Below are 50,430 nucleotides of genomic sequence, written 5' to 3'. Positions count from 1 at the left end.
CCCGCCAAACTGCACGGGCTGCTGCGCGGGCGCAATGCCCGACACAACAAACATCACAAGCGCGATGACGCAGCGCCACGCGGTGGCCGCTGCCACACTCACGGTTTTCTTCACCGTCCACTCCCTGAACACTTTTTTTGGAATGCGGACTATAACGGCTCTTGCAGAGCTGGCTCAAGCCAGAGGCTGCGCGCGCTATCTCACAAACCCGCCCCATCACCTGCTCCATCTGTTGGCATGATCTATGGACTTGCTTTGACGCTGCCGAAGGACCACCCAAATGAATGAATGCGAATTGCGCGACCTGATTGCTGACGTGCGTGGCGGCCGGCTTGCGCGCCGTGCCTTCATCACCCGCATGGCCGCATTGGGGCTGGCTGCGCCGCTCGCGGCGCAACTGCTCATGCACTCAGGCGGGGCACAAGCGCAGAGCACAGCCATCCCCTACAAGCCCACCCGGCGCGGCGGTGGCGGCCCGCTCAAGCTGCTGTTCTGGCAGGGCCCGACTTTGCTCAACCCGCACTTCGCCACGGGGACCAAAGACATCGAGGCATGCCAGATCTTTTATGAAGCGCTGGTCGTGTTCGACCCGGAGGGCAACATGGTTCCGGTGCTCGCCGCACAGGTGCCAACGCAGGCGAACGGCGGCGTGTCCAAAGATGGCCGCACGGTCACGTGGCAGCTCAAGCAAGGCGTGCAATGGCATGACGGCAAGCCCTTCACCGCCGATGACGTCGTCTTCAACTGGGAATACGGGCGCGACCCCGCCACCGCAGCCGTCACCAGCGGCACGATGACCAACATCAAGATGGAAAAGGTCGATGACTACACCGTGCGCGTGACCTTTCCTGCGCCGACACCGTTCTGGGCCTTGCATGGCACCGCGGGCCTCATACCTAAACACCTGTTCGCCCCCTACATCGGCGCAAAGTCGCGCGAGGCGCCAGCCAATCTCAAGCCGGTGGGCACGGGCCCCTTCAAGTTCGTGGACTTCAAGCCGGGCGATCTCGTGCGCGCTGAGATCAACATGAACTACCACATGCCCAACCGGCCGCACTTCGACACGCTGGAGCTCAAGGGCGGCGGCGACGCTTCGTCGGCTGCGCGTGCCGTGCTGCAAACGGGCGAATTCGATTTCGCGTGGAACCTGCAGGTGGAAGACGAGGTGCTCAAACGAATGGAAGATGGCGGCAAGGGCCGCGCGCACATCGTGCCCACGGGCGACCTCGAGTTCGTGCAGATCAACCTGAGCGACCCGTGGACGGATGTCGATGGCGAGCGCTCGAGCGTGAAGACGCGCCACTTTGCCTTTGCCGACGTGAATGTGCGGCGCGCCTTTGCACTGCTGGTGGACCGCAAAGGCATCCAGGAATTCATTTATGGCCGCACGGGCACCGCCACGGCCAACTTCGTCAATGCGCCAGCGCGCTTTCGCTCACCGAACTCGAAGCACGAGTTCAATATCGACAAGGCCAATGCATTGCTCGACGGGGCGGGCTGGAAGAAAGGCGCTGACGGCATTCGCGCGAAGAATGGAAGGCGCCTCAAACTCGTGTTTCAAACGTCGGTGAATGGCTTGCGGCAGAAAGAGCAAGCCGTGATCAAGCAGGCCTGCCAGAAGGCGGGTATCGAGATGGAACTCAAGGCCGTGACAGGCGCCGTGTTCTTCTCAACCGATGTGGCCAACCCGGACACCAACGGCAAGTTCATCGCGGACTTGCAGATGTATGCGGTGACGATGGGCGCGGCTGACCCGCTGCGCATGCTCGACCGGTTTGTTTCGTGGGAAGTCGCGTCGAAGGCGAACAAATGGCAAGGCCGCAATGGCTCGCGCTATGTCAGCCCCGAGTTCGACAAGCTCTACCGCGCAGCAGAAGTCGAGATGGACCCGGTCAAGCGCGCGGCCACGATCATCGCGATGAACGACCTGATAGCGCGCGACGTGCCCGCCGTGCCGCTGATCAGCCGCACGCGGGTCGTGGGCGTTGCCAACAAGCTGTCCGTGTGGACCAGCCCGTGGGACAACGACCTCGCGGGGCTTCACAGCTGGTACCGCGTGGCTTGAGCGTCACGGCCGTTACTGGTTCAGAATCAGGCTCGCGATGATGCCTGTCGCAATGGCAATCAGCACGTAGTCGCTGCCGACCTGCACCCACTGGTAGCCGCGTGGCGGCGCGTTCAGGTGATGGCCGCGCCAGTCATTCACGTAGTACTGGCGATTGAGGTATTGGTGGGGGATGTGGCCACCGCGGCGCCACTCGGGGCCGCGCGCGCCGTAGGTCTCGTAGCGCTGGTTGGTGCGTGCGTCCCAGCCGCTGTTGCCCCTGTAGTCACCCCGATAGTCACCCCTGTAGTCACCCCGGTACTCATCACGGCGGTCGCCGCGGTAGTCACCCCGGTAGTTGCCACGGTCGTCCACGCGGGCGTTCCAGCGGTTGTCGCGTCGCTGGTCGGCGCGTGGCTCACTGCGCTGCTCACCGCGTTGACTGGCGCGCAGGTCGCGGCCCTGGACGACGCCCTGCCGGTCGGCGTCGATGCCGCTGCCTTGCGCGAAGGAAGGCACCGAGGCAAGACCCATGACGGCAGCGACGGCGACGGACATGGCTTTCATGTTTTTCATATGGATGGCTCCGGTTGAAATGAGCTTGCATATTGCACCTGCGGTTGTGCACCTGACGCAAAGCGCATGCAAAGCTGATGCAAAGCGGCAGACACTTCTGGCAACTCGGGCTCACGTCCGTCACGGCGGCGGCATCCGGGCCTACAGATGGGCTGGCAACGCCGACGCCCATCGCCGGAAACTGCGGGCTGTCGCGCATTTGCAGCGCTCCATCGCAAGCCGCTCGCAGCCGCCACGAGGGGCCCCTAAATTCCGCTCCATCAGCACGACCGGCCTTGAAAGGACTTCACCATGCATAGCCCCCACATCACACCGCGCAGCCACCGCGTCGTCGCAGCTGGCCTTGCGATCGTCTTGAGCTGCGCCAGCGCCAGCGCTTTCGCAGGCTGGTTTGGCGGCGACACCGTCAAGGGCAACGGCATCGTCAAGATGCAGGAGCGGGCGCTCGGCCACTTCACGGGCGTCGAGCTGTCGCTGCCCGCACAGGTCGAAGTGCGCATCGGCAATGTCGAGAGCGTCGTGATCGAAGGCGACGAGAACATCCTGCCGCTGGTCGCCAGCGTGATCGAAGATGGCGCGTTGCAACTTCGCGCTTCTCGCCGCCACCTCGACATCGAGTCGAAGAAGCTGGAGATCATCGTCAACGCCAAGGAGATATCGGACCTGGGCATTGGCGGCTCGGGCTCCATCACCGCGGATTCGCTTCGCTCACCCAAGCTGCATCTGGGCATTGGCGGCGGCGGCTCGATCGAGGTGAAGCAGCTGCAGAGCGACGCCGTGGAAGCGGCGATTGGTGGCAGCGGCGCCATCAAGCTCGGCGGCGGCTCGACGCGCAAGCTCTCCATCTCCATCGGCGGGTCCGGCGATGTGCGGGCGCGCGGGCTCAAGGCAGAGGACGCCAGCGTGAGCATTGGCGGCTCCGGCTCGGCCACGCTCTGGACGACGGGCACGCTGCAAACATCCATCGCGGGTTCGGGCGACGTGAGTTACTACGGCGACCCGAAGACCAGCAGCAGCGTGGTCGGCTCGGGGCGCATCAAGCGCATGGGTGCTGCACCGCAGTAATTTCCAGCGCGGCAATGGCGCAAAATCCCCAATCGCACAGCGTTTGGGGACATCGCCATGAACCATCTCAGCGGAATCGACGCCGCCTTCCTGCATCTCGAATCGCCCGAGATGCCCATGCACGTAGGCTCGCTGAACATCCTTGAGCTGCCGCCGGGGTACTCAGGCGACTTCTTCGAGAACGTCAAGAAGTACCTGGCCGAGCGGCTGCACACCGCTGATGTGTTCACGCGCAAGCTGGCGTTGATGCCTTTCGACCTGGCCGACCCGGTGTGGGTGGAAGACGACGACATCGACCTGGACCATCACATCCGCCACATCACGCTGCCCAAGCCGGGCAGCAACGCGCAGTTGCAGCAGTACGTGGCGCGCCTGCATTCGACACTGCTTGACCGCAGCCGCCCGCTGTGGGAGTTCTTCATCATCGACGGCCTGCGCAGCGGCGAAGTCGCGCTGTACACCAAGGTGCACCATGCGCGCCTGGACGGCCAGGCCGGTGTTGCACTGGGCCGCGCGATTCTCGACACCGAGCCGTCGGGCCGCCGCGTCAAGCCGCCGCGCCCGAAACTGCGGCGTAACGACTACCAGCTGGGCGTGGCCGAGCTTCTGAGTGCAGCTGCCACCAACACGGCGCGGCAGGTCGTGAAGCTGGTCAAGGCATTGCCTTCGCTCGCCGCGGCCGCGAAGACCACCTTGCTGCCGGAAAAAGACGAGAACGGCAGGCGCAACTGGTCGCTGCCGAACAGCGCTGACTTCTTCGCGCCGCGCACGTCGATCAACGTGGCCATCACCAACCAGCGCCGGTTTGCAGCGCGCACGGTGCCGTTGGCCGAAGTCAAGGAGATCGCCAAGCGCACGGGCACTTCCCTCAATGACGTCGTGATGGCGACCGTGGCCGGCGCCTTGCGCGACTACTTCAACAGCCATCGCGAGCTGCCCGAAAAGCCCCTGCTGGCTGCTGTGCCCGTCAGCCTGCGCACGGCGGGCGACGAGTCGGCCAACAACCAGGTGAGCATGGTGCGCATGACGCTCGCCACCGATCTGCCCGAGCCGCTGCAGCGGCTCAAGCGCATCGCCGAAGCATCGGTGGAGATGAAGGCGATGATGGGCAAGGTGAAGTCGGCCATTCCGACGGACTTCCCGATGCTGGCCGCGCCCTGGCTGCTGTCGGGGCTGGCATCGCTGTACGGGCGCTCGCGCCTGGCCAATGTCATTCCGCCGATTGCGAACGTGATCATCTCGAATGTGCCCGGCGTGCAGACGCAGCTGTATTTCGCGGGCGCGAAGATCATCAGCTACTACCCAGTGAGCATTCCCGCGCACGGCATGGCGCTGAACGTCACCGTGCAAAGCTACAACGGCCGGCTCGACTACGGCCTGATCGGCTGCCGCCGCGCGCTGCCGGACATCGCCGATCTCGCCGATTCCTTGCTCGCCGAGCATCGCAAGCTGCTGGAGGTGGCGCGCTCGCTGGAAGCAGCGCCTGCTGCCATCGCCGCGCCCGTCGCATCGGCTGCGACTGCAGCGCCCGCCGCAGCAAAGCCGCGCGCGCCGCGCAGCAAGGCCAAGCTGAGTGTGGTTGCCAGCAGCAAGGCACCTGCTGCCAAACCTGCGCGCAAACGCGCGCCGCGTGCGGCAAAGGCTGCTTAGCAGCACGGCGTCATGCAGTGACCGGCGGCTCTGGCCGTATGCCCCGGTCGCTTCGCACCTTTTGCCCCGGCATGAAGATCGTGCGGTCTATCCATGTGCGAAAGCGCAACGCCGTCGCATCAGTTTGCCTCGCCAGGAGTTCGATCATCGCGTCGTCGCGCAAATAGGCGTCGCGCGCATTGCCGAACGACTTGACGCGATCGGGGAACGAGATGGCCAGCACACGCTCGGTCGCGGAAATCGGGAACACCTTTCGCGCATCGGCCAGGCGCAGCCAGCGGCAATAGTCATCGTCTTCGATCACATTGATGGTCACACCGCGAAACACATAGTGCTTGCCATGCACTGGCAGCCACGTGGCCGCCCGCGCGCGGTGGCGAAGACCGCAGGCGAGGTTGATCAGTGGCAACGCAATCGCCGCGCCCAGCAGCGGACTGCTGATCACCATGGCTGTCGGCCCCATGCGCCACGTCACCGCCAGATAGGCCGCCACGCACAGGACGATCTGCACAAGGGGCGAGGCCAGCAATCGCTTGAACATGCGCCTGATTAGACCCGGCTTACACTGCGGCGACAACACAGCGGGGCTGATTGCACGATGAAGATCACCAAGGCAAAAGTGGCCGCCATCACGGGCGCAGGTTCAGGCATTGGCCGGGCGCTCGCGCTCGAACTCGCGCGCCGGGGCTGCGCGCTGGCGCTGGCGGACATCAACGCAGCGCGTGTGCAGGAGACGGCCTCGATGGCGCAAGCGCTGGGTGCGAAGGCCGCAGCCGATGTGCTCGATGTTGCTGACCGTGCAGCGTTCATTGCCTGGGCATCGAAGACACGCGATGCGTTCGGCAACGTCCACATGATTTTCAACAACGCGGGCGTCGCACTCAGCGCGTCAGCCGAACACACGACGCCCGCCGACTTCGAATGGTTGATGGGCATCAACTTCTGGGGCGTGATCAACGGCACGCAAGCTTTTCTGCCGCACTTGCGCGCAAGCGGGCAGGGGCACATCGTGAACATCTCCAGCCTCTTCGGGATCATGGCGATGCCAGGCTCTTCTGCCTACAACGCGAGCAAGTTCGCCGTGCGCGGCTATACCGAGGCGCTGCGCATGGAGCTTGAGCTCGAAGGCGCGCCCGTGAGCGTGACGTGCGTGCACCCCGGCGGCGTGGGCACCAACATTGCGCGAGCCGCCCGCATGGACCCGGCCATGGTGGCGAAAAACGGCGGCGACGAGCAACGCCAGCGCGAATTCATGTCGAAGCTGCTGCAAGTCACCACGCCTGAATCGGCGGCGCTACAGATTTTGCGCGGCGTCGAGCGCAACGCGCCACGTGTGCTCGTCGGGCCGGATGCCCGCTTCATGGACATCGTCACGCGACTGCTCGGCCCCGGCTACCGCAAGCTCGTGATGCACAAGGTGCGACGCATCCGTGCGCAGATGTCATCGCCTGCAAGCGCCGCCCAGTGAGCAATACGACTGATTTCGTGGATGTCGTCGTTGTCGGCGCCGGCCTGTCAGGCATCGCCGCGGGCCACTACCTGCAGACGCTCTGCGCATCGCGCAGCTACACCATCCTCGAAAGCCGAAGCGCCATCGGCGGCACTTGGGACTTGTTCCGCTACCCGGGCGTGCGCTCCGATTCGGACATGTCCACGCTGGGCTATAGCTTCAGGCCCTGGGCTGACAACGCCATGTTCGCGTCGGCCACCACGATTCGCGACTATGTTGCAGCCACCGCGCGCGAAGAAGGCATCGAGCGCCACATCCGGTTTGGTATACGCGTCACGGGCGCTGACTGGGATTCGCAGCGTGCCCGCTGGTGTGTGAGCACGCTCAGCAGCCAGGGCGTGACTGCGCGCATCGAATGCCGCTTCGTGTTTTTTTGCAGCGGTTATTACGACTATGAATCGGGTTACGAGCCGCAGTGGCAAGGCCGCGATGAATTCAAGGGCACGATCGTGCATCCGCAGCAGTGGCCGGCAAGCCTCGACTACACCGGCAAGCGCGTCGTGGTCATCGGCAGTGGTGCCACGGCCATCACGCTCGTGCCCGCGATGGCCACGCGCGCAGCCCACGTCACGATGCTGCAACGCTCGCCGAGCTACATCATTGCGCTGCCTGCGCACGATGCGATAGGCGCGAAGCTGCGCCAATGGTTGCCGCCGCTTGCCGCACACCGGATGGTGCGCTGGAAGAACATTGTGGGCGCGACGCTGCTCTTCCAGTTCTCGCGGCGCTGGCCCGAGGCCATGAAGCGGTTGATCAGCAAAGGCGCGCGGCGCTACCTCGGCGCGGATTTCGATGTCGCCCGGCACCTGTCGCCGCGCTACGACCCATGGGACCAGCGCTTGTGCATCGCGCCCGATGGCGACTTCTTCCAGGCGGTGCGCAGCGGCAAGGCAGACATCGTCACGGGGGACATCGAGCGCTTCACACCGGACGGATTGAAGCTTGCGTCCGGCGAAGCGCTGGACGCCGATGTGGTGGTCACGGCGACGGGCCTGCGGCTGAAGATGCTGGGCGGCGCGGCCATCACGATCGATGGCGCTGCTGTTGATGCATCGAAGTCATTTGTCTATCGCGGCACGATGTACAGCGGCGTGCCCAACCTGGCCGTCGCCACCGGCTACACGAATGCGTCGTGGACGCTGAAGTGCGAGCTGTCGGCGCGCTATGTGTGCCGCCTGCTCAATGAGATGCAGGCAACGGGCCTCGACACGTGCGTGCCCGTTCATGATGATTCGCTGGCGGCAAGCGGCCCGGCCATCGATCTGTCGTCAGGCTACATCCAGCGCGCGGCCGCAACGCTGCCACGGCAGGGGGACCGCACGCCGTGGCGCATGTACCAGAACTATTTCCTCGACCTGCTCACGCTGAAATTTGCGCGCCTGCGCGACGGCGTGCTGCGGCTGGCTCGTGGGGCTTCCCGCTGACGCTGCATTCGGCGCCAGGCTGGTGCTTCACCACCTGTTGCGCAGTTCCCGCAACTTCGAAAACACCGTCTTCGCGTCCGGCTGGGCCGGCAGGTCGGGGAAGTCTTCGCGCAGCCGTGTGATCACGCCCGCGCTGTCCAGACGCATGAATGTGTTGATGCGCTTTTCGTCGGCGAGCGTGGTGACGAGCGCATGCGCCGGGTCCTGCCCTGTCACCTGGGCGAGCAATGCCTGCGCGGCTTCATTGCCCGGCTCGCGTGCGAGCGTGAACTTCAGGTTGTTCTCGATGTAGTCGTGGCCCGGGTAGATGCGCGTGTTCGCGGGCAGCTTGTCGATCTGGTCCACAAAGGTGGCGTACAGGTCGGCCACGTTGCCGCCGTTGTGCACATTGCCCGCCCCGGCGTTGAACAGCGTGTCGCCCGAGAACAGCGCCGGCTCATCGGTGTGCGAGCGCAGGCAGATGTGGCACATGGTGTGGCCCGGCGTGTCCATGCATTCGAGCTCGACGCGCTTGCCCACCTTGATCACGTCGCCGGCGCCGACACCGCGGTCAACGCCTGGGATGAGTTTGGCAGCGCGGTGGTGGGCGATGACCTTCGCGCCCGTGGCAGCCACGACAGCGGCGTTACCGCCAATGTGATCGTGGTGCTCGTGCGTGTTGAGCACCTGGGTGATCTGCCAGCCCTTGGCGCGCGCGGTTGCGAGCGTTTTTTCATGATCGAGCGGATCGATCGCCAGGGCTTCACCCGTGTCAGGGCAGGCGACCAGGTAGTTGAAGTTGCGAAACGAATTCGCGGTCCAGATTCTTTCGACGATCATGCGGCCAGTTTACGCGCCGCCCGCGCGGCAGCCACAGGGGGCAACGCGAAGTCCTCGGCCAGCATGGCCGGTATGGCCAGCACATCCTTGATGGAACGCACGCCGGCAATGGTGCGCTTGTGCAGCGCAGGGTTGCTGCCGCCCGCCCAGAGCCGCACCTGCGGCGGCAGCATGCCGCGCAACTCTTCCAGGCTGCGCAGAACATGCGCCGTGCCCAGCGCCCCCGTGAAGCTCAACCCGACCAGGTCCGACTTGTAGGCCTGCGCTGCAGCCGCAATCTGGTCAAGCGGAAGTCGCACGCCCAGCGAGACAACCTGGCAGCCCTGCAACGCGAACATGGCATGTGCCATCAACAACCCCAGCCCGTGATATTCCTGCGGCACCGTCGTGAGCAGGACCAGCGGGGCTTCGTCACGCACGGGCTGGGCCACGGCAGCGATGGCCTCCCGGACAACGTCGTACACCACATGCGAATACAGGTGCTCCTCATGCACCTGCAGCTCGCCCGATGACCAGGCATCCCCGATCAGTGCGTTGAACGCAGGCAGCTGCGCAGCGACGAATTGCTCAAGCCCGACCCGCCGCAGACACGCCAGCAGCTGCAACTTGAGCTGGTCCACGTCATGCTGCTTGACCACACGCAACAGCGCTGCGGCTTGCGGGCTCGCGGCACGGGAGCGGGCGGCGGGGGCCGGCGCGGCCAGCTCGCGAATGCCCTGCGCTCCAGCGGCGACCAGCTTGGCAGGGCGGTGGCCCTGCTGGACCAGCCGCTGCATCAGCCGCAACTGGGCCACTTGCGCCGCGTCGTAACTGCGCTCGCCGCGCTCGTCGCGCGCAGGCGCCGGAAATCCGTAGCGCCGCTCCCACATGCGCACGGTGGCGCGCGGCAGGCCGGTTTCCCGCTCAACCTCGGCGATCGACATCCATTTGCCGTCGGGTTGCGTACTGGTATTCATCGGATGGGACACATGGGCGAGCGGTGTTATTGTAGTATGACAAACAGAAATTCTGATTCAACCAAGATGCACTCACAGCTCAAGATTGCCGTGATCGGCAGCGGTATTTCCGGCCTGTCGGCAGCGCATTTGCTGCGCTGGAATGCGTCCGTCACGCTGTTTGAAGCTGATGCGCGCTTCGGCGGCCATGCGCACACGGTGGACCTCACGCTCGACGGCGTGACGCACGGCGTGGACACAGGCTTTCTCGTCTACAACGAGCGCACCTACCCCGGCTTGATCCGCCTGTTCGCCGAACTCGGCGTTACCACCGTCAAATCCGACATGTCGTTCTCGGTGCAGGTGCCCGGCGCGATGGACGGCGATGACCTGGAGTGGAGCGGCACCGACCTGGCCAGTGTCTTCAGCCAGAAACGCAATCTGCTGCGCCCGCGGTTCTGGGCCATGCTGCGCGACCTGCTGCGCTTCAATTCGCTCGCCACGCGGCTGGTGCGCGCTGATCTGCCCGACAACGACCAGCCCCTGGGCGATTTCCTGCGAGCCAACCGCTTTGGCGACGAGTTGCGCGACTGGTATCTCCTGCCGATGGTCGGCTGCATCTGGAGCAGCCCCATGAGCGAAGTGCTCAAGTTTCCCGTCGGCCCGCTGCTTCGCTTTTGCGACAACCACGGCTTGCTGCAGATCGCCAACCGTCCCCAGTGGTTCACTGTGCAAGGGGGCTCGCGCCAGTATGTCGAGAAGATCATCGCGGGCTTGCCGCAGGCGCGCCGCAGTGCCGCCGTTCGCGAAGTCGTGCGCGAACCGGGGCGCGTGCTCGTCAAGACAGACGCGGGCTGCGAGTCGTTCGACCGTGTGGTGATTGCGACGCACCCCGACCAGGCGCTCGGCCTGCTGGCTGACCCGACGAAGCAGGAGGCTGAGTTGCTCGGCGCGATCCGCTACCAGGGCAACCGCGCGGTGCTGCACACCGATGCGAGCGTGCTGCCATCCAACCCCCGCGCATGGGCGGCATGGAACTACGAGAGTGCAGCCCACTCGCCGGGCGATGTGTGCGTGCACTACCTGATCAACAAGCTGCAGCCGTTGCCGTGGAGCAAACCCGTCATCGTGTCGCTCAATCCGCTGCGCCCGATCGATCCGCGCTGCATCGTGCGCGAATTCGATTACGCCCACCCCATCCTCGATGGGGCGGCCGTGCGCGCACAGGCTCAGCTGCAGAGCCTCCAGGGGTTGCACAACACCTGGTATTGCGGCGCGTGGACGGGCTTTGGCTTTCACGAAGACGGGCTTGTTTCGGGCCAGGCCGCCGCCAAGTCGCTACTGCTTCGAAGCCGGATGCAAGAAGCTGCCGAGGCCAGCTTGTGAATGCACCGCTGATCGGATTTGGCCAGGTGCGGCACAAGCGGCTCAAGCCCGTCGAGCACGCGTTCGCCTATCCCACATTCTTCCTGCTGCTGCCGATGCGGGCGATGCATGCGTTGAAGGCCGCGGGGGATGGTCCGTCGGCGCTTGCACACAACCGGCGCGGCATTATCAGTTTTCACGACAGCGACCACGGCGACGGGCGCGCCAATTCGCTCGGCTGGCTGGACGAGCTGCTCGCCCTGCACAACATCCATGACGCCGACGGCGAAGCGTGGCTGCACTGCTATCCGCGCATGCTGGGCTACGCATTCAAGCCCGTGAGCTTCTGGTATTGCCACCGCGCCGACGACTCCTTGCGCGCCATCGTGGTCGAGGTGAACAACACGCACGGCGAACGCCACTGCTATGTGCTGGATGAACCCGCTTGGGGCCGCGAAATCGCCGCGCCCAAGGCGTTCTTCGTGTCGCCGTTCTGCAAGGTGGAGGGCTCGTACCGCTTCCGCTTCTGGCTGACGGGCCAGCGCGAAAACACGATCGTGCGCATCGACCATGACGACGAAACCGGCCCGCTGCTGCAGACCAGCGTCAGCGGCGAGCTCGAGCCGGTCACGGCACGCGCGCTGCGCCGGGCCGTCTGGCAGCACCCGATCCTCACGCTTGCCATCACGGCGCGCATCCACTGGCAGGCCGCCCGCCTGTGGATGGCGCGCGTCCCCTTTGTCCGCCATTTGCCCCAGAGCCGATGAACACAACGACCTCCTCCGACTACAAGCAAGGCGCCATACCGCCAACGCCGCCCACTGCGGCGCGCCTCGTGCTGCATCAGCTGGCTGGCCTGGAAGGCGGCACGCTCACGCTGCGACTGCCCAATGGTGAGACGCGCGTCTTCGGCGAAGGCGATGCCCATGCGTTCGCCACGCTGCACAACTGGAACGTGTTCGGCGCGGCGCTTGCCAGCGGGGATATCGGCATGGCCGAAACCTTCCTGGCCGGCGACTGGACGACACCATCGCTGGCCGACCTGATGCGCCTGCTGGTGCGCAACCGGCAGGCCATCGAGCGCGTGGTGTACGGCAGCTGGTGGGGGCGCTTTGCGTACCGCATGCGGCACCTGTTCAACCGCAACAGCCGCAGCGGCAGCCGCCGCAACATCGAGGCGCATTACGACCTGGGCAACAACTTCTACCGGCTCTGGCTCGACGACACGATGAACTATTCGTCGGCGCTCTTCGCCGGCGATACGACGCTCACCATGAGCCAGGCGCAGGAGGCGAAGGTCCGGCGCGCGCTCACCGCCGCAGGCGTGCAGCCGGGCGACCGTGTGCTGGAGATCGGCTGCGGATGGGGCGCGCTGGCCGAGATGGGCGCTCGCGACTTCGGCGCACACGTCACGGGCGTGACGCTGTCGCACGAGCAACTGGCATTCGCCAACCAGCGCCTGACAGACGCCGGCTTGTCGCAGCGCGCCGACCTGCGCCTGCAGGACTACCGCGACATCAGCGACGGCCCTTACGACGCGGTCTGCTCCATTGAAATGGTGGAAGCCGTCGGCCGCGAATACTGGCCGAGCTACTTCGGCAAGATCGCATCGGCACTCAAGCCCGGCGGCTTTGCGTGCATCCAGTCGATCGTGATGGACGACGCGCTCTGGCCGCGCTACATCGCGGGCACCGACTTCATCCAGCAATACATTTTTCCAGGCGGCTGCCTGCCGTGCCCCGCGGAGTTCGAGCGTCATGCACGCGAGGCCGGCCTTGAAGTGGTCGAGCAGTTCTCGTTCGGCCAGGACTACGCGTTGACGCTCAAATACTGGCGCGAGCGCTTCATGCACCAGCAGCAGGAAGTGCATCAGCTTGGCTTCGACGAAAGGTTCATACGACTATGGGAGTTCTATCTCGCCTATTGCGAAGCGGCCTTTGCCGAGGGCAACACGGACGTCGTGCAATACACGCTGCGCAAGCGTTCCTGATCTGCTCGGTGCTGGGCATTGCCCCTGCATCGCCCGCCGTGGCATCAGCGTCGGAGCGCGTGTGGGCATTGCCATCGGCCCTCACCTCGACCATGCCTTCCGCGCGGTTCGCCGGCGAGGGGCGGCTGACGTGGTTCGGCATTTCCGCGTACGACGCGCGGCTGTGGGTGGCGCCTGACTTCACGCAGCGCCACTTCGACCGGCATGCCTTCGCGCTTGAACTGACTTACCAGCGCAGCTTTCGCGCTGACGACATCGTGCGTACGTCGCTCGAGCAGATGCGCCGCGTGGGACCGATCGCGCCGGAGACAGCTGCGCGATGGGAGGCCCAGTTCAGGCCGCTGCTGCACGACTTCGTGGCCGGCGACCGCATCGTGGGCGTGAACCAGCCAGGGCGCGGCGCGAGCTTTCTCATCAACGGCAAACCCGTTGGGGAAGTGGCCGATCCGCAGTTCGCCAGGATGTTCTTCGCCATCTGGCTCGGCACCGCGACATCGCAGCCCAAGCTGCGCGCGGCCTTGCTCGCAGACACGCCGCCGTGAACCTGCCCAGCGCCGGCTGGCGCTACGGCCTGCTAGGGCTGCCGCTCGCCTTTGTAGCGTTGCCGCTGTATGTGCAGCTGCCGAACTTTTATGCGCGCGAGTTCGGTGTTTCGCTGGCGGCGTTGGGTGCTGTGCTGCTGGTGGTGCGCCTGCTTGACGCCGTGGTGGACCCATGGATTGGCGCGTGGATCGACAAGCTCTTCGCGCGCTCGGCGCAGGCGGTGCTCGCCACATCGGCCGCAGCCGCTGTAGCGCTCGCGGCGGGCTTCGCGTGGCTCTTCTTTCCGCCCCGGCTCGGCGCGTCTGCCCTGCTCGGGTGGATCGCAGCGGGGCTTGTGCTGACGTATGCGGCCTACAGCATCCTCACCGTTGCGCACCAGTCGTGGGGTGCGATGCTCGGCGGCGACGACAGCGAGCGCAGCCGCGTGTTTGCCTGGCGGGAAGGGCTCGGCCTGGTCGGCGTGCTGCTCGCTTCCGTGTTGCCAGTGCTCGCGGGCCTGCCAGTGACCACAGGCGTGCTCTGCGCAGCGCTTGCAGCGGGCTGGTGGGCATGGTCGCGGTCCGCACGGCCACAGGCGCAACCACAACAGCGCGAGCGCGTGGACTGGCGCACGCCGTTTCGCCACGCGCCATTTCGCCAGCTGCTGGCGGTGTTCCTGCTCAACGGCATCGCCAGCGCGGTGCCTGCGACGCTCGTGCTGTTCTTCGTGCAGGACCGCCTGCAGGCGCCGCCTTCGCAAGAGCCGCTGTTTCTAGGCAGCTATTTTTTGTGCGCGGCTTTGTCGATACCGCTGTGGGTGCGGCTGGTGACGCGCATCGGGCTTGCGCGCACGTGGCTCGCCGGCATGGCGCTGGCAGTGTGCGTGTTCATCGGTGCCAGCACGCTCGGCCAGGGAGACGGCGCGGCCTTTATCGCGATCTGCGCGTTGTCCGGCATCGCGCTGGGCACCGACCTGGCGCTGCCGAGTGCGTTGCTCGCGAGCGTGATCGAGAAGGCGGGCCTGCGCGGCAGTGGCGAAGGCATCTTCTTCGGCTGGTGGAACTTCGCGACCAAGCTGAACCTGGCGCTGGCCGCCGGCGTTGCCCTGCCGGTGCTCGGCTTCGCTGGCTACGCACCTGGCGTGCGTACGCCTGAAGCACTCACCGCGCTCACACTCGCCTATTGCCTGCTGCCCTGCCTGCTCAAGTGCGCGGCGGGCGCCCTTCTTTACTTCAACCTGATACGCCCTGGAGGCTCCTCATGACTCATCACTTCTCGCGGCGGCGCATGCTTGTGGCCGCATCGGCACTGTCCGTCGCAGCCATTTCCGGCTGCGCTTCACCCGAAATCTCCGACTACGCGGCCGAGCGTCCGGCGCTCGACTTGCAGACGTACTTCAACGGCACCATCGATGCGTGGGGCATGTTCACCGACCGGTCAGGCAAGGTCGTCAAGCGATTCACCGTCGTGCTCGACTGCAAGTGGCAAGGCAACACGGGCACGCTCGATGAAGACTTCACGTACTCGGACGGCACCAAGCAGCGCCGCGTATGGACCATCACGAAACTGGCCGACGGCCGCTACAGCGGCCGCGCTGACGACGTGGTGGGCGAAGCGCAGGGCCAGGCGCGCGGCAACGCGCTGCGCTGGAACTACACGCTGGCGCTGCCTGTGGACGGCAAAGTCTGGAACGTGCAGATGGACGACTGGATGTACCTGATGAGCGACCGCGTGCTGCTCAACAAGACCGTGATGACCAAGTTCGGCATCACGCTCGGCGAAGTAACGCTCTCCTTCACACGCCGGTCATGAGCTGGTGGAACCGCATTGTGGGCACCGCCAATCCATGCCTGGTGGACTGGCGTGGCCAGCGCGTGTGGATCGTGGGCGCCTCCACGGGCATCGGCCTGGCAACAGCGGCGGCGCTTCACGCTGCGGGTGCCACGGTGCATGTCTCTGCGCGCAAAGCCGACGCGCTTGCGAGCTTTGTCGCCGCGCATCCCGGCGCCATGGCATGGCCGCTCGATGTCGCCGAAGCCGCGCAGGTGCGCGCTGCAGCAGACGCGATCTTTGCGTTGGGGCCGCTCGACATGGTCGTGCTCGCGGCGGGCTACTACAAGGCCCTCGAAGCCACGCACTTCGACTTGCAAGAGGCACTGCGCCACCAGAGCGTGAACTATGTCGGTGCGCTGAACGTGCTGGATGCGGTGCTCGCGCCGATGCTGCGCGCGGGCTCGGGCCACATCAGTTTGCTGGGCAGCGTTGCGGGCTTTCGCGGCCTGCCGCTGAGCCTGGGGTACGGCCCCACCAAGGCGGCGCTCATTCACCTGGCTGAAGTGCTCTATCTCGATTTGCATCCGAAGGGCCTGGGCGTGAGCATCGTCAACCCCGGCTTTGTCGAAACACCGTTAACTGCGCAAAATGAATTCAAGATGCCCGCGCTGATGACGCCTGAGCAAGCCGCGCAAGAGATGCTCGATGGGTGGCGCAATGGCCGTTTTGAAATTCACTACCCTTATCGATTTACCTGGCCCATGAAGCTGCTGGCACTGTTGCCGTTTCGCATTTACCAGGCCATCGTGCGCCGGGGGACGGGCAAATGACGATGCGCATTTCCGACGCTGATCGCATTGCAGAATTCTTCGAGCGCTTCTCGCGTGCCGATCTGGTGCGCTTGCAAGATGCCTACGTGCCCGATGCCTTGTTCAAGGATCCGTTCAATGAGGTGCGCGGCCTGCCCGCAATCGAAAAGATTTTTCGCCACATGTTCGACACGCTCGACGACCCGAAGTTTGTCGTGCGGCATCGCATGTCGCAGGGCCGTGAGTGCTGGCTGGCGTGGGACATGGTGTTTCGTTTCAAGTCATCAAAGCCAGGCCAACAGGAAGTGATTCGCGGTGCGTCGCATCTCATGCTGGCGGATGACGGCCGCATTGCCGAGCACCGCGACTACTGGGACGCTGCGGAAGAGCTTTATGAGAAGCTGCCTGTGCTGGGCGCGCTGATGCGGTGGTTGAAGCGGAAGATTGCTACGTAGTTTTTTGCATGTTGCCGTTCGGGGGTGGGCCACGGCCGTCCGGTGGCCGATTCACTCCGTGTCCCCCGCCGGCCCTAGGGGCCGAGCTCCTCCTTTACCTGCGTGAATCGGCCACCGGACGTCCGAGGCCTGGACACAGCGGCTAAATATCTACTCGGTGATCACCGCTGCGCTCGATACAACGCGCAGAGGTTTTCACTGAGTTGATCACCAACCGCACTGCTTAGGCTGTGGACGTTGGGCGGACTTTTCCCGCAGGTAAAGAAGGGAGCCCGGCCCCGTGGCCGGCGGAATGACACGGAGGGAAAAGGCCGCCCGACGGCCGCAGCCCACCCTGAACAAAAGGGGGGCGCACTGCGGAGAAAAAACCGGAATCAGCTCCGCTGCATCTTCGCGCGCAAAGCCTCGTCCAACGTCCCCAGACTCTCCGCCAGGTGCGCTCGCGACTCGACAGACCGGCCGCCCTTGGCGACGGCGCTTCGCAATTGCGCTTCCAGCTTCGTTGCGTTGAAGCGCAACAGGCTGAGTGCATCGGCCGGCATGCCCGGCGCGCCGCGCGTGAGCATCGCTTGCAAACGCCTGATGTGCTCGCGCTGCAGGTTGCGGCGAATACGGTCGATATCGGCAGACGTGGAAAGCTCGCTCCAGATGGCGCGCTGCAACGTCTCGTACACCTCGTTCAATGAGATCAGGTTCTTGCGCTTGGCCGGTGGGACGTAGGCGGGCAGGTCGAGCAGGCGGTTCGCCGTGCCAGGGCTCAGGAGGCGATCGAGCGCGGCGAGCTGCACGCGCACTGCGGCCGTCGTGATGTCGGCCGGGCCGCCCCGCTCCCACTCGTTGTAGTCAACGGTGACCGACGACAACACCTGCGGCTTGAAGCGGAAACTGTCGGCGCTGAACAGGCCCGTGGCCAGGAACTGCAAGGCCTCGCGCTGCTTCGCGGGATCGACGGGCCTGAACGCCGGGCGGGCATTGGGGCCGGGCAAATCACGCTCGGTGTGCATGCCGCCCACATACTTCGCTGCCAGCTCGGCCACCGTTGCCAACGGGCCGAAACCGGCCATCAATGAGCGGCGCAAGCGCAGCGGATCGTCGGTGGCAACCGGCGGGCGCTCCTGCACGCGCGCCCACAACTCCTTGGACAACTGCAAGCGCTTGCGATACCAGGCGAGCGGGTTGTCGCCCAGGTCGAAGCGGCTGCTCAACGGGTCCATGCCATCCGCACCTGCAACGCCACCCGCATCAGCGTCGTCGCCATAGGCCAGCTGCGGCTCGGTGCTGCGGGCCGCGATCTTGCCGAGCTCTTCGCTTTCGCGGCCTGCGGCAATCGGCTTGTACGCGTATTCGATCGCCCAGTAGTCGTAAGGGCCGAGCGCCTGCCGGTGATAGCTCGCCTGCTTCTCGCCCTTGGCGGCGATGTTGACGGGCACGTATTCCATCACCGAGTTCGAGATACCGTTCGCCTCGGTATAGGTGCGATCCTGCAGCTGCGCGGCTGTCACTGTCGTGGAGCCGCGGAAGTTGTGTTTGAGGCCCAGCACATGGCCGACCTCATGCATGATCGTGCCCTTGATCGCGCCGAGCACGAATGCCTCTGCTGCCGCACTGTCGGGCGCGATTTCGTCGCGCGCTTCGAGCAGCTCAAGCGCGAAGTCCGACTCCTGCGCACTGAGATGCGCGTCTTCGCAGAAGTAAGCCGCGTCAGCAGCCGGCATGCTGCGGCGGCCCACATCGTCCACAAACTGGCGGCGCGAGCCGCGCGCGAACACGTCGCTCATGCCGATGTCGGCGTCGAGGATTTCGCCCGTGCGCGGGTCCGCGTGGCTCGGCCCGATGGCAAAGCCCACATCGGCGCCGACAAACCAGCGGATCGACGCGTGGCCCGCATCCATGTTGTCCCAGTCAGCGTCGTCGGGCTGCTGCTTCACCACGATGGCATTCTTGAAGCCGATGCGCTCGAAAGCCTTGTTCCATTCCAGGATGCCTTCCTGCACGGTGGGGCGGTAACGAGTCGGTATGTTCTTGTCGAGCCAGAACACGATGGGCGTCACCGGCTCGGAGATGGCTGCTGCCGGGTCCTTCTTGTCGAGCCGCCAGCGCTTGACGTAGTGCGTGCGCGGATTGGCCTTCGCATCGCCACCCAGGTCGGTGAACGACTCAGCGAAGTGGCCCAGGCGCGGGTCTGCATTGCGCGGTGCCATCGGTGCCTCGGGCAGCGCGAGGAAGCTGTAAACGTAATCGACAAACAGGCTGCGCGGATCAGGCGTGGCCGTGGGCGGGTTAGCGCCCGGCGCGCCGGGTGTGATCGGCGGCGCGGGGATGCGCGGCGTGGCAAAGTGGATGCGCGCTGTGAGTGCCGATAGCTTCGCATCGGCGCGCACGCGCTCGAACGATGAATTCGCACGATCCACGCCGAACGGCAGGCGATACGCCATTTCAAGCCGCGTCGAATAGCCGGGAATGTCCGACAGCAAAAAGCCTGCATCCACCAGCACCGAGCCGCGCTCGGGATGCTCCAGGCTCAACACGGGGCCGCTGCCCAGCAGGCTTGGCGAGAACGCCTGGTCGATCGCGCGTTTGCTGCCCTGGTCTGACACGGCGCGAAACTGCGTGTTGAGCGCGAGCAGCTGGAACTGCCGGCCGATCACACGCACTTCGGCCATGCGTGACAAGCCCATCTGGCTCGCGTACAGGCCACGCTCACCCACGGAATTTGCGATGTTGGCCGTGAACAGGAAGGGCTTGCCGATCATCGCCTTGGGCACTTCGAGCCAGACTTTTTCGTCTTTGCGCCAGACCGGGAAGAGCCCGTCGCTGCGCGATGCGCCGCGAATCACTTCAGCGAACGGCTTGGGCGCCGCCGGATCGGGTGCCGGGCGCGAAGCAGCCGACGCAGGCGGTGTGGCAGCGGCCACGGGCGCCACAGGCGCGGTGTCCTGGCGAACCGGTGTTTGCGCGCATGCAGACACGGCGGCAACCGCCATGACCAGCACCGCAGCCTGCCAATGCAGCTGGGCTTTCATTGCTCTGTCACTCCTCTTGCCTCTATCGGCTTGCTGTTATCGAACGCGTTCTGCTTCCACCCACTCGCCGATCACGTCTTCGAGCACGTCGAGCGGCAGCGCGCCCTGGTCGATCACCGCGTTGTGGAACCGGCGCAGGTCGAACTTCGTGCCCAGTTGGAGCTTTGCCTTGTCGCGCAGTTCCTCGATTTTCAGCGCGCCGATCATGTAACCGAGCGCCTGGCCCGGCCACGACACATAGCGATCGACTTCCGAGGTGAGAAAGCCCTTGTCCATGCCCGTCTGCGTGACCATGTAGTCGATGGCCTGCTGGCGCGACCAGCCCATGCTGTGCATGCCCGTGTCCACCACGAGGCGGGCGGCACGCAGCGCGCGCCACTGCAGGTGGCCGAACAGGTCATAGGGGTCGTCATAAAGGCCGATGCCGCGCCCCAGCGTCTCCGCATACACGCCCCACCCTTCCTGGAACGCCACATAGCCCGACGAGCGGCGGAACGCCGGCAGCGCCTTCAATTCCACGGCGCGCGCGATCTGCAGGTGATGCCCCGGCACGGCCTCATGTGCGGTGAGCGTGGCCATACGCCATGTCGGGCGTGTGCGCCAGCCCAGCGTGTTGGCGTTGAACCAGCCGGGCTTGGTGCCGTCGAGTGCCGGGCCGTCGTAGTACTCGGCGGCGTCGGGGCCCTGATGGTCCGGCATGGCTCGCACACCGTACGGCGCGCGCGGCAGCTCGGCGAACAGGCGCGGCAGCTCGGGCTCGATGCGCTTGGCCAGCGCGCGATAGCCATCGAGCAGTGCCTCGGGCCTCTTGTGGAAGAACTTCGGGTCGGTGTTCAGGTAGGTGATGAACTGCTCGAAGCTGCCTTCGAACTTCACCTGCCGCATGACGCCCGCCATCTCGGCGCGGATAGCCGCCATCTCGCGCAGGCCAATGGCGTGGATCTGCGCGGCGCTCAGGCGCGTGGTGGTGCTGCTGCGCACCTGCATCTCGTACACCTTCACGCCATCGGGGTAATTGAGCATGGCGCCGCTGGCAGGTGCGCGCGGGCCATATTCATCAACGATGAAAGCGCGCAGCTTGCGCATGGCAGGCAGCACATCGCTCTCGATGACGGTGCGGGCCAGCGTGCGCAAAGCAGCCTGGTCCGCAGCTGCGATGCCGCTGTGGGTTCGCTTGAACGGCGCGAAATACGGGCCCGCTTCCACGTCACCATTGATCTGCGTGTCGATCTGCGCGACGGCGCGCGCCACGATGTCCTTCGATGCGACCCAGCCCAGCGACATGCTGCGGCGCAGGCACGCGATCGACTGGTCCATCCACTTCGGCGAGGCGCGCATCCGCGCGATGAGCTGCTCGCCCTGCAACCTCGTCGAAAACGGCGCGTTCGTTGCCAGGTCAGCCAGCTCGGTCTGCGTGCCGCCGAGTGCGCCAATCGTCATGCAGCGATAGCCGGGAAATGCCTTGCCTTCAAGGTAGCGCTGCTGCTCGCTGATGAACATGCGCAGCGACACGCGGTCTTGCTCGCTGAGCCTGTCAGCGCGGATGGCTTTGGCCTCGGCGAGCCATGCGGCGGTCTGCCTGTCTTGCGCGTCCATCGCTTCGATAGACGCATCGGTGAGCTGGTCGTTGTAGCGCAGGTCACCGCGCGCCGATGCCCACTCGGGGTAACGCTTGGCGATCGCTTCCCAGTGGCGGTCGAACAGCGCGTGCAACGCTGCGGTTTCCTGCGGGTCGGTTGCTGCAATGGCGTTCAGCTCGCCTGAAACGGGATGGGTAGCGCGCGGCAAGTTCGCCGCGCGTTCGACGCGTTGTGACACCTTCGCCGGCGTTTGCGTTTGCGTTTGCGTTTGCGTTTGCGTTTGCGTTTGCGTTTGCGTTTGCGTTTGCGTTTGCGCAAAACCAGCGCCTGCAGCCGCGACCATCACGGCCGCGGCAATCCAGTCAAACCTCATGATGCGTTTCCTTCAGGCGGGTTGCGACTGCGGCGCAGCAGCGCCATCGTAGCCACGCGGTATCGCCGCGAGCAACTGCTGCGTGTACGGATGGCGCGGGTTCGAGTAGATCTCTTCCGACGTGCCGCGCTCGACGATCTCGCCCTTGTTCATCACCAGGATGTCGTCAGCCATGTACTTCACCACTGCCAGGTCGTGGCTGATGAACACATACGTCAGGCCGAACTCTTCCTGCAGGTCGAGCAGCAGGTTCAGCACCGTGGCCTGCACGCTTACGTCGAGCGCGCTGACGCTCTCGTCGCAGATGATGATTTCCGGCTGCATCGTCAGGCAGCGCGCGATGGCGATGCGCTGGCGCTGGCCGCCCGAAAATTCATGCGGATACTTGCCGAACGCAGCAGCGGGCAGGCCGACTTTTTCGAGCCAGCCGAGTGCCAGGCGTGCACGTGCGTCATCGTTCTCGCCGATGCTGTGGATACGCATCGGCTCCATCAGGATCTGGCCGACGGTAAAGCGTGGGTTCAGGCTCGCGTACGGGTTCTGGAAAATGATCTGGATGCGCCGGCGATACGGCCGCATCGAAGCCGCCGTGAGCGCCGCGAGGTCTTCGCCCTCGAACATGATGCGCCCGCCCGTGGCATCGGTCAGGCGCGTGAGCATCATGCCGATCGTCGTCTTGCCCGAGCCGGATTCGCCCACCACACCCAGCGTGCGGCCCTTGTGCAGCACGAAGTCGGATGTCTTCACCGCGTTGATCACCTTGTGGCTGAACAGGCCCGACTTCAGCCGGTATTCCTTGCGCAGCCCCGTCACTTCAATCAGCGCCGGGCCTTCGACCGCGACAGCCTTGCGCTGCTCGGTGACGATGGGCCGGTTGTTCACGATGTCGTCGATCACCGGCAGGCGGCGCGGGCGCGAGTCGAGGCGCGGGCGGCATGCCAGCAGCGCGCGTGTGTACGAGTCTTTCGGCGCCGCGAAGATCTGGCCCACGGGGCCTGCTTCACGCACTTCGCCGTGACGCATCACGACGACTTCCTTCGCGATCTCACCCACCAGGCCGAGGTCGTGGCTGATGAACAGCACGCTCATGCGGTGCTTTTCCTGCAGCTTGGCGAGCAGGTCCACCACTTGCCGCTGCACCGTCACGTCGAGTGCCGTCGTCGGCTCGTCGGCGATCAGCAGCTTGGGTTCGCAGGCAATCGCAATCGCGATCATCACGCGCTGCTGCTGGCCGCCCGAAAGCTCATGCGGATACGCGTTCAGGCGCGACTTCGCTTCCGGAATGCCCACTTCATCGAGCAGCGCCAACGCGCGGTCACGCGCCTGCCGCGGCGACATGTTCATGTGGATGCGCAGCACTTCAGCGATCTGCTCGCCGACGGTGAAAACCGGGTTGAGCGAGCTCATCGGCTCCTGGAACACGACAGAGATTTCCTTGCCGCGCAGCGTGCGCATGTCGTCTTGCGGCAGCTTGAGCAGGTCACGGCCGTTGTAGAGGATGCGGCTGTCCGCGCCCAGAATCGCGTTCTCGGGCAGCAGGCGCACGATGCTCATCGCGCTCACGCTCTTGCCGCTGCCGGATTCGCCGACGAGGGCCACCGTGGTGTTCTCGGGGATGTTGAAACTGATGCCGCGCACGGCATCGAAAATGTCGTTCTTGCCGATACGGAACGACACGCGCAGGTCGCGCACTTCGATCAGATTGTTCATGTGTGCCTCAGCGCCGGGTCAGCGAAGTTTGGGGTCGAGCGCGTCACGCAACGCGTCGGTCAGCAGCGCGAACGCTGTGACAAACACCGCCATGAACAGCGTGGCGGCTGCAAGCTGCCACCAGTAACCCAGCACGAGTTCGGTTTGTGCGTCGGACAGCATCGTGCCCCAGCTCACCATGTCGATCGGCACGCCCAGCCCGAGGAACGACAGGATGACTTCCGCCTTGATGAAGCTCACCACGTGCAGGCTCAGCTGCACCAGCACCACGTGCGAGATGTTCGGCAGGATGTGGCCGAACATGCGCAGGCCGTGGCCCGCACCAATCGCTTCGGCGGCGCGCACATATTCGCGGCCGCGGTGCTTGATGTATTCGGCACGCACGAGCCGGTAGATGCTCGTCCAGCCCACGGCGGCAAGGATGATAACCACCGCCGCTATTCCGTTGGTAAAGGTCTTGGCCAGCGGCCCCGACTTGAACACCGCCGCCAGCGCAAAGATGAGCAGGATGTACGGCATGGCCGTGAACACGTTGTAAACCCACTCGAGCACGTCATCGACCCAGCCGCCGAAGTAGCCGGCAAGCGCACCGAGGAAAGTGCCCAGGAGTGTTGCCATGAAGGCTGCAGCGATACCGACAAGAATCGATATCTGCGCGCCCTTGATCGCCTTGGCGAGCACGTCGCGGCCGAGCCGGTCCGCGCCGAAGGCACGCGTTTCGGATTTCTCGACGATCACGTTCTTGACTTGTGCGGCGCGGTCAGCCCATTCCTGGTAGCGCGGCGCGAGCGGGTCGATGTCGCTCAGGTCCACATTGGGCAGCTTTGCAGCGACTTCATCGGCGGCCTGCTTCTCCGCCGGGCCCAGAACGGTGGGCGGCGCGAAAGGCTCGGCCACTTCGCGCTGCCAGTCGGCGGCCACAAAGCCTGCCTGCGCCAGCAAAACGAGGATGAGGAACACGGAGACGATCCACAGCGAGATGAGGCCCACCTTGTCTTGCCGCAGGCGCTTCCAGGCTTGCGCCCACACGCCGGGGGACTGGGGCAATGCCGCCAGCACGGGAGCCTCTGCGGGCAGCGCGGGCTGGACCGGATGCACCTGCTGGACCGGATGCACCTGCTGGACCGGATGCACCTGCTGGACCGGATGCACCTGCGATGCAGCACCGAGTTGTTCAGGCACGGCGCTCATTTGAATACCACCCGTGGATCGACCACTTTGTAGAGAACATCCGTCAGCAGGTTGATCACCATCGTGATCACCGCGAGGTAGATCGTGACCGCCTGGATCACCGGGTAGTCGCTGCGGTTCACGGCGTTGTACACCTCGCGCCCAAGGCCTGGCACCGAGAAGAAGATTTCGAGCAGGAACGAGCCGATGAAGATGCCGGGCAGCTGCGTGGCCACGTTCGTGAGGATGGGGATCATCGCGTTGCGCAGCACGTGCTTGAAGAGGATGGTGTTTTCGCCCACGCCCTTCGCGCGCGCCGTGCGCACGTATTCGTTGCCCATTTCATCGAGGAAGAACGTGCGGTAAAGCCGCGTGGCGGGCGCCAGGCCGACCAGCACCGCGAGCAGCACGGGCAGCGGCGTGTACACCGAAAGGTTCGTCCACAGGCTGTTGCTCCAGCCCTGCACCGGGAACCAGCCCAGGCGGAACGCGAACACGTATTGCGCAACGATCACGTAAACCAGAAAGCTGATGGACAGCGCCAGCGTGGTGATCACCATCACCGCGCGGTCGGTCAGGCTGCCGCGCACATAGGCCACGGCCATCCCGCAAATGGTGCCAAGCACCACATCGAGGATCAGGATGGGCACCATGATCGTGAGCGTGGCCGGCAGGCGCGTGGCGAAGATGTTCGATATTTCTTCGTTGGTGGTCCAGCTGCGGCCCCAGTCGAAGACGAGTACCTTGCGCACAAAAATCCACAACTGCTCAGTCACGGATTTGTCCAGGCCCAGCTGCTGGCGCAGCGATGCAATCTGCTGGGGCGAGGCCTTCAGTCCCGCAAGAATTTCAGCGGGATCGCCGCCGAAGTATTTGAAGAGGAAGAACACCAGCAGAATGACCCCGGCAAGGGTAGGGATCATCTGCCAGATCCGTCGGATGAGGTATGAGGCCATATCGGGGGAATGACTCGGGAAAAACAGCGCCTGAGGATGGGAACGCTGTAACTTTAGGGAAACCGCTCGTGGCGGCCAACTGCGCGGGCATTATGCTTGCCGTCTCGTTTCTCCCGAATAGGTGTTTCCAAGCATGAACATCAAGAACTGGGCCCAGGCCATCAGCCTGTGCCTGGCACTGGGCGCCGCTTCATACCCAGCAAGCGCGCAGAGCCCGACCAACAGCCCCCAAAAGGTCTTCCGCTACGCATTTCCGATTGCCGAGACGGGTTTCGATCCGCCGCAGCTGTCCGATCTGTATTCACGCATTGTCACCGCGAACATCTTCGAGGCGCTTTACGGCTACGACTATCTCGCACGCCCCGCAAAGGTCGTGCCCGTCATTGCCGAAAGCCTGCCGGAGATATCGCCGGACTTCCGCACCTACACGATCAAGCTCAAGCGCGGCGTGCACTTCTCTGACGACCCCGCTTTCGGCGGCAAGAAGCGCGAAGTCACAGCCAACGATGTGGTCTATTCGTTCAAGCGCTTCTATGACCCGGTGACCAAGAGCCAGCAGCTGTCGAGCATGCTCGAAGAAGGCATTGCGGGGCTCGAAGAAGCAAACAAGCGCGCCATCGAAACAGGCAAGTTCGACTACGACGCGCCGGTGGAAGGCATCAAGGTGCTCGACAAGTACACGGTGCAGTTCAACCTGAATCGCCCGCGGCCGCGCTTCATCTACACACTGGCCGACGCCGGCGGCACGAGCATCGTCGCGCGCGAAGTGGTCGAGAAGTACGGCCCCTCGATCATGGAGCACCCGGTTGGCACAGGCGCCTTCATGCTGTCGGAGTGGCGGCGCGCCTCGAAGATCACGCTCGTGAAGAACCCCAACTATCACGAGACGTACTACACGGCCGATCCGCCTGCCAACGACGCAAAGGCGCAAGCAATTTACGCCCGGCTCAAGGGCAAGCGCCTGCCGCTCGTGGACAAGGTCGAGGTGTCAATCATCGAAGAGCCGCAACCGCGCTGGCTCGCGTTCCTCAACGACGAGCACGAGTTCGTCGAACGGCTGCCGTATGCGTACGCGCCTGAAGTGGTGCCGCAAAACAAGCTCGCACCCAAGCTCGCCAAGCGCGGCATGCAGCTCGAACGTGTGCCGCTGTCGGACGTGACGTTCATGTACTGGAACATGACGCACAAGGTCACGGGCGGCTACACACCCGAGAAGGTGGCGTTGCGCCGCGCGATGGCGCTTGCCTATGAAGGCAGCGCCGAAGTGAAGATGCCCCGGCGCGGACAGGCCATCGTGGCGCAGGGCCCAATCATGCCGCGCACCGGCAGCTACGACCCGAACTTCCGCAGCGAAATGGGCACGTACGACCGTGCGCGCGCCATCGCCCTGCTCGACATGTACGGCTACAAGGACCGTGATGGCGACGGCTGGCGCGAGCAACCCAATGGCGAGCCGCTCGTCATCGAGTACTACTCGCTCAGCTCGGCCGACTACCGCGAGCTCGACGAGATCTTCAAGAAGAACATGGACGCGATCGGCGTGAAGGTGGTGCTCAAGATCGGCAAGTGGCCGGACCATTTGAAGAACGCGCGTTCGGGCAAGCTGCAGATGTGGGCGCTGGGCCTGTCGGCCAGCACGCCGGACAGCGGCCCTTCATTCGCGTATGGCTACGGCAAGTCGTGGGGCGAAGACAACCTGGCCTACTTCAAGAACGCGAAGTACGACGAGCTCTACGAAAAGCAGAGCGTGCTGCCGAACGGGCCTGAGCGCGACGCCATGCTGCGCGAGATGGTGCGCATCCTGGTGGCGTACATGCCCTACAAATACCGCACGCACCGCATCGGCATCGACCTCACGCAGCCCTGGGTTGTGGGCTACATGCGCCACCCGTTCGCGCGTGACTTCTGGCGCTACATCGATATCGACACCGACAAGCTCCCCAAGAAATGATTTCCATGAACAAGACACTTTTTGCAGCTGCCATCGCGCTGGTGATGGCGGGCACTTCCTTCGCCGCCGTCATTCCGCCTGGCGTGCAATTGCATGCCACGCAAACGCTGATCCGCAACAACGGCTCCGAGCCTGAAACACTGGACCCGGCCACGGCCGAAACCGTGGGCGCGAACAACATCACGCGCGATTTGTTCGAAGGCCTCACGGCCAACGACGGCGACGGAAAGATCATTCCCGGTGTTGCCGAAAGCTGGAAGCAGACCAACGCGACGACGTGGGTTTTCAAACTTCGGCAAAACGCCAAGTGGTCGAATGGTGACCCTGTGACTGCACAGGATTGCGTGTATGGCATCCGCCGCTTCCTCGACCCGAAAACCGCGTCGAAGTACGCCACCACCTACGGCGTTTTCCTGCTCAACGGCAAGGAAGTGGCCATGGGCAAGAAGCCGCCCAGCGAAGTGGGCGTGAAGGCGCTCGACAAGTTCACCGTCGAGATCAAGACGGCATTCCCGGTGACGTTCCTGCCGCAGCTCGTGTCGAACAACAACCTGGGGCCGCTGCACCAGGCGTCGGTTGAAAAGGGCGGCAAGGACTGGACCAAGCCCGGCAACATGGTGAGCAACGGCGCGTTCATGCTCAAGGACTGGCAGGTCAACAGCAAGGTCGTGATCGAGAAAAATCCGCACTACTGGGACGCCGCCAATGTGCAACTCACACGCGTGACTTATCTGGGCGTGGAAGATGGCAACGCAGACGTGAAACTGTTCGAATCGGGCCAGAACGAAATGGTGTACCAGCTGCCGCCCGGCACCTACGAGCAGGCGAAAAAGCAGTTCCCGAAAGATGTGCGCAACGCGCCCATGCTGGGCCTGCGCTTCTACACGTTGCAGACCAAGAGCCCGGCGATGAAGGACGTGCGCGTTCGCAAGGCGTTGTCGATGGTGATCGACCGCGACATCCTCGCGAACAAGATCACGGCTGATGGACAAACGCCTGCCTACGGCCTGATCGTCAAGGGCATGGAAGGCGCCGACATGACCGAATACGACTGGGCGAAGTGGCCCATGGCGAAGAAGGTCGAGGAAGCGAAGAAGCTGCTCGCTGAAGCGGGCGTGAAGCCCGGCACGAAGTACACCTTCACGTACAACACGAGCGAATACCACAAGAAGATGGCGATCTTTGCGCAGTCGGAGTGGAAGACCAAGCTGGGCATCAACATCGAACTCGAAGCGATGGAATTCAAGGTGCTGGTCAAAAAGCGCCACGACGGCGCATTCGAGATTGCGCGCGACGGCTTCATCGCCGACTACAACGACGCAACCAACTTCCTCGCGCTTGTGCGTTGCGACTCGGACCAGAACAACAACTTCAACTGCAATCGCAAAGCCGAAGAGATGATCAACCAGGCCGAGCAGAGCGATGACCCGGGCAAGCGCAAGCAGCTCCTCACGCAGGCCACGAAGCTGATCATGGAGGACTACCCGAACATTCCGCTGGTGCAGTATTCGCTGCCCCGGCTGGTGAAGTCGTACATTGGCGGGTACTCGCTGCTGAATTCGCAGGATCGGTTCCGCAGCAAAGACCTGTACATCATCAAGCACTAGGCCCACCCCGAAGCGCCTGCGGCGCCTCCCCTCAAGGGGCGCCACCAGCGGCCCGGCGAAGCCGGTTCCGCGGTGGCCCCGACGAATACTGCGAGCTTCTCTAAATGTGGTCGTATACGTTACGTCGCTTGTTGGCGACCATCCCCACCCTGCTGGCCGTCATCACGGTCTGCTACATCCTCGTGCACGCCGCGCCGGGCGGGCCGTTCGACAGCGACAAGCAAGTCTCTGAGGCCGTGCTGGCCAACCTGCAGGCCAAGTACCACCTGGACCAGCCGGTGTGGAAGCAATATCTGCTGTATCTCAACAACCTGCTGCACGGCGACCTGGGCGCATCGTTCCGCTACGCAGACTGGTCGGTGAATGATCTCGTGGCGGCTGCGCTGCCGGTGTCGCTGTCGATCGGCGGCATCTCGATGGTGATTTCATTCGTCATCGGCACGGGGCTGGGCATTGCCGCCGCACTGCGCCAGAACAGCGTCGCCGATTACAGCGTGATGCTCGTCGGCAACCTTGGCAGCGTGTTCCCTTCCTTCGTGATCGGGCCTGTGCTGGTGCTCGTGTTTGCACTCACGCTGAAGTGGCTGCCTGCTGGCGGCTGGGACGCGTTTGCGCCGCAATTCATGATCATGCCGATCGCGCTGCTCACCTTCATCAACGTCGCGACGATTGCGCGTGTGATGCGCGGCAGCCTGATCGAGGTGATGCACAGCAACTTCATCCGCACCGCGCGTGCCAAGGGCCTGCCTACGCGCATCGTCGTGCTGCGCCACGCGCTCAAGCCCGCGCTGCTGCCGGTGATTTCGGTGATGGGGCCGCTGGCCATTTCATCGATCACCGCGGCGCTCGTCACCGAGACTGTGTTTTCGCTGCCCGGCATCGGCAAGCTGATCGTCAATGGCGCCGGCAACCGCGACTACACGCTGGTGCTGGGGCTGGTCGTGCTGATCACGCTGCTGGCTGTGTTGATGAACTTCCTTGTCGATCTGGCATACGCCGCGCTCGACCCGAAGATCCGTTACTGAACAAGGCGCAACCATGCTGTTTTCCCTGCGCCGAAAAGCACTGATGGACCAGGCCGCCGCGGCTGTGTCCGCGCCAGCTGGCCGCAGCCCGTGGGCCGATGCGCGCACGCGCTTCATGCGCAACAAGGCGGCCGTCGCCAGCCTCGTCGCGCTGTTGATCATTGGCCTGCTCTGCGTCGCCGGACCCTTCGTGCTGCCCTACCAGTTCGATACGACCGACTGGGACTCGATGAGCCTGCCGCCTTCGATGAAGGGCATGCACTTCTGGGGCACCGATGAGTCGGGCCGTGACTTGCTGGTGCGTTGCCTCATCGGCGGCCGCATCTCGCTGATGGTGGGCTTGCTGGCAACGATCGCCTCTGTCACAATTGGCATCGCGTGGGGCGCCACGGCGGGCTTCATGGGCGGCAAGGTGGACGCCATCATGATGCGCATCGTCGACATGATGTATGCCATTCCGTACCTGCTCATCGCGATCCTGCTCGTCACGATCCTGGGCCGCGAGTTCTACCTGGTGGTCGTCGCGATCACGGCGTTCTCGTGGATGGACATGGCGCGTGTCGTGCGCGGCCAGACGCTGTCGCTGCGCAGCATGGAATTCATCGAGGCCGCGCGTTCCATCGGCGTGCCCACGCGCAAGATCATCTTCTCGCACATCGTGCCGAACCTGCTGGGCGTTGTCGTGATCTACACGACGGTGACGGTGCCTTCGGTGATCCTCACCGAGTCCGTGCTGTCATTCCTCGGCCTCGGGATCCAGGAGCCGATGACGAGCTGGGGCGTGCTCATCGAAGACGGCACCAAGGTGATGGAAGTCGCGCCGTGGATGCTGCTCTTCCCGGGTGCGCTGCTGTCGATCACGCTGTATTGCTTCAACTTCATCGGCGACGGCTTGCGCGATGCTTTGGACCCGAAAGAGCGTTGATGACGAACACCCACAAACTGCTCGAGGTCGATGACCTCAGCGTGAAATTCAAGACGCCTGATGGCGATGTCACGGCTGTGAACGGCCTGTCGTTCGACCTGGAGCGCGGCCAGACCTTCGGCATCGTCGGCGAATCGGGTTCGGGCAAGAGCCAGTCGATGCTCGCGATCATGGGCCTGCTCGCATCCAACGGCTATGCCACAGGCCGCGTGCGCTTCAACGGGCAGGACCTGCTTGCGATGAAGCCCGACGCGCTCAATCGCATTCGCGGCAACCGCGTCGCGATGATCTTCCAGGACCCGATGACGTCGCTCAACCCGTACCTCACGGTCGAGCGGCAAATGACGGAAGTGCTGGAGCTGCACAAGGGCCTGACGCGCAAGAGCGCTTTGTCGCTCGCGATTGCCACGCTCGAGCAAGTGCGCATCCCTGATGCGGCACGGCGAATCCGCATGTATCCGCATGAGTTTTCAGGCGGCATGCGACAGCGCATCATGATCGCGATGGCGCTGCTGTGCCAGCCCGACTTGCTCATTGCCGACGAGCCGACCACGGCGCTCGACGTGACGGTGCAGGCGCAGACGATGACGCTGCTGCGCGACCTGCAGCGTGATTTCGGCACGGCGATCGTGCTGATCACGCACGACCTCGGCGTGGTCGCGGGCATCTGCGACAAGGTGATGGTGCTGTATGGCGGCCGCATCATGGAGCAAGGCACGGCAGAAAATATCTTCTACGAGCCCACACATCCGTACACGCTGGGTTTGCTCGGCGCCGTGCCCAAGCTCGATCACGAAGGCGAGCGGCTGGTGGCGATCCCCGGTGTGCCGCCCAACATGGCGCGCTTGCCGGCGGGTTGCCCGTTCAGCGAGCGCTGCACGTTTGCGATGGAGCGGTGCACGACTGACAGGCCGCCGCTGGAGCTGGCAGCGGGGCATCCGGGGGTGCTGCGGGCTTGTCACAAGGCGCCGGGTGAGATCGAGGCGAAGGCGCAGGAGGTGCTGCCGTGAGCGCACAAAGCCAACAACCGTTGTTGTCGGTGCGTGACCTGCACGTGCACTTCAACATTCGCGGCACCGGCTTCATGTCGCCCAAGCGCACGTTGAAGGCCGTCAATGGCGTGAGCCTCGACATTTATCCCGGCGAGACGCTCGGCATCGTCGGTGAATCGGGCTGCGGCAAATCGACGCTCGCGCGCGCCATCCTCAACCTCGTGCCGCGCACGTCGGGACAAGTGGTGTGGATGGGCAAGGACATGACGGGTGCGGGCGCTGCCGACTGGCAGAACGTGCGCCGCAGCGTGCAGATGGTCTTCCAGGACCCGCTTGCGTCGCTCAACCCGCGCATGAACGTGCTGCAGATCATTGGCGAGCCGCTGCGCACGCACCAGCCGCAACTGTCGGCTGATGAAGTGCTCGAGCGCGTGAAGGAAATGATGAAGCGCGTCGGCTTGATGGAAAGCCAGCTCTATCGCTACCCGCATGAATTTTCCGGCGGGCAGTGCCAGCGCATCGGCATTGCGCGTGCGCTGATCCTGAAGCCCAAGCTCATCGTGTGCGACGAGCCCGTGTCTGCGCTCGACGTGTCGATCCAGGCGCAGATCATCAACCTGCTCAAAGACCTGCAGGAAGAGATGCAGCTCGCGCTCGTGTTCATTGCGCACGACCTGGCCGTGGTCAAGCACGTGAGCCAGCGCATCCTCGTGATGTACCTGGGCCGCGAGATGGAGCTGGCCGACAAGCACGAGCTGTATGCCACGCCCAAGCATCCGTACACGCGCGCTTTGTTGTCTGCCGTTCCGCTGGCTGACCCGCGGCGCGAACGCGGCAAAGTCATCGAGCTGCTGCAGGGCGACCTGCCCTCGCCTATCAGCCCGCCCTCGGGCTGCGTGTTTCGCACGCGCTGCCCGCAGGCGTTCGAGCAGTGCGCCCAGGCGGTGCCGCCGCTGAAGGCAGTCAATGCCCACTCACAGGCAGCCTGCTGGCTGTACTGAGCACAGACAGCAATGAGAGCAGCATTGCGCCCGGTGCTTCGTCACGTGACGCTCGCGTCGGACGACTTGCTGCGCGACAAGCTGTACCGCAGGCTGTGGCTGTCGATCCTGATCAGCGCGTTTGGCGGCCAGATCACGATGCTGGCGATCCCGCTCACGGCCGCCGTGCTGCTGCATGCCACGCCATCGCAGATGGGCCTGCTCACGGCGGCGGAGATTGCGCCATTCATTCTCTTCTCGCTGCCGTCAGGCGTCTGGCTTGACCGCGTGCGCAAGTTGCCCGTGTACGTCGCGGGCGAGCTCACGATTGCGCTGGTGCTCATCACCGTGCCCGCCGCGTGGGCGCTCGACATGCTCGATGTGCGCTATCTCTACGTCGTCGGCTTTGTGATCGGCACGGTGGCCGCAGTGGCAGGCACCGCAGCGCAGATCGTGCTGACGCAGATCGTGCCGCGCGCGCGGCTGGTCGAAGCGCATGCCAAGAATGCACTCGCCAATTCAACGGCCGAAGTCGCCGGCCCAGGCATCGCCGGCGCGCTCATCCGCCTGGTGGGTGCACCTTTCGCGCTGCTGGCCGATGCGGTGATGCTGCTGGCAAGCGTGGTCATCCTGCGCGGGCTGAAGATCGACGAGAAGCCCGGCACGAAGATCCATCCGCACTTCCTGCCCGCGTTGAAGGAGGGCCTGGGCTTTGTGTGGCGCATGCGCCTGCTGGTGACGATGGCGGCGCTGGTCGGCATGTGGCAGTTGTTCCACCACGCAGCGATGGTCGTGCAGATCCTGTTCGCCACGCGTGAGCTGGGCTTGAACGAGCGGCAGATCGGGCTTTGCTACGTCGGCCTGGGCGTGGGCACAGTGGGCGCGGGTGCGTTTGGCAGCCGCATCTCGCGCCGGCTCGGTGTAGGGCCGTGCCTGCTCATTGGCATTGCGATCTGCGGCGTCGGCTGGCTGCAGCTTGCGCTGGCTCCGGCCAACAGCAACTGGGGGGTTGCGTCGTTCGTGCTGATGCTGCTTTGCTTTGGCCTGGGTGCGGTGCTGATCTTCATCAACTTCCTGGCGCTGCGCCAGGCCGTGACGCCAGAGCCGCTGCTCGGCCGCATGACCAGCACGATGCGCTGGCTGATTTTGATCCCGGCGCTTCCGGGTGCGCTGCTGGGCGGCTATCTGGGCGAACACCTGGGCTTGCGTGCGTCGCTGGGGCTGGGTGGCGCCGGCGCGCTTTTGCTGGCCCTGGTGGGGTGGAAATTCACGATGCTCGCGTCGCAGCGTGAGCTGGCGGCGCAGCACGTCGAGGCGGCGTAGCGCGCACGGGGCAACAGGAGCCGCCCCGGGGGCCGGCTAGTCGCGCGCGATGGCAGCGCCCAGCACGTCGGGCGCGCAAGGTTTGGGCAGCACTTCGAACCCCTCGCCCGCGATGGCATCGATATGCTGGGCGTAGCCGGTCATGAGAATGACCCGCAGCTTCGGCTGGCGCTGGCGCAGGAATCGTGCAAGGCCGAGGCCATCGATCTCGCCAGGCATGACCACGTCGCTCAGCACCAGGTCGGGCTGCCTGTCCTGCGCTTCCAGCCAGTCACGCGCCTCGACGGCGCTGGCCACGCGCGTCACCGTGCAGCCGAATGCTTCCAGCAAGGGCAGGAGCGCTCCGGCGACCTCGCTGTTGTCTTCGACCAGCAGGATGCGCTTGCGCAGGTCGCGCGCGATCGGTGTTGCACTGGCGATCGCATCGCCTTCGCTCGCCGCTTTCGCGGGAAAGAACAGCCGCACCGTCGTGCCTGCCCCGGGCGTGCTCTCAATCGTCGCGAAGCCGCCCGCCCGCTGGCACAGGCCATAGACCTGGCTCAGGCCCAGGCCCGTGCCATGGCCGACGGGCTTGGTGGTGAAGAATGGCTCGAACACTTTGGCGATCACCGCCGGATCAATACCCGTGCCTGTGTCGATGGCATCGATGACCACGAGCGGCCGGTTCGAGCCTTGCGATTCGTCGGGCCGGGCATTGCGCGCTTCGATCATGAAGACGCCGCCGCTGGGCATGGCATCGCGCGCGTTGATGCCCAGGTTGAGCAGCGCGAGTTCGAGTTCGGCGGGATCGACTTCGATCGCCGCCGTATCGTCCGCGACCGTGATGGAGAGCTTGATCTGTCCGCCAAGCACCGGGCCTATCAGTTCAGCAAGCGATGGCAGCCGCGCCTGCAACTGCACGCGCTCGGGCAGCAGCGGCTGCCTGCGTGAGAAAGCCAGCAGCTGCCGGGTGAGTTTGGTCGCCGAGTCGACGGCACGGCCAATCGAGTCGAGCCGCGTGATGCCCGCCTCGTTGACGATGCGACGCAGCAGGAACGCATTGTTGCTGATGACCATCAGCGCGTTGTTGAAGTCGTGCGCGACGCCGCCCGTGAGCCGCCCCATTGCTTCGAGCTTTTGCGCCTGGAACAGCGCCTCCTCGGCGCGTTGGCGCGTGAGCGTCTCCGACTCGAGGCTGCGCGCCGCATCGATGGACTCACGGGTGCGGCGCAGCGCCACGCGCGAGGTGAAAAACAGCGCGGCAAAGGGAGGAATTCCGAGTGCCAGCATGATGGCCAGCTCTTTGAGCAGTTCGCCTCGAAGGGTGCTGAGGTTCATGCCCGTTCCTGCAAAGAGCGGGTAGGCCGCAACCTGGCGGAATGCGATGAGCCTGTCCTGCCCGTCAACGCTGGACCATCCGCGCGTCTGCCCTGCCTGGTTGCCGGCACGCACCAGTGTCATTGCAGGACTGTTCGCGCCGAGCTTGTCGGGCGCGCCCGGTACAGGTGGCCAGCGCGTGTAGATCGACCCGTCACGACGAAACAGGTTCACGGCCAGGCCCGGTTCATCGTCGACGAGGTCGCTGTAGAACTGCTCGAAGTAAGCCGTGCGAAGGCTGATGTTGATGACGCCGCCGAACTTGCCGCCGACACTGTCGAAGCGCCGGCTGATGTCCAACACGCGCTCGTTCGTTGTGCGTGTGTTGAAGGGTGGCGAGACGAACCGCCCGGGCTGCCCGTCGCGATGGAACTGGAAGTACTCGCGGTCATTGAAGTCGAGCGCGGGCACCGGCATGAACCGGCTGCTGGCCACCGGCTTGCCGTCGGCGCCAATGATCCACACCGACTGAATCTGCGGTTGGTCCTTGGTGGCGGCTTGCAGCAGTTCGTGCAGCGAGGCCTGGTCGGCACGCAGCTGCTCCAGGCTCTTGCCATTCACTGCGTCGTACAGCCTGTCCTGCAGTGCTTCCGCCGTGCCCAGCACCTTGGTCGCATGTTCATGCGCGACGCGCAGCGAACGAGTTACCCGCTATTCGGCGACCTGGTTGAATTCATTGAGGCGGAAGACCGCGAACAGCACGTAAAGAAAGAGCGGCACCGCAATGCTGAGCACACCCAGGATCTGCAATGAGCGCAGGGGGGAAAGCTTGTCGCTGTCTGGCATTGGTCGAGGCTATCACGCAGGTCAAAAAAAAATCCACCGGCAAAGCGGTGGATTTCCTGTCTCTCGCCAATGACCCGGATTGCTCCGGGTCATTCGCTCGAAGCGATCAGCGGAAGCTGTGCTTCAGGCTCAGGCGATAGAAGCGGCCGATAGCGCCCGAGTAGTCGAGCGGGTTGTAGCCGATAGCGCCGTACGTTTCGAAGTCAGCCGGCGGCTTCTTGTCGAACAGGTTCTGGATCGACAGACCCAGCTCCGTGCCCGGACGAATCTTCCACACGCCATTGACGTCAACCGTCGTGAACGACTTCACCTTGCAACCCGACGGGAAGTCAGCATTGTTGAGCAGCGTCTGGGCGCAGGTCGTGTCCGACTGCTCGAACGTGTTCTTCATGCTGCCACGGTAGTTGACGTTCGTGCCGAAGCGGTACGGACCCATTTCCCAGGTGCCGTTGAACGAGATGCGGTCACGCGGCGAGCCGATGCAGTTCGTGATGTTGCAGTCACCATGGGTGCCAGCGTAGTCATGAACCGTACCGAACTGGTCAACCACGCGCTGGACCAACAGGTGCGTCCAGGTGAAGCCGGCCGTGATCTTGCCCATGCCACCGCCCAAGTCCCAGCGATGCTTGGCTTCCAGGTCGATACCGCGCGTCAGCGACTGGGCCGAGTTGCGGAAGACCACGAAGCCGGACAAGATGCCGCCCGGGTCGCCAGCTTGCACTGCCGTTGCCGGGTCACGCGTGAAGCGGCCAGCGTCGATAGCTTCTTGCGGATCTTCGATGACCGGCAGGCCCTTGCGCTTGATCTGCCAGGCATCCAGCGTCAGGCTCGTCTTGGGCGTGATGTCCCAAACCGTACCGAACGTCCAGCTTTCCGACTTTTCCGGCTCCAGGGCGGGGTTACCGCGCTGCACGAACGTCGGGGCGATACCCTTGCAGAGGCCTTCGGCCGTCTGTTGGTTCATCCCGCCAGCGATCAGTGCTGCGCAACGTGCGTTGTCGTCCACCACGGCCCCACCAAAGGCAGCCACGGAGCTCAGGCTGTTTTCCGTCGAAGACGGAGCACGGAAGCCGCGCGAGTACGTCGAGCGGAAGGCCAGGTTCGGCAGGGCCTTGAGCTTGGCACCGATCTTCGGCGTGAAGGAGTTGCCGGCGTCAGAGTAGTGGTCATAGCGCAGGGCAGCGCTGATTTCCAATGCCTTCGTGACCGGGAACAGCATTTCGCCGTAGGTCGCCCACAGGTTGCGCTCGCCACCGTAGGCGGTCAGCGACACGCCGAGGTAGTTGCCCAGGCCGTTGTACAGCGGCAGGCCGTTGGCTTCGTGGCGAACTTCAGCGCCGATGGCCAGGCCGATCGGGCCGCCGTCCATCTTGCCGAGTTCACGCGACACCTTGATGTCGGCACCGTAGATGCGCGAGAAGCCCGAACGCTGCTGGTCCGACAACAGGGCGTTGTACAGGGCCGGCGAGTTCAGGTTCGCGTTTTCGCCGATGCGCCAGAACGGGGGCGTGCCACCGTTGGCAGCAACCAGCGCTGCGTACTGGGGGCTCCAGCGCGTGGCGTTGGTCACGTTCGCAGCCGTCGGGTTCAACAGCGCGTCAGCAACGCGGTAGTCGATGAGCTTTTGCGAAACGTCGGTCTGCTTGGCTTCCGAGTAGTGAACAGCCGTGTCGTAGTCCCATGCGTCCCACGTGCCACGCAGGCCTGCGACCAGGCGCAGCGAATGGCCGCTGGAAGCGGTATTCGACGGGCCCGTGTCGAACAGGGGCATGTAGCGCAGGCGAGCGGTGCTGCCGAAGTACGGGTTGTCCGGGTGCGTGGCGCCGAGCAGCGTGGTGGCTGCGCGGGAAACGACGTCGCCGTTCGGGCGGAAGAAGCCGCCGTTCGGTGCCACCGGCAGGCCGGTCACGTCGGATTGGGTCTGGTAGTAGCCCAGCTCGACGAAGCCTTCCATGTTGGCGTTGATCGTCTTGGTGAAGCGGCCGAAGAAGCTGGCCGTCTTCGAGTCAGGCTGGACCTGGTTCACAGCTTGACGCAGGTCAACAATACAGCCGCCGGCCGTGTTGTTCTGCGGCAGGTTCGCGTTGGCCAGGCAGTACGCCTGAGCAGCCGGGAACGTACGGGTGAAGCCCACGCCAGCTGCGTCGCCGCGGCTGTAGTAAGAGTTGTTCAGCGGGTCCGGGTTGCGCACGTTACCGATGATGGACTGGCCGGCGCTATTAGCGATGCGCGTGCCACCAAACGGTGCCGACGTCGGGATCCAGCCCATGCCGCCTGCGAACGAGATGTTGTTCGTCGGGCCGGAATTGGGGTCAAAGCCCCATTGCGGCTGGCCGATGGCCGACACGCCGACGGAACCACGGCCTGCGCGGTCGCGGTACAGGATCTGTGCGCGCTTGCCGAATTCGGCGTTGAGCAGCAGGTTGTAGCCGTCTTTGTCGAGGTCGCCCATACCGTGGGTAATGGCAACGCGGGGCTCAGCGCCATCGCCTTGTTCGGCAACGCCGTACGTCAGCTTGGCAACCGTGCCCTGGTAGTTCTTCTTCAGGATGATGTTCACAACGCCTGCGACGGCGTCAGAGCCGTACACCGACGATGCGCCGTCCTTCAGCACTTCAACGCGCTCGACAGCTTCCAGCGGAATCTGGTTCAAGTCAACGTAGGTGCGTTGTGCGTCGTCAGCCAGCACAGCCGAGGTAACGCGGCGGCCGTTGATCAGCACGAGGGTGGCGTTGGCGCCCAGGCCGCGCAGCGAGATGCCGGACGACGTAGCACCAGAGAAGCCGCGACCATACGTGAACGGAACGGAGCCTTGACCGTCGGACGTGAGCGTCTGGAGGTATTCAGCGACCGTGCCCTTGCCGGATTGGTCGATTTCGTCCTTGGTGATGACCTGGACGGGGGACGCCGTTTCAGTGTCGGTGCGACGGATGTTCGAACCCGTCACTTCGACGCGTTGCAGTGATGAGCCGGTTTGTGCAAGGGTCTCTTGCGCAAACATCATCGTGGCGGTGCCACAGAACGCCGTGATTAGTGCGTTCGTGACAACCGTTTTCTTAAACCTTTGTGTACCGGTTTTCATGTGTTCTCCAGACCTGTTCCTGTCGAGAAAGAGTTTGGGCAATTGCCCATAACCCGCATATCAGACCGGACGCGTTTCATAAATTAGACACACGTCGCGTTCCAGCCCACGGTTTTACACAAGCGGCCCTCTGTAGTCACTCCGCATTCACAGTGTTTGGGGTGTTCTGTTGCCCAAATACATCAGGGCAACAAAGGCGTGTTCCAAAGAACAACAGCCCTCGCAAAGAGGGCTGTTGAAGACTTGTGTCGCCGCAGGATTTACCCGTCGGATTCGATCGAATTAACCGCGATAAATCATTCGATCTTGAAGTCGAATTCCTGCGTGGCAGTGATGTCGCCGCCGGACGAAATGCACTTGTATTGCATCATCGCGTTGCGCACCGCCGAATGGAACACGCGCGGGCCCGACAGGATTGTGACGTCGCGAACAGCACCGTCGCGAATGATCACCTGGGCTTTCACCGTTCCCTGCGCGCCTTCCTTGATGGCCTGGCGCGGCATTTCAGGCCTGACCTGCGTCGGGCAGGCAACGCTGATCTCCTGTTTGCCCGACGTGGCCGGTGGCGCTGCGGGCGGCGGCGGCGGTGCGATCACGGCCGGGCTCGTGGGCGCAACGGTCGTCGCCTGGATCGCAGGCGCTGACGTCTGAGGCGGCGCCACTTCGGGCGGCGGAATGAACGGCGGCGGTGCGTCGACCTTGGGCGGAGCCTTCTGGATTTCCTTGGGCGGCGGCGGCGGCGGGGGCGGCGGCGGAATGATCACTTCCTGGATCACTGCTGCTTCGAGCGGCTTCTTGATGAGCTCGAGCCCCTTGCGTGCGGTACCGGAGATCAGTGCCCAGAGCACGATCACGTGCACCAGGACCACGACGATCCAGCCGATGGTGCGCCGGCGCGGATCGCTGCCCTGGTACTTGGGCATGTGCATGGTGGTTGCGGTCATGACTTGCCTTTACTGCACGAACTGTTCGCTGCCGGTGACGGCAATCTTGGTGAGGCCCTTGCGCTTGGAGGTCGACAGCACGTTGGCAAACACCGCATAGCCGGCGTCCTTGCTGGGGTGCACGTTGACGACGGGCTGCGGGTTCATGGTCGCAATCGCTTCCATCTTCTGCTCCAGCTCCGCACTGGACACGGGCAGGCCCTGCCAGTACACAACGCTTGCGGGATCGATGTCGATGCGGACCTTGTCAGGCTCGACGGTGGTCGGCGGGGTGCCGACCGGCATCTCCAGGTTCACGGCGTGAAACTGGATCGGGATGGTGATGATGAGCATCACGAGCAGCACGAGCATGACGTCGATCAACGGGGTCGTGTTGATGTCCATCATCGGCTCGGGATCGCCGCCCTGGTTGCGAAAACGGCTTCGTTTCATGGACATGACCTCAGTTGAGCGCGGGCGGCTCGGTAATGAAGGCAACCTTCACGATACCGGCCACCTGGCACGCATAAAGAACCTTGCCAACGCCATCGTACTTCGCAGCCATGTCGCCGCGGATCTGCACCTCAGGCTGGGGCTGGATGCTCGACACGCGCTTGAGCCGCTCGATCAGGTCGCGCGGCGTAGCCATCTTCTGGTCGTACCAGAAGACATTGCCCTGCGTGTCCACCGAGATGATCACGTTTTCGGGCTTGGTTTCACGAATCTCGACGCGCTCTTTGGGAAGCGAGACGGGGATCGACGTGGTAACCACGGGGATCGTGATCAGGAAGATGATGAGCAGCACCAGCATCACGTCCACAAGGGGCGTGGTGTTGATGTTGGACATGACTTCGTCATCGTCTCCGCTGGACGGGCCGACTGCCATTGCCATGGCGTTCTTTCGGTAAGTTGCCGGGAAGACCGCTTACGCGGCCTTGCCGGCGGAGCCCACGATCACGGCGTTCAGTTCATCGCTGAATTCGCGCACTTCATCCATCACCGCCTTGTTGCGGCGTGCCAGCCAGTTGTAGCCGAGCACCGCGGGAATCGCGACTGCCAGGCCCAGGGCCGTCATGATGAGTGCTTCACCCACGGGACCCGCGACCTTGTCGATCGAGGCCTGGCCGGAAATTCCGATGGCGGTGAGTGCGTGATAGATGCCCCACACCGTGCCGAACAGGCCGACGAAGGGAGAGGTCGAGCCGACCGTTGCGAGGAAGGCCAGGCCGCCCTGCATGGTCGCGTTGATGCGGTCAACGGCGGACGTGACGGACATGGGGATCCAGTCGTGCATCGGGATGTGGCTCTTGAGGCCGCCATGATCGTTCGTCGCTGCGACGCCCGACTCGGCGATGAAGCGGTAGGCGCTGTTCTTCTCGAGTGCGCCAGCACCTTCACTCACCGACTTGGCTTGCCAGAAATTCTTGTCGACGGTGCGCGCATGGCGGTTCATCTTCGACTGCTCAAGGAGCTTGACGATCATGATGTACCAGCTGCCAATACTCATGATCGCGAGGATGACGAGCACGGCGCGTGCAATGTTATCGGAACCTTTCCACAGCGCTTCGATACCGTACGGGTTTTCGAGGGCAGCTTCCGGCTTCTTGGCCGCGGCGGGCGCGGCCGGCATGGCAGGCGCTGCAGCGGCAGCAGCAGTTGCCTCAGGCGCGGGCGCCGAAGCAGCGGGCGCCTGGGCGCTGGCCGTCATGGTGGAGAAAGAGAAAATGATCGGCAGCACAGCGGCGGCAACGATGCGAAGGGTGGAGGCCAGGGATCGCAAGATAAGTTCCTTTTGTCTTTTGGGGTTCAAAAGCGCTTTTTTTGGGCACATTACGTGTACCCGGTAGGGCTCGGTGTTTGTCCAAAGCCCGCGAGTATAAATCGGCAAGAGGTTCTGGCGGTGCTGCCTGTGACAGTCGCTTCTATCGTTTTCCCGATGTTCAACCCCATGCAAAAAGTTGGCCAGCTCACCAATGCACTGTTTGCACGCACAGGACAGCACCAAAAACCTCGCGCAGACTCACGCTATAATCGCAGGCTGCACAACAAAGCCGGTGTAGCTCAGTCGGTAGAGCAGCTCATTCGTAATGAGAAGGTCGGGTGTTCGATTCATCTCTCCGGCACCACAATGCTTCAAGGGCGCCTGGCGGCAAGCCGGGCGCCCTTTTCTTTTGTGCGCTCCACGCTGCGTCTTCACGTCAGGTGACTGAACCATGATCGGCTCCATCGTTTCAATCTCGCTGGGCGCCGCCCTCGGGGCGTTGCTGCGCTGGACGCTGGCCCTCAAGTTCAATCCGATGTTTCCGGCGCTGCCGCTGGGCACCTTGGCCGCCAACCTGGCCGGCGGCTACCTGGTAGGAGTCGCCATTGCATTCTTCGCGACATCGCCACAGTTGCCACCGCACATCCGCCTCTTCGTCATTACCGGGTTTCTGGGCGGCCTCACGACTTTTTCCACGTTTTCGGCAGAAGTCGTGACGCAGTTGCAGAACGGTGAAACGGCTTCTGCGCTGGCAATCGCATTTGCACACATGCTTGGCTCGTTTGCCGCCACGGCACTTGGCATCGCCACGGTGTCCCTGCTGCGCCAACCCGGTGCCTGACTCTCAATGCAGAGCTAGGCGAAATCCTTAAGGGACCACGGGCACAGCACCTAGGGCGCCAACGCGGCGCGCCTCCACACTTGCATCACACACAAGGGATGCAATCCATGCCCACCGCATTCGACACCTTCTCCAGCTGGGCTCGCAGAACCACCACGTCATTCGGCGAACTCATCGCCTTGCATACCCATCGAGAGGCGGCCAACGACACCAGCGGCCTCGCCTACCGCCTCAAGCACTGGCCGGACCTGCCTTGCAGGGCACGGACGGCTCCGGTGTTGCGCACGCTGTCGGTGATGAGTCATCGGGCCGTGAATCGGCGCTGGATCGCCGTCACCTCAAAACTCTCGCGCACTGAAGTCGATTCACTGCTGGCCCGCCTGGTCGCACAGGACGCCGTCACGATCACGGACCTGTCGCACTTCCCCGCGGTACCCGGCGCGCGTGCGCTGGGGTGATCAGCCGGGCTTGGGCGCCGGTTGCAGCGGGCTTTGGCGCTCGGCCATGCGGTCCACCAGTTTTTTCATGTTCGACAGCGAAGCCAGGTGCATCGAGACCAGGTGAAGCTCGCCCACACGGAACAGCGATAGCACCGTTGCGTCGGGCAATGCCATGAGCCGGGCCTCGTCAACGACCAGCAGGCCGCTGACCATGAAGCTGCGACCGTCGACGAGATCGGCCTTGGCGCTCATCTCAACCAGCACATCCGCCTGTTCGAGCCGCTGGCAGAAAGCCTCTGTGCGCTGGTATTCGTTCTGGTAGCGGTTGAGGAAATCGAGCGCGTTGCGCAGGAACGGTGTGTCGGTGCCGTCTGCCTCGAACAGTGCCTCACCTTCGTTATCGTTCAGCCCGGAAAACGCTTCGTCGATGCACACACCCATGGTCTTGGACCCCAGATCAGCCAGCACGAACGGGTAGCGCCGCACGAAGGCAGGTACATACGCCGCGAGCCAGCGGCCTTCGCTGTCCACGAACAGGTTTTCCCGGGCGCGCAAGCCGAGCATCGCGACCGGCACGATGTGGCCGTTGCCACCACGCGTGAACACAACCGGATATTCCTTGAACGCTTCTGAAAATTCCACTGCGGCGAGGTACAGGGAATTGGCCTTGCGCGCAAAGCCGAAGTCCGTGCTGGGCAGCACCCGGCGCGCGCGATGCTTGTCGCGGTCCAGCAGCACCGGCTTTTCGTAGTACACCGAATCCGACATCCTCATGCCCTCCTGTTTTCCCGAACCATCACTTGCTACCTGGATGTGTCGCCGCTCTCACGCGGCGGCTGCAACACGGCAAGCACCTTGTCGATGCGCTTGCCATCCAGGTCAACCACCTCGAACTTCCAGTCGCCACACTCGATGACTTCGCCCGTCGCGGGCAGGTGGCCCGACACCGACATCAGCAGACCGGCCAGCGTGTTGTAGCGGCCGCGGTCTTCTTCCGGAAGCTCGCGGATGTCCAGGCGCGCTTTCAACTCTGACACGGGCATCAAGCCATCGAGCAGCCACGAACCGTCCGCGCGTTTGGTGGCCCAGGCGTCGGCCTGCGCGCCCGGCTGCAACTCGCCCGTGATCGCTTCGAGCAGGTCGTGCGGCGTCATCAGGCCCTGCACCACGCCGTATTCGTCGACGACGAACACCATGCGCCCCGACCGCTCGCGAAACTGCTCGAGCAATTCCATGCCCGAGAGAGTTTCCGGCACGAAGAGCGCCGGCGACACCAGCGATTCGATGCTGCCAGCCGCCTCCTGCTGGGACGCGGCGAGCAGGCGCGCGACGCTCACCAGGCCCACGACATCGTCGAGCGAGCCCCGGCACACCGGATACCACGAGTGCGCATCGCCCTGCCCCACTTCGCGCAGGCACTGCTTGAGATCCCAGCCGGCGTCGAGCCATTCAATTTCCGAGCGCGGCACCATGAACGACGTGAGCGGCCGGTCGTCAAGGTGGAATACGTTTTGCACCATCTGCCGCTCGTGCTGTTCGATCACGCCCGCATCCACACCTTCTTCCAGGCTGTGCGCGATTTCTTCTTCGGTCATGCCGCGCTCACGCGTGCTGTCGATGTGCAGCAGTTTGAGGATGGCTTGGGTGGTGGACGTGAGCAGCACGACGAATGGCCGGGCCGCGCGAGCCAGCCACGCCATGGGGCGCGACATGATGCGAGACACCGGCTCCGGATACAGCTGGCCGATGCGCTTGGGCACCAGCTCGCCGAAGATGATCGTGGTGAACGTGATGGCCGTGACTACCAGCGCAGTGGCCGCGATCTCCGATACGCGTGCGCGAACGCCGAAGGTCTGCAACCACGTCGCCACGCCGCTGCTGAAAGCAGCTTCTCCAACAATACCGTTGAGCATGCCCGTTGCCGTGATGCCGACTTGCACAGTCGATAAAAACTGCGTGGGCTGCTCAAGCAGCTTCAGGGCCGCTTTTGCGCCTGGATCCCCCGATTCAGCCATCGCCAGCAGCAACGCTTTGCGGCTTGACGCCAACGCCAGCTCCGACATGGCGAAAAGGCCATTGAGCAGCGTCAGCACAACGATGAGCAGGACATCCATGAAAGCGGGCGAGAATTGAGCAAATGGCACTGTACTTGATCGGTGATGTGCAGGGCTGCGACAGTGCCCTGGGCAACCTCCTTACAACGCTCGATTTCTCGGCGAGCCGCGACACGCTCTACCTGCTGGGTGACCTCGTCAACCGTGGCCCCGACTCCGCGGGGGTGCTCCGGCGGCTGATGCGCCTGGGCCACTCGGCGCGCTGCCTGCTGGGCAACCACGACCTCAGCCTGCTTGCCGTCGCAAGCCAGCTGCGCGCGCCTCACCGCGGCGACACGATGGACGGGGTGCTGCAAGCCGATGATCGCGCTGCGATGCTCGACTGGCTGCGCCACCAGCGCATGGCAATGCATGAACATGGCGTCCTCATGGTGCACGCCGGCGTGCTGCCGCAATGGGACGTGAGCGCCACACTTGCACTGGCAACTGAAGTTGAAAGCGCCCTGCGCGGGCCTGGCATGACCGACTTTCTTGCGCACATGTACGGCAACGAGCCCGCGCAATGGAGCGATTCGCTCGTGGGCAACGACCGGCTGCGGGTGATCGTGAATGCACTGACGCGGCTGCGCTTTTGCACGGCAGAAGGTGTGATGGACCTGAAGACCTCGGGCGGCCCGGAAGCCGCGCCGGCAGGCTTCTTGCCGTGGTTCGACGTGCCAGGGCGCAAGACCGCTGGTGCGGTGGTTGCGTTTGGCCATTGGTCAACGCTGGGGTTGCTCAGGCGGCCCGACATCATTTCCCTCGACACGGGGTGCGTGTGGGGCGGCTGCCTCAGTGCAATACGCCTGGGCGCGACGCGCGACGCAGATGAATTGATCCAGGTGAAATGCGTCCAGGCGCAGGCGCCCGGTCAAGTCACTCGGACTTGAACAGCGCCGCGACCTTGCGCTTCGGCTTGATATTGGCCGATACGCGCGACGCTGGCCTGGCGGCCGTCTCCCACGCCGGCGGCGTATCGACAGCAGGCGTCTCGTAAGGCTGGTCGAAGAACGGATCGCGTGGCGCGGCGGGCTGCCGTGAATCGCGATACGACTCCCGTTGTGGTGCGCGGCGGTCGCGCTCACGTTCGCGGTCGAGGCCCGCTGGAGCGTCGAGCGCGTCGCGCGGGTCGCCAGTCTCACCGGCTTCACGCCAGGCGCGGCGGCCATCATTGATGCGGCCACGTGGCTTGTCTTCATCGAACTCGATGGCTTCGAGCTCGATCTTGCGCTTGAGCAGCTTCTCGATATCGCCCACCAGCCGGGCATCGGTGCCCGAGACAAACGTCACGGCCAGCCCTGATGCGCCAGCACGACCGGTGCGGCCGATGCGGTGCACATAGTCTTCTGCGTTGAACGGCACGTCGAAGTTGAACACCGCGGGCACATCCTTGATGTCAAGGCCGCGTGCCGCAACGTCGGTTGCCACGAGCAGGTCGACCTCGCCCGCCTTGAACGCGGCCAGCGCCTTCAGGCGCTCGTCCTGGCTCTTGTCGCCGTGCAGCGCCGTGGTCTTCAGGCCTTCGCGCTCGAGTGAGCGTGCGAGCCTCGCGCAGCCCAGCTTGCTGTTGACGAAAACGAACGCCTGCGTCAAACCGCGCTGGCGCACGATCTGCTTGAGGGCGTGGCGCTTTTCTTCGTCGGGTACGCTGTAGAAGTGCTGCTCGACAGTGGAGGCCGTCTCATTGGGCCGCGCCACTTCAATCGTCACCGGGTCCTGCAGGTAGCTGCCGGCAAGACGCTTGATGTCGGTCGAGAACGTCGCCGAGAACAACAGCGTTGTGCGCTGCTTCGGCAGGAAGGACAGGATGCGCTGCAGGTCGGGCAGGAAGCCGATGTCGAGCATGCGGTCCGCCTCGTCGAGCACGACGTACTCGACCTGGTTGAGCACGGCATTCTTGGCTTCGATGTGGTCGAGCAGGCGGCCTGGCGTCGCCACGAGCACCTCAACGCCCTTTTTCAACTCCAGCGTCTGCGGCTTCATGTCGATGCCGCCGAACACCACGGCGCTGCGCAGGTTGGTGTATTTGGCGTAGAGCTTGATCTGCTGCGCCACCTGGTCTGCCAGTTCGCGCGTGGGAAGCAGCACGAGCGCGCGCACCGGGTGCCGAGCGGGTGATGTGGATGCGTTCTCGTGCTTGAGCATGCGCTGCAGCAGGGGGAGCGCAAACGCGGCTGTCTTGCCGGTGCCCGTCTGGGCCGCCCCCATCACATCCCTGCCGGAAATCACGACAGGAATGGCCTGCGCCTGGATGGGCGTCATGGTCTCGTAGCCCATTTCAGCTACGGCACGGGCCAATGGTTCGGCGAGGTTGAGTTCGGAAAAGGAGGCTGTCATCAGTGGGTTGTCCAACCCGCTATTGTCGCATCGACCGCCGGGCCGGGTGGCGCCGGGGGTCGGGCAGCCCCTGCAATGGCATCAAAGGCTGTTGGAACTGAAGGTATCGCACGCCTTGACGCTGCCCGTCGTGTAACCGTTGTTGAACCACCTTTGCCGCTGCGCGCTGCTGCCGTGGGTGAAGCTCTCCGGCACGACAGAGCGGCCCGATGCGCTTTGCAGCGCGTCGTCGCCGATCTTCGCGGCGGCATTCATGGCCGACTCGATGTCGCCCGGGTCGAGCCAGCGCTTGCCCTGGTCCGAGTGGTGGGCCCACACGCCTGCAAAACAGTCGGCCTGCAATTCGACGCGCACGCTCATTGCATTGTTTTGCGCCTGGCTCTGGCGTGAGCGCAGCGAATCGACCTTCCGGGTGATACCCAGCTCGTCCTGCACGTGATGCCCCACTTCATGCGCAATGACGTAGGCCTGCGCAAATTCGCCGGGAGCGCCGAGCTTCTTCTGAAGCACGTCGTAGAAGCTCAGGTCGATGTACACCTTCTGGTCGCCAGGGCAATAAAACGGCCCCATCGCCGCCTGGCCGGCACCGCAGCCCGTACCAATGCTGCCGCGAAACAGGACGAGCTTCGGCGCGTGATAGGTCGCTCCGCCCGCCGTGAACAACTTTGCCCAGACATCTTCGGTATCGGCCAGCACGGTAGAGACGAACTTCGCCTGCCTGTCGCCCGCAGGCGGCGCATGCGCCGGAGCTTGCTGCTGTGAAGGCGCAGGACCGCCACCGCCGCTGATCACACCGAGGATAGTGAGCGGGTTGATGCCGAAGATAGCGCCACCGATCAGGGCGATCACGATGGTGCCAATGCCGATGCTGCGGCCACCCAGGCCGAAGCCACCGCCGCCGCCACCGCCGTCACGCGCGTCTTCGACGTTGCTCGATTCCCGATTGCCTTCCCAACGCATAGTGTGTCTCCCGGCCGCGAAGCCTCAACGGTAAAGTCAAACGATGGTATCCGTATTGGATGTAGGCGTGCGCCGCATCGCGCGTGCGCTGGTAACCGGATTCGCGCCGGGAATCACTTCAGGATCGTGTATTCCCCACCCTTGTCGATAGCGCGCTTGTAGGCTGGCCGCGCGTGAATGCGCTCTAGAAAGGCCATCAGCTTCGGCCGCTTCGCGTCGAGCCCGCCCCTGGCCTGCGCTGCTTCCAGCGGAAAGCTCATCTGCACATCGGCCGCAGAAAACTCCTTGCCCGCGAACCATTCGCTCTTGCCCAGCTCGCCCTCCATGAAGCTCAAGTGCCGCTCGATGTTCGGCATCACGAACGAGCTGCGCGCGCGTTCGGCGATCGCCTTGACGATCGGCTTCACGAAAAACGGCACCTTGGTCGTCTCCAGCTTGTCGAACACGAGCTTCATCAACAGGGGCGGCATGAGCGAGCCTTCCGCGTAGTGCATCCAGTACCGATAGCGAAGGCGCTCGGGCGAGCCGGCTGGCGGCTCGAAGCGGCCCTCGCCGTAGGTCTCGACGAGGTATTCGATGATCGCGCCCGACTCTGCAATCACCATGCCGCGGTCCGTGATCACAGGCGACTTGCCCAGCGGGTGCACCTTCATGAGTTCGGGCGGCGCGAGCATCGTCTTGGCATCGCGCTCGTAGCGCTTGACTTCATAGGGCACGCCCAGCTCTTCGAGCATCCACAGCACGCGCTGTGACCGGGAATTGTTGAGGTGATGGACGACGATCATGGGTAGGGCCTGTTAACACAATTCATGGCTGCGCGAACGCGGCCACAGCCGCGCCAATCAAGGCGCGGGACGACGGCAAGGCTGGTGCCTTGCCTGGGAGCGCAACGCGGAGTGGCGCGGCTGTGGCCACGTTCCCTCCGGGTTGCCACCAAAAAGGTCCATCCGCGTTGTTGCGAAACACGAACGGGGTTGACCCCTGTCCGTGTTTCGCGCCTAGCGGCTGAACCCTTTTGGTGGCAACGCGCAGTCATGAATTGTGTTAACAGGCCCTAGCCTTTTGCGGTTTTCTGTCAGGACACACTGTCGCACGTGCGGGGTTATCGCCGTGTTAGCGCACGCTTTCAAACTGCCCCACCTAAAATCAGGGCGTGTCTATTCTGAACGCTGATCTGCATTGCCACTCGGTGGTGTCCGACGGCACATTGACGCCCGAAGCACTCGCAGCGCGCGCTGCGGCCAATGGCGTCGAGCTGTGGTCCCTGACTGATCACGACGAAATCGGCGGCCAGGAAC

The 50,430-nt window shown here is 64.1% G+C and carries 45 protein-coding genes and 1 tRNA gene (1 of these 46 only partly in view); 25 read left to right on the top strand and 21 right to left on the bottom strand.

What is annotated here, in order from left to right; all coding sequences use genetic code 11:
- Positions 1 to 280: 280 nt before the first annotated feature.
- Entirely contained in the window at positions 281 to 2,065 is a 1,785-nt protein-coding gene (locus GHT07_RS03665; protein WP_153583682.1) for a peptide ABC transporter substrate-binding protein, read from the top strand.
- A gap of 12 nt (positions 2,066 to 2,077) precedes the next feature.
- Here the strand turns inward: GHT07_RS03665 and GHT07_RS03660 are convergent, their stop codons facing one another.
- Positions 2,078 to 2,620, bottom strand: coding sequence for an RcnB family protein (locus GHT07_RS03660; protein ID WP_228488147.1), 543 nt, complete (start codon positions 2,618 to 2,620; stop codon positions 2,078 to 2,080).
- A gap of 291 nt (positions 2,621 to 2,911) precedes the next feature.
- On the opposite strand from GHT07_RS03660, the gene GHT07_RS03655 reads away from it, so the two are divergent.
- Together GHT07_RS03655 and GHT07_RS03650 are read left to right on the top strand one after the other, a co-directional pair.
- Positions 2,912 to 3,685 (top strand): head GIN domain-containing protein, encoded by a 774-nt coding sequence (locus GHT07_RS03655; protein WP_153583681.1) that lies wholly within the window; start codon positions 2,912 to 2,914, stop codon positions 3,683 to 3,685.
- 57 nt (positions 3,686 to 3,742) lie between these two features.
- Entirely contained in the window at positions 3,743 to 5,335 is a 1,593-nt protein-coding gene (locus GHT07_RS03650; protein WP_153583680.1) for a WS/DGAT/MGAT family O-acyltransferase, read from the top strand.
- Between the two features lie 10 nt (positions 5,336 to 5,345).
- Here GHT07_RS03650 and GHT07_RS03645 read toward each other — a convergent pair whose 3' ends face one another.
- Positions 5,346 to 5,876: a hypothetical protein gene (locus GHT07_RS03645; protein WP_153583679.1), complete on the bottom strand. Its 531-nt coding sequence runs from the start codon at positions 5,874 to 5,876 to the stop codon at positions 5,346 to 5,348.
- Between the two features lie 57 nt (positions 5,877 to 5,933).
- Here GHT07_RS03645 and GHT07_RS03640 point away from each other — a divergent pair, with 57 nt between their 5' ends.
- A complete protein-coding gene (locus GHT07_RS03640; RefSeq protein ID WP_153583678.1) occupies positions 5,934 to 6,803 on the top strand; it encodes an SDR family NAD(P)-dependent oxidoreductase in 870 nt (289 codons plus the stop codon).
- On the top strand, positions 6,800 to 8,269 hold the full coding sequence (locus GHT07_RS03635) for a flavin-containing monooxygenase (protein WP_323740778.1): 1,470 nt from the start codon (positions 6,800 to 6,802) through the stop codon (positions 8,267 to 8,269). The genes GHT07_RS03640 and GHT07_RS03635 overlap by 4 nt, the downstream gene beginning before the upstream one ends.
- A gap of 27 nt (positions 8,270 to 8,296) precedes the next feature.
- Here the strand turns inward: GHT07_RS03635 and GHT07_RS03630 are convergent, their stop codons facing one another.
- Together GHT07_RS03630 and GHT07_RS03625 are read right to left on the bottom strand one after the other, a co-directional pair.
- Positions 8,297 to 9,088, bottom strand: coding sequence for a hydroxyacylglutathione hydrolase (locus GHT07_RS03630; RefSeq protein ID WP_153583677.1), 792 nt, complete (start codon positions 9,086 to 9,088; stop codon positions 8,297 to 8,299).
- Entirely contained in the window at positions 9,085 to 10,044 is a 960-nt protein-coding gene (locus tag GHT07_RS03625) for a MerR family transcriptional regulator (protein WP_153583676.1), read from the bottom strand. The genes GHT07_RS03630 and GHT07_RS03625 overlap by 4 nt, the downstream gene beginning before the upstream one ends.
- Positions 10,045 to 10,110: 66 nt before the next feature.
- Between GHT07_RS03625 and GHT07_RS03620 the strand changes: the two genes are divergently transcribed.
- The 8 genes from GHT07_RS03620 to GHT07_RS03585 are packed head-to-tail and all read left to right on the top strand — an operon-like array spanning position 10,111 to position 16,937.
- Positions 10,111 to 11,409 (top strand): NAD(P)/FAD-dependent oxidoreductase, encoded by a 1,299-nt coding sequence (locus tag GHT07_RS03620; RefSeq protein ID WP_153583675.1) that lies wholly within the window; start codon positions 10,111 to 10,113, stop codon positions 11,407 to 11,409.
- A complete protein-coding gene (locus GHT07_RS03615; RefSeq protein WP_323740777.1) occupies positions 11,406 to 12,155 on the top strand; it encodes a DUF1365 domain-containing protein in 750 nt (249 codons plus the stop codon). The genes GHT07_RS03620 and GHT07_RS03615 overlap by 4 nt, the downstream gene beginning before the upstream one ends.
- Positions 12,152 to 13,378, top strand: coding sequence for a class I SAM-dependent methyltransferase (locus GHT07_RS03610; protein ID WP_153583673.1), 1,227 nt, complete (start codon positions 12,152 to 12,154; stop codon positions 13,376 to 13,378). The genes GHT07_RS03615 and GHT07_RS03610 overlap by 4 nt, the downstream gene beginning before the upstream one ends.
- 8 nt (positions 13,379 to 13,386) lie before the next feature.
- Positions 13,387 to 13,920, top strand: a complete 534-nt coding sequence (locus GHT07_RS03605; RefSeq protein ID WP_194792808.1) for a chalcone isomerase family protein — start codon at positions 13,387 to 13,389, stop codon at positions 13,918 to 13,920.
- On the top strand, positions 13,917 to 15,164 hold the full coding sequence (locus GHT07_RS03600; RefSeq protein ID WP_323740776.1) for an MFS transporter: 1,248 nt from the start codon (positions 13,917 to 13,919) through the stop codon (positions 15,162 to 15,164). The genes GHT07_RS03605 and GHT07_RS03600 overlap by 4 nt, the downstream gene beginning before the upstream one ends.
- A complete protein-coding gene (locus GHT07_RS03595; RefSeq protein ID WP_153583671.1) occupies positions 15,161 to 15,712 on the top strand; it encodes a DUF3833 domain-containing protein in 552 nt (183 codons plus the stop codon). The genes GHT07_RS03600 and GHT07_RS03595 overlap by 4 nt, the downstream gene beginning before the upstream one ends.
- A complete protein-coding gene (locus tag GHT07_RS03590) occupies positions 15,709 to 16,503 on the top strand; it encodes an SDR family NAD(P)-dependent oxidoreductase (protein ID WP_153583670.1) in 795 nt (264 codons plus the stop codon). The genes GHT07_RS03595 and GHT07_RS03590 overlap by 4 nt, the downstream gene beginning before the upstream one ends.
- Positions 16,500 to 16,937: a nuclear transport factor 2 family protein gene (locus GHT07_RS03585; RefSeq protein WP_153583669.1), complete on the top strand. Its 438-nt coding sequence runs from the start codon at positions 16,500 to 16,502 to the stop codon at positions 16,935 to 16,937. Before GHT07_RS03590 ends, GHT07_RS03585 begins: the two co-directional genes overlap by 4 nt.
- Before the next feature lie 374 nt (positions 16,938 to 17,311).
- Here the strand turns inward: GHT07_RS03585 and GHT07_RS03580 are convergent, their stop codons facing one another.
- The 5 genes from GHT07_RS03580 to GHT07_RS03560 all read right to left on the bottom strand — a co-directional run bounded on the left by GHT07_RS03580 (position 17,312) and on the right by GHT07_RS03560 (position 25,749).
- Positions 17,312 to 19,960, bottom strand: coding sequence for a zinc-dependent metalloprotease (locus tag GHT07_RS03580; protein WP_153583668.1), 2,649 nt, complete (start codon positions 19,958 to 19,960; stop codon positions 17,312 to 17,314).
- A gap of 36 nt (positions 19,961 to 19,996) precedes the next feature.
- Positions 19,997 to 21,913 (bottom strand): DUF885 domain-containing protein, encoded by a 1,917-nt coding sequence (locus tag GHT07_RS03575; protein WP_153583667.1) that lies wholly within the window; start codon positions 21,911 to 21,913, stop codon positions 19,997 to 19,999.
- 12 nt (positions 21,914 to 21,925) lie between these two features.
- A complete protein-coding gene (locus tag GHT07_RS03570) occupies positions 21,926 to 23,623 on the bottom strand; it encodes an ABC transporter ATP-binding protein (RefSeq protein ID WP_153583666.1) in 1,698 nt (565 codons plus the stop codon).
- Between the two features lie 18 nt (positions 23,624 to 23,641).
- On the bottom strand, positions 23,642 to 24,700 hold the full coding sequence (locus GHT07_RS03565; RefSeq protein ID WP_153583712.1) for an ABC transporter permease: 1,059 nt from the start codon (positions 24,698 to 24,700) through the stop codon (positions 23,642 to 23,644).
- Positions 24,701 to 24,810: 110 nt separating this feature from the next.
- Entirely contained in the window at positions 24,811 to 25,749 is a 939-nt protein-coding gene (locus GHT07_RS03560; protein ID WP_153583665.1) for an ABC transporter permease, read from the bottom strand.
- Between the two features lie 133 nt (positions 25,750 to 25,882).
- On the opposite strand from GHT07_RS03560, the gene GHT07_RS03555 reads away from it, so the two are divergent.
- The 7 genes from GHT07_RS03555 (at position 25,883) to GHT07_RS03525 (ending at position 34,552) form a co-directional block, all read left to right on the top strand.
- Positions 25,883 to 27,700 (top strand): ABC transporter substrate-binding protein, encoded by a 1,818-nt coding sequence (locus GHT07_RS03555; RefSeq protein ID WP_153583664.1) that lies wholly within the window; start codon positions 25,883 to 25,885, stop codon positions 27,698 to 27,700.
- Between the two features lie 5 nt (positions 27,701 to 27,705).
- Positions 27,706 to 29,307 carry a peptide ABC transporter substrate-binding protein gene (locus GHT07_RS03550; protein ID WP_153583663.1) on the top strand — a complete coding sequence of 534 codons (1,602 nt, stop codon included), beginning with the start codon at positions 27,706 to 27,708 and terminating at the stop codon, positions 29,305 to 29,307.
- A 104-nt stretch (positions 29,308 to 29,411) separates the two neighbouring features.
- Positions 29,412 to 30,332, top strand: a complete 921-nt coding sequence (gene oppB / locus GHT07_RS03545; protein ID WP_153583662.1) for an oligopeptide ABC transporter permease OppB — start codon at positions 29,412 to 29,414, stop codon at positions 30,330 to 30,332.
- 13 nt (positions 30,333 to 30,345) lie between these two features.
- Positions 30,346 to 31,257: an ABC transporter permease subunit gene (locus GHT07_RS03540; protein WP_153583661.1), complete on the top strand. Its 912-nt coding sequence runs from the start codon at positions 30,346 to 30,348 to the stop codon at positions 31,255 to 31,257.
- On the top strand, positions 31,257 to 32,267 hold the full coding sequence (locus GHT07_RS03535; RefSeq protein WP_153583660.1) for an oligopeptide/dipeptide ABC transporter ATP-binding protein: 1,011 nt from the start codon (positions 31,257 to 31,259) through the stop codon (positions 32,265 to 32,267). The genes GHT07_RS03540 and GHT07_RS03535 overlap by 1 nt, the downstream gene beginning before the upstream one ends.
- Entirely contained in the window at positions 32,264 to 33,250 is a 987-nt protein-coding gene (locus tag GHT07_RS03530) for a dipeptide ABC transporter ATP-binding protein (RefSeq protein ID WP_323740775.1), read from the top strand. The genes GHT07_RS03535 and GHT07_RS03530 overlap by 4 nt, the downstream gene beginning before the upstream one ends.
- Before the next feature lie 12 nt (positions 33,251 to 33,262).
- Positions 33,263 to 34,552: an MFS transporter gene (locus GHT07_RS03525; protein ID WP_153583659.1), complete on the top strand. Its 1,290-nt coding sequence runs from the start codon at positions 33,263 to 33,265 to the stop codon at positions 34,550 to 34,552.
- A 36-nt stretch (positions 34,553 to 34,588) separates the two neighbouring features.
- Here the strand turns inward: GHT07_RS03525 and GHT07_RS03520 are convergent, their stop codons facing one another.
- From GHT07_RS03520 to GHT07_RS03495, 7 genes are all read right to left on the bottom strand, one after another.
- Positions 34,589 to 36,514: a hybrid sensor histidine kinase/response regulator gene (locus GHT07_RS03520; protein ID WP_323740774.1), complete on the bottom strand. Its 1,926-nt coding sequence runs from the start codon at positions 36,512 to 36,514 to the stop codon at positions 34,589 to 34,591.
- 45 nt (positions 36,515 to 36,559) lie between these two features.
- Positions 36,560 to 36,694: a hypothetical protein gene (locus GHT07_RS21615; protein ID WP_267237568.1), complete on the bottom strand. Its 135-nt coding sequence runs from the start codon at positions 36,692 to 36,694 to the stop codon at positions 36,560 to 36,562.
- Between the two features lie 106 nt (positions 36,695 to 36,800).
- Positions 36,801 to 39,776 (bottom strand): TonB-dependent receptor, encoded by a 2,976-nt coding sequence (locus GHT07_RS03515; protein WP_153583658.1) that lies wholly within the window; start codon positions 39,774 to 39,776, stop codon positions 36,801 to 36,803.
- 296 nt (positions 39,777 to 40,072) lie between these two features.
- Positions 40,073 to 40,720 (bottom strand): energy transducer TonB, encoded by a 648-nt coding sequence (locus GHT07_RS03510; RefSeq protein WP_228488146.1) that lies wholly within the window; start codon positions 40,718 to 40,720, stop codon positions 40,073 to 40,075.
- A gap of 9 nt (positions 40,721 to 40,729) precedes the next feature.
- Complete coding sequence (locus tag GHT07_RS03505; protein ID WP_228488145.1) at positions 40,730 to 41,158, bottom strand: ExbD/TolR family protein; 429 nt, start codon at positions 41,156 to 41,158, stop codon at positions 40,730 to 40,732.
- Between the two features lie 4 nt (positions 41,159 to 41,162).
- On the bottom strand, positions 41,163 to 41,591 hold the full coding sequence (locus GHT07_RS03500; protein WP_153583657.1) for an ExbD/TolR family protein: 429 nt from the start codon (positions 41,589 to 41,591) through the stop codon (positions 41,163 to 41,165).
- Between the two features lie 33 nt (positions 41,592 to 41,624).
- Positions 41,625 to 42,479: a MotA/TolQ/ExbB proton channel family protein gene (locus GHT07_RS03495; RefSeq protein ID WP_228488144.1), complete on the bottom strand. Its 855-nt coding sequence runs from the start codon at positions 42,477 to 42,479 to the stop codon at positions 41,625 to 41,627.
- A gap of 270 nt (positions 42,480 to 42,749) precedes the next feature.
- Between GHT07_RS03495 and GHT07_RS03490 the strand changes: the two genes are divergently transcribed.
- The 3 genes from GHT07_RS03490 to GHT07_RS03480 all read left to right on the top strand — a co-directional run bounded on the left by GHT07_RS03490 (position 42,750) and on the right by GHT07_RS03480 (position 43,760).
- Positions 42,750 to 42,825, top strand: a tRNA-Thr gene (locus tag GHT07_RS03490).
- An 87-nt stretch (positions 42,826 to 42,912) separates the two neighbouring features.
- Positions 42,913 to 43,302: a fluoride efflux transporter CrcB gene (gene crcB, locus GHT07_RS03485; RefSeq protein WP_153583655.1), complete on the top strand. Its 390-nt coding sequence runs from the start codon at positions 42,913 to 42,915 to the stop codon at positions 43,300 to 43,302.
- Between the two features lie 107 nt (positions 43,303 to 43,409).
- On the top strand, positions 43,410 to 43,760 hold the full coding sequence (locus GHT07_RS03480; RefSeq protein ID WP_194792806.1) for a hypothetical protein: 351 nt from the start codon (positions 43,410 to 43,412) through the stop codon (positions 43,758 to 43,760).
- Here GHT07_RS03480 and GHT07_RS03475 read toward each other — a convergent pair whose 3' ends face one another.
- On the bottom strand, positions 43,761 to 44,516 hold the full coding sequence (locus tag GHT07_RS03475; protein ID WP_153583653.1) for a SapC family protein: 756 nt from the start codon (positions 44,514 to 44,516) through the stop codon (positions 43,761 to 43,763). It lies immediately after the preceding gene.
- A 29-nt stretch (positions 44,517 to 44,545) separates the two neighbouring features.
- Complete coding sequence (locus GHT07_RS03470) at positions 44,546 to 45,856, bottom strand: hemolysin family protein (protein WP_153583652.1); 1,311 nt, start codon at positions 45,854 to 45,856, stop codon at positions 44,546 to 44,548.
- Between the two features lie 23 nt (positions 45,857 to 45,879).
- On the opposite strand from GHT07_RS03470, the gene GHT07_RS03465 reads away from it, so the two are divergent.
- Positions 45,880 to 46,725: a symmetrical bis(5'-nucleosyl)-tetraphosphatase gene (locus tag GHT07_RS03465; protein ID WP_153583651.1), complete on the top strand. Its 846-nt coding sequence runs from the start codon at positions 45,880 to 45,882 to the stop codon at positions 46,723 to 46,725.
- On the opposite strand, the gene GHT07_RS03460 is transcribed toward GHT07_RS03465, so the two are convergent.
- From GHT07_RS03460 to GHT07_RS03450, 3 genes are all read right to left on the bottom strand, one after another.
- Positions 46,712 to 48,172, bottom strand: coding sequence for a DEAD/DEAH box helicase (locus tag GHT07_RS03460; RefSeq protein WP_153583650.1), 1,461 nt, complete (start codon positions 48,170 to 48,172; stop codon positions 46,712 to 46,714). The two genes, GHT07_RS03465 and GHT07_RS03460, sit on opposite strands and share 14 nt — an antisense overlap.
- 81 nt (positions 48,173 to 48,253) lie before the next feature.
- Positions 48,254 to 49,132 (bottom strand): KPN_02809 family neutral zinc metallopeptidase, encoded by an 879-nt coding sequence (gene ypfJ, locus GHT07_RS03455; protein WP_153583649.1) that lies wholly within the window; start codon positions 49,130 to 49,132, stop codon positions 48,254 to 48,256.
- A 113-nt stretch (positions 49,133 to 49,245) separates the two neighbouring features.
- On the bottom strand, positions 49,246 to 49,917 hold the full coding sequence (locus GHT07_RS03450) for a glutathione S-transferase family protein (RefSeq protein ID WP_153583648.1): 672 nt from the start codon (positions 49,915 to 49,917) through the stop codon (positions 49,246 to 49,248).
- 368 nt (positions 49,918 to 50,285) lie between these two features.
- Between GHT07_RS03450 and GHT07_RS03445 the strand changes: the two genes are divergently transcribed.
- Positions 50,286 to 50,430, top strand: partial view of a 3',5'-nucleoside bisphosphate phosphatase gene (locus tag GHT07_RS03445; RefSeq protein ID WP_323740773.1) — the 5' portion only. It continues 707 nt past the right edge of the window; the window shows 145 of its 852 coding nt (coding positions 1-145); it begins with the start codon at positions 50,286 to 50,288; its stop codon lies beyond the right edge, outside the window.

It is taken from the genome of Caenimonas koreensis DSM 17982, from assembly GCF_009646335.1.
GTDB classification, from domain to species: domain Bacteria; phylum Pseudomonadota; class Gammaproteobacteria; order Burkholderiales; family Burkholderiaceae_C; genus Ramlibacter; species Ramlibacter koreensis.
This window is presented reverse-complemented; position numbering and strand designations above follow the sequence as displayed.

Coding starts and splice junctions, on each gene's coding strand:
- GHT07_RS03665 (WP_153583682.1), top strand. CDS start 281: ATGAATGAATGCGAATTGCGCGACCTGATTGCTGACGTGCGTGGCGGC.
- GHT07_RS03660 (WP_228488147.1), bottom strand. CDS start 2,620: ATGAAAAACATGAAAGCCATGTCCGTCGCCGTCGCTGCCGTCATGGGT.
- GHT07_RS03655 (WP_153583681.1), top strand. CDS start 2,912: ATGCATAGCCCCCACATCACACCGCGCAGCCACCGCGTCGTCGCAGCT.
- GHT07_RS03650 (WP_153583680.1), top strand. CDS start 3,743: ATGAACCATCTCAGCGGAATCGACGCCGCCTTCCTGCATCTCGAATCG.
- GHT07_RS03645 (WP_153583679.1), bottom strand. CDS start 5,876: ATGTTCAAGCGATTGCTGGCCTCGCCCCTTGTGCAGATCGTCCTGTGC.
- GHT07_RS03640 (WP_153583678.1), top strand. CDS start 5,934: ATGAAGATCACCAAGGCAAAAGTGGCCGCCATCACGGGCGCAGGTTCA.
- GHT07_RS03630 (WP_153583677.1), bottom strand. CDS start 9,088: ATGATCGTCGAAAGAATCTGGACCGCGAATTCGTTTCGCAACTTCAAC.
- GHT07_RS03625 (WP_153583676.1), bottom strand. CDS start 10,044: ATGAATACCAGTACGCAACCCGACGGCAAATGGATGTCGATCGCCGAG.
- GHT07_RS03620 (WP_153583675.1), top strand. CDS start 10,111: ATGCACTCACAGCTCAAGATTGCCGTGATCGGCAGCGGTATTTCCGGC.
- GHT07_RS03610 (WP_153583673.1), top strand. CDS start 12,152: ATGAACACAACGACCTCCTCCGACTACAAGCAAGGCGCCATACCGCCA.
- GHT07_RS03595 (WP_153583671.1), top strand. CDS start 15,161: ATGACTCATCACTTCTCGCGGCGGCGCATGCTTGTGGCCGCATCGGCA.
- GHT07_RS03590 (WP_153583670.1), top strand. CDS start 15,709: ATGAGCTGGTGGAACCGCATTGTGGGCACCGCCAATCCATGCCTGGTG.
- GHT07_RS03585 (WP_153583669.1), top strand. CDS start 16,500: ATGACGATGCGCATTTCCGACGCTGATCGCATTGCAGAATTCTTCGAG.
- GHT07_RS03580 (WP_153583668.1), bottom strand. CDS start 19,960: ATGAAAGCCCAGCTGCATTGGCAGGCTGCGGTGCTGGTCATGGCGGTT.
- GHT07_RS03575 (WP_153583667.1), bottom strand. CDS start 21,913: ATGAGGTTTGACTGGATTGCCGCGGCCGTGATGGTCGCGGCTGCAGGC.
- GHT07_RS03570 (WP_153583666.1), bottom strand. CDS start 23,623: ATGAACAATCTGATCGAAGTGCGCGACCTGCGCGTGTCGTTCCGTATC.
- GHT07_RS03560 (WP_153583665.1), bottom strand. CDS start 25,749: ATGGCCTCATACCTCATCCGACGGATCTGGCAGATGATCCCTACCCTT.
- GHT07_RS03555 (WP_153583664.1), top strand. CDS start 25,883: ATGAACATCAAGAACTGGGCCCAGGCCATCAGCCTGTGCCTGGCACTG.
- GHT07_RS03550 (WP_153583663.1), top strand. CDS start 27,706: ATGAACAAGACACTTTTTGCAGCTGCCATCGCGCTGGTGATGGCGGGC.
- oppB (WP_153583662.1), top strand. CDS start 29,412: ATGTGGTCGTATACGTTACGTCGCTTGTTGGCGACCATCCCCACCCTG.
- GHT07_RS03540 (WP_153583661.1), top strand. CDS start 30,346: ATGCTGTTTTCCCTGCGCCGAAAAGCACTGATGGACCAGGCCGCCGCG.
- GHT07_RS03535 (WP_153583660.1), top strand. CDS start 31,257: ATGACGAACACCCACAAACTGCTCGAGGTCGATGACCTCAGCGTGAAA.
- GHT07_RS03525 (WP_153583659.1), top strand. CDS start 33,263: ATGAGAGCAGCATTGCGCCCGGTGCTTCGTCACGTGACGCTCGCGTCG.
- GHT07_RS21615 (WP_267237568.1), bottom strand. CDS start 36,694: ATGCCAGACAGCGACAAGCTTTCCCCCCTGCGCTCATTGCAGATCCTG.
- GHT07_RS03515 (WP_153583658.1), bottom strand. CDS start 39,776: ATGAAAACCGGTACACAAAGGTTTAAGAAAACGGTTGTCACGAACGCA.
- GHT07_RS03510 (WP_228488146.1), bottom strand. CDS start 40,720: ATGACCGCAACCACCATGCACATGCCCAAGTACCAGGGCAGCGATCCG.
- GHT07_RS03505 (WP_228488145.1), bottom strand. CDS start 41,158: ATGTCCATGAAACGAAGCCGTTTTCGCAACCAGGGCGGCGATCCCGAG.
- GHT07_RS03500 (WP_153583657.1), bottom strand. CDS start 41,591: ATGGCAATGGCAGTCGGCCCGTCCAGCGGAGACGATGACGAAGTCATG.
- crcB (WP_153583655.1), top strand. CDS start 42,913: ATGATCGGCTCCATCGTTTCAATCTCGCTGGGCGCCGCCCTCGGGGCG.
- GHT07_RS03480 (WP_194792806.1), top strand. CDS start 43,410: ATGCCCACCGCATTCGACACCTTCTCCAGCTGGGCTCGCAGAACCACC.
- GHT07_RS03475 (WP_153583653.1), bottom strand. CDS start 44,516: ATGAGGATGTCGGATTCGGTGTACTACGAAAAGCCGGTGCTGCTGGAC.
- GHT07_RS03470 (WP_153583652.1), bottom strand. CDS start 45,856: ATGGATGTCCTGCTCATCGTTGTGCTGACGCTGCTCAATGGCCTTTTC.
- GHT07_RS03465 (WP_153583651.1), top strand. CDS start 45,880: ATGGCACTGTACTTGATCGGTGATGTGCAGGGCTGCGACAGTGCCCTG.
- GHT07_RS03460 (WP_153583650.1), bottom strand. CDS start 48,172: ATGACAGCCTCCTTTTCCGAACTCAACCTCGCCGAACCATTGGCCCGT.
- ypfJ (WP_153583649.1), bottom strand. CDS start 49,132: ATGCGTTGGGAAGGCAATCGGGAATCGAGCAACGTCGAAGACGCGCGT.
- GHT07_RS03450 (WP_153583648.1), bottom strand. CDS start 49,917: ATGATCGTCGTCCATCACCTCAACAATTCCCGGTCACAGCGCGTGCTG.